The 57,671-nt window shown below is 44.4% G+C and carries 45 protein-coding genes and 1 tRNA gene (1 of these 46 running past the window's edge); 20 read left to right on the top strand and 26 right to left on the bottom strand.

The window, feature by feature from the left end; genetic code table 11:
* The 4 genes from NL645_RS03980 to NL645_RS03995 all read right to left on the bottom strand — a co-directional run.
* Positions 1-491 carry the 5' portion of a DMT family transporter gene (locus NL645_RS03980; protein ID WP_253651241.1) on the bottom strand. It extends 388 nt beyond the left edge of the window, so only the first 491 of its 879 coding nucleotides appear in the window; it begins with the start codon at positions 489-491; its stop codon lies off the left edge, out of view.
* Positions 492-699: 208 nt separating this feature from the next.
* Positions 700-3,747 (bottom strand): FAD-binding and (Fe-S)-binding domain-containing protein, encoded by a 3,048-nt coding sequence (locus NL645_RS03985; protein WP_253651242.1) that lies wholly within the window; start codon positions 3,745-3,747, stop codon positions 700-702.
* Positions 3,748-3,802: 55 nt separating this feature from the next.
* On the bottom strand, positions 3,803-4,672 hold the full coding sequence (locus NL645_RS03990; protein ID WP_253651243.1) for an amidohydrolase: 870 nt from the start codon (positions 4,670-4,672) through the stop codon (positions 3,803-3,805).
* A gap of 58 nt (positions 4,673-4,730) precedes the next feature.
* A complete protein-coding gene (locus NL645_RS03995; protein ID WP_005375755.1) occupies positions 4,731-5,624 on the bottom strand; it encodes an alpha/beta hydrolase in 894 nt (297 codons plus the stop codon).
* Between the two features lie 154 nt (positions 5,625-5,778).
* On the opposite strand from NL645_RS03995, the gene NL645_RS04000 reads away from it, so the two are divergent.
* On the top strand, positions 5,779-6,735 hold the full coding sequence (locus NL645_RS04000; protein ID WP_085343627.1) for a GlxA family transcriptional regulator: 957 nt from the start codon (positions 5,779-5,781) through the stop codon (positions 6,733-6,735).
* A 37-nt stretch (positions 6,736-6,772) separates the two neighbouring features.
* Here NL645_RS04000 and NL645_RS04005 read toward each other — a convergent pair whose 3' ends face one another.
* From NL645_RS04005 to NL645_RS04040, 8 genes are all read right to left on the bottom strand, one after another.
* Positions 6,773-8,122 (bottom strand): MmgE/PrpD family protein, encoded by a 1,350-nt coding sequence (locus NL645_RS04005; RefSeq protein ID WP_253651244.1) that lies wholly within the window; start codon positions 8,120-8,122, stop codon positions 6,773-6,775.
* Positions 8,123-8,136: 14 nt separating this feature from the next.
* The gene (locus NL645_RS04010; protein ID WP_253651245.1) at positions 8,137-8,973 is read right to left on the bottom strand and encodes a nitrilase-related carbon-nitrogen hydrolase; all 837 of its coding nucleotides are present in this window, start codon (positions 8,971-8,973) and stop codon (positions 8,137-8,139) included.
* Positions 8,974-8,977: 4 nt separating this feature from the next.
* Entirely contained in the window at positions 8,978-9,859 is an 882-nt protein-coding gene (locus NL645_RS04015) for a glycine betaine ABC transporter substrate-binding protein (protein WP_046873659.1), read from the bottom strand.
* A 35-nt stretch (positions 9,860-9,894) separates the two neighbouring features.
* Complete coding sequence (locus NL645_RS04020; RefSeq protein WP_253651246.1) at positions 9,895-10,629, bottom strand: ABC transporter permease; 735 nt, start codon at positions 10,627-10,629, stop codon at positions 9,895-9,897.
* Positions 10,626-11,795 (bottom strand): ABC transporter ATP-binding protein, encoded by a 1,170-nt coding sequence (locus tag NL645_RS04025; RefSeq protein ID WP_253651247.1) that lies wholly within the window; start codon positions 11,793-11,795, stop codon positions 10,626-10,628. Before NL645_RS04025 ends, NL645_RS04020 begins: the two co-directional genes overlap by 4 nt.
* Positions 11,796-11,822: 27 nt before the next feature.
* Positions 11,823-12,476: an ABC transporter permease gene (locus tag NL645_RS04030; protein WP_253651248.1), complete on the bottom strand. Its 654-nt coding sequence runs from the start codon at positions 12,474-12,476 to the stop codon at positions 11,823-11,825.
* Positions 12,477-12,712: 236 nt separating this feature from the next.
* Positions 12,713-14,026, bottom strand: a complete 1,314-nt coding sequence (locus NL645_RS04035) for a methyl-accepting chemotaxis protein (RefSeq protein WP_253651249.1) — start codon at positions 14,024-14,026, stop codon at positions 12,713-12,715.
* Between the two features lie 354 nt (positions 14,027-14,380).
* Positions 14,381-15,574: an acetate/propionate family kinase gene (locus tag NL645_RS04040; protein WP_253651250.1), complete on the bottom strand. Its 1,194-nt coding sequence runs from the start codon at positions 15,572-15,574 to the stop codon at positions 14,381-14,383.
* A gap of 363 nt (positions 15,575-15,937) precedes the next feature.
* On the opposite strand from NL645_RS04040, the gene NL645_RS04045 reads away from it, so the two are divergent.
* Positions 15,938-17,476 carry a bifunctional diguanylate cyclase/phosphodiesterase gene (locus tag NL645_RS04045; protein WP_253651251.1) on the top strand — a complete coding sequence of 513 codons (1,539 nt, stop codon included), beginning with the start codon at positions 15,938-15,940 and terminating at the stop codon, positions 17,474-17,476.
* 73 nt (positions 17,477-17,549) lie between these two features.
* On the opposite strand, the gene NL645_RS04050 is transcribed toward NL645_RS04045, so the two are convergent.
* The gene (locus NL645_RS04050; RefSeq protein WP_253651252.1) at positions 17,550-19,484 is read right to left on the bottom strand and encodes a DEAD/DEAH box helicase; all 1,935 of its coding nucleotides are present in this window, start codon (positions 19,482-19,484) and stop codon (positions 17,550-17,552) included.
* A 396-nt stretch (positions 19,485-19,880) separates the two neighbouring features.
* On the opposite strand from NL645_RS04050, the gene rnb reads away from it, so the two are divergent.
* The gene (gene rnb / locus NL645_RS04055) at positions 19,881-21,884 is read left to right on the top strand and encodes an exoribonuclease II (RefSeq protein ID WP_017635749.1); all 2,004 of its coding nucleotides are present in this window, start codon (positions 19,881-19,883) and stop codon (positions 21,882-21,884) included.
* A 71-nt stretch (positions 21,885-21,955) separates the two neighbouring features.
* Positions 21,956-22,765, top strand: coding sequence for a helix-turn-helix transcriptional regulator (locus NL645_RS04060; protein ID WP_017635750.1), 810 nt, complete (start codon positions 21,956-21,958; stop codon positions 22,763-22,765).
* 33 nt (positions 22,766-22,798) lie between these two features.
* On the opposite strand, the gene NL645_RS04065 is transcribed toward NL645_RS04060, so the two are convergent.
* Complete coding sequence (locus NL645_RS04065; protein WP_017821084.1) at positions 22,799-23,152, bottom strand: DUF3024 domain-containing protein; 354 nt, start codon at positions 23,150-23,152, stop codon at positions 22,799-22,801.
* Positions 23,153-23,418: 266 nt separating this feature from the next.
* On the opposite strand from NL645_RS04065, the gene NL645_RS04070 reads away from it, so the two are divergent.
* Positions 23,419-24,243, top strand: coding sequence for a phosphate ABC transporter substrate-binding protein (locus NL645_RS04070; protein WP_017635752.1), 825 nt, complete (start codon positions 23,419-23,421; stop codon positions 24,241-24,243).
* A gap of 63 nt (positions 24,244-24,306) precedes the next feature.
* Here the strand turns inward: NL645_RS04070 and NL645_RS04075 are convergent, their stop codons facing one another.
* Entirely contained in the window at positions 24,307-24,987 is a 681-nt protein-coding gene (locus NL645_RS04075; protein WP_005375670.1) for a MaoC family dehydratase, read from the bottom strand.
* Positions 24,988-25,316: 329 nt separating this feature from the next.
* Here NL645_RS04075 and NL645_RS04080 point away from each other — a divergent pair.
* Positions 25,317-25,407, top strand: a tRNA-Ser gene (locus tag NL645_RS04080).
* A 161-nt stretch (positions 25,408-25,568) separates the two neighbouring features.
* On the opposite strand, the gene NL645_RS04085 is transcribed toward NL645_RS04080, so the two are convergent.
* Positions 25,569-27,119: a PAS domain-containing methyl-accepting chemotaxis protein gene (locus tag NL645_RS04085; RefSeq protein WP_253651253.1), complete on the bottom strand. Its 1,551-nt coding sequence runs from the start codon at positions 27,117-27,119 to the stop codon at positions 25,569-25,571.
* A 285-nt stretch (positions 27,120-27,404) separates the two neighbouring features.
* Here NL645_RS04085 and modF point away from each other — a divergent pair, with 285 nt between their 5' ends.
* Positions 27,405-28,859: a molybdate ABC transporter ATP-binding protein ModF gene (modF, locus tag NL645_RS04090; protein WP_253651254.1), complete on the top strand. Its 1,455-nt coding sequence runs from the start codon at positions 27,405-27,407 to the stop codon at positions 28,857-28,859.
* On the opposite strand, the gene NL645_RS04095 is transcribed toward modF, so the two are convergent.
* On the bottom strand, positions 28,847-30,319 hold the full coding sequence (locus NL645_RS04095; protein WP_130545534.1) for an EAL domain-containing protein: 1,473 nt from the start codon (positions 30,317-30,319) through the stop codon (positions 28,847-28,849). The two genes, modF and NL645_RS04095, sit on opposite strands and share 13 nt — an antisense overlap.
* A 348-nt stretch (positions 30,320-30,667) precedes the next feature.
* On the opposite strand from NL645_RS04095, the gene NL645_RS04100 reads away from it, so the two are divergent.
* The 3 genes from NL645_RS04100 to NL645_RS04110 all read left to right on the top strand — a co-directional run bounded on the left by NL645_RS04100 (position 30,668) and on the right by NL645_RS04110 (position 35,582).
* Positions 30,668-31,402: an IclR family transcriptional regulator gene (locus NL645_RS04100; RefSeq protein WP_005386192.1), complete on the top strand. Its 735-nt coding sequence runs from the start codon at positions 30,668-30,670 to the stop codon at positions 31,400-31,402.
* Between the two features lie 6 nt (positions 31,403-31,408).
* The gene (locus NL645_RS04105; RefSeq protein WP_253651255.1) at positions 31,409-32,248 is read left to right on the top strand and encodes an arginase; all 840 of its coding nucleotides are present in this window, start codon (positions 31,409-31,411) and stop codon (positions 32,246-32,248) included.
* Between the two features lie 307 nt (positions 32,249-32,555).
* Entirely contained in the window at positions 32,556-35,582 is a 3,027-nt protein-coding gene (locus NL645_RS04110) for a DUF6701 domain-containing protein (protein ID WP_253651256.1), read from the top strand.
* 65 nt (positions 35,583-35,647) lie between these two features.
* Here NL645_RS04110 and NL645_RS04115 read toward each other — a convergent pair whose 3' ends face one another.
* From NL645_RS04115 to pcp, 4 genes are all read right to left on the bottom strand, one after another.
* Entirely contained in the window at positions 35,648-36,940 is a 1,293-nt protein-coding gene (locus tag NL645_RS04115; RefSeq protein WP_005386186.1) for a DEAD/DEAH box helicase, read from the bottom strand.
* A 170-nt stretch (positions 36,941-37,110) separates the two neighbouring features.
* Positions 37,111-38,097 (bottom strand): GTP-binding protein, encoded by a 987-nt coding sequence (locus NL645_RS04120; protein WP_017635758.1) that lies wholly within the window; start codon positions 38,095-38,097, stop codon positions 37,111-37,113.
* A gap of 63 nt (positions 38,098-38,160) precedes the next feature.
* Positions 38,161-38,424, bottom strand: a complete 264-nt coding sequence (locus tag NL645_RS04125; RefSeq protein WP_005391057.1) for a hypothetical protein — start codon at positions 38,422-38,424, stop codon at positions 38,161-38,163.
* A gap of 197 nt (positions 38,425-38,621) precedes the next feature.
* The gene (gene pcp / locus NL645_RS04130) at positions 38,622-39,260 is read right to left on the bottom strand and encodes a pyroglutamyl-peptidase I (protein WP_253651257.1); all 639 of its coding nucleotides are present in this window, start codon (positions 39,258-39,260) and stop codon (positions 38,622-38,624) included.
* Between the two features lie 287 nt (positions 39,261-39,547).
* Here pcp and NL645_RS04135 point away from each other — a divergent pair, with 287 nt between their 5' ends.
* The 4 genes from NL645_RS04135 to trpB all read left to right on the top strand — a co-directional run bounded on the left by NL645_RS04135 (position 39,548) and on the right by trpB (position 44,482).
* Positions 39,548-39,796 carry a hypothetical protein gene (locus NL645_RS04135; RefSeq protein WP_005391061.1) on the top strand — a complete coding sequence of 83 codons (249 nt, stop codon included), beginning with the start codon at positions 39,548-39,550 and terminating at the stop codon, positions 39,794-39,796.
* A 307-nt stretch (positions 39,797-40,103) separates the two neighbouring features.
* Complete coding sequence (locus tag NL645_RS04140) at positions 40,104-40,316, top strand: cold-shock protein (protein WP_005375644.1); 213 nt, start codon at positions 40,104-40,106, stop codon at positions 40,314-40,316.
* A 294-nt stretch (positions 40,317-40,610) separates the two neighbouring features.
* The gene (rnr, locus tag NL645_RS04145; RefSeq protein ID WP_253651258.1) at positions 40,611-42,857 is read left to right on the top strand and encodes a ribonuclease R; all 2,247 of its coding nucleotides are present in this window, start codon (positions 40,611-40,613) and stop codon (positions 42,855-42,857) included.
* Between the two features lie 401 nt (positions 42,858-43,258).
* Positions 43,259-44,482 (top strand): tryptophan synthase subunit beta, encoded by a 1,224-nt coding sequence (gene trpB, locus NL645_RS04150; protein WP_253651259.1) that lies wholly within the window; start codon positions 43,259-43,261, stop codon positions 44,480-44,482.
* A 196-nt stretch (positions 44,483-44,678) separates the two neighbouring features.
* Here trpB and NL645_RS04155 read toward each other — a convergent pair whose 3' ends face one another.
* Positions 44,679-46,136 (bottom strand): DUF3360 domain-containing protein, encoded by a 1,458-nt coding sequence (locus tag NL645_RS04155; RefSeq protein WP_005391067.1) that lies wholly within the window; start codon positions 46,134-46,136, stop codon positions 44,679-44,681.
* Positions 46,137-46,623: 487 nt separating this feature from the next.
* On the opposite strand from NL645_RS04155, the gene NL645_RS04160 reads away from it, so the two are divergent.
* On the top strand, positions 46,624-47,037 hold the full coding sequence (locus tag NL645_RS04160; RefSeq protein ID WP_005391068.1) for a VF530 family DNA-binding protein: 414 nt from the start codon (positions 46,624-46,626) through the stop codon (positions 47,035-47,037).
* 150 nt (positions 47,038-47,187) lie between these two features.
* Here NL645_RS04160 and NL645_RS04165 read toward each other — a convergent pair whose 3' ends face one another.
* Positions 47,188-48,438 carry a DEAD/DEAH box helicase gene (locus NL645_RS04165; protein WP_253651260.1) on the bottom strand — a complete coding sequence of 417 codons (1,251 nt, stop codon included), beginning with the start codon at positions 48,436-48,438 and terminating at the stop codon, positions 47,188-47,190.
* A gap of 418 nt (positions 48,439-48,856) precedes the next feature.
* Positions 48,857-48,979, bottom strand: a complete 123-nt coding sequence (locus NL645_RS23085; RefSeq protein WP_258663106.1) for a hypothetical protein — start codon at positions 48,977-48,979, stop codon at positions 48,857-48,859.
* Between the two features lie 37 nt (positions 48,980-49,016).
* On the opposite strand from NL645_RS23085, the gene NL645_RS04170 reads away from it, so the two are divergent.
* Both NL645_RS04170 and yidZ read left to right on the top strand, forming a co-directional pair.
* Positions 49,017-50,222, top strand: a complete 1,206-nt coding sequence (locus NL645_RS04170; RefSeq protein ID WP_276576995.1) for an MFS transporter — start codon at positions 49,017-49,019, stop codon at positions 50,220-50,222.
* Positions 50,197-51,153: an HTH-type transcriptional regulator YidZ gene (yidZ, locus tag NL645_RS04175; RefSeq protein ID WP_253651261.1), complete on the top strand. Its 957-nt coding sequence runs from the start codon at positions 50,197-50,199 to the stop codon at positions 51,151-51,153. The genes NL645_RS04170 and yidZ overlap by 26 nt, the downstream gene beginning before the upstream one ends.
* Before the next feature lie 273 nt (positions 51,154-51,426).
* On the opposite strand, the gene NL645_RS04180 is transcribed toward yidZ, so the two are convergent.
* On the bottom strand, positions 51,427-52,221 hold the full coding sequence (locus NL645_RS04180) for a helix-turn-helix transcriptional regulator (RefSeq protein ID WP_253651262.1): 795 nt from the start codon (positions 52,219-52,221) through the stop codon (positions 51,427-51,429).
* 122 nt (positions 52,222-52,343) lie between these two features.
* Between NL645_RS04180 and NL645_RS04185 the strand changes: the two genes are divergently transcribed.
* Complete coding sequence (locus NL645_RS04185) at positions 52,344-53,150, top strand: sulfite exporter TauE/SafE family protein (RefSeq protein ID WP_253651263.1); 807 nt, start codon at positions 52,344-52,346, stop codon at positions 53,148-53,150.
* 122 nt (positions 53,151-53,272) lie between these two features.
* Here the strand turns inward: NL645_RS04185 and NL645_RS04190 are convergent, their stop codons facing one another.
* Positions 53,273-54,361 carry a hypothetical protein gene (locus NL645_RS04190; protein WP_253651264.1) on the bottom strand — a complete coding sequence of 363 codons (1,089 nt, stop codon included), beginning with the start codon at positions 54,359-54,361 and terminating at the stop codon, positions 53,273-53,275.
* Between the two features lie 203 nt (positions 54,362-54,564).
* Between NL645_RS04190 and NL645_RS04195 the strand changes: the two genes are divergently transcribed.
* Both NL645_RS04195 and NL645_RS04200 read left to right on the top strand, forming a co-directional pair.
* Positions 54,565-56,262: an ATP-dependent endonuclease gene (locus tag NL645_RS04195; RefSeq protein ID WP_046875411.1), complete on the top strand. Its 1,698-nt coding sequence runs from the start codon at positions 54,565-54,567 to the stop codon at positions 56,260-56,262.
* Complete coding sequence (locus NL645_RS04200) at positions 56,259-57,635, top strand: UvrD-helicase domain-containing protein (protein WP_253651265.1); 1,377 nt, start codon at positions 56,259-56,261, stop codon at positions 57,633-57,635. Before NL645_RS04195 ends, NL645_RS04200 begins: the two co-directional genes overlap by 4 nt.
* Positions 57,636-57,671: the final 36 nt, after the last annotated feature.

Raw genomic sequence — 57,671 nt, forward strand, 5'->3', positions numbered from 1 at the left:
TTAAAATGAAGCGCCAAAACCAGTGCTGCACCAAGAAACCAAAATTGACTGGCCGATTGTTTCCAGCCACCAACTAAAGAGAGACAGGCGAGCCCTAATACCGCGATAGGCAAAGAAAGCCAGAAAATTCGTTGTGGTCGTTGACGAAACATAACCCACGCAACAATCGGCACAAATAGCATGGAGAGACTCATGATAAATGCGCCTTCCCCGAGCGTGTCGCTGATGGAGATGGCGTAAATCCATGTCATAACGGCACTGCCTAACAGGAACCCGACACCACCAGCAGAAAGCACATCTTTCAAATTCGCTTTGAGCAAAGGTCGATAGCACAACGGCAGCAGACAGAGCGATGCAATAGTAAATCGCGCCCCGATAAAGCCGAAAGGTGGTAAACCCTGTATTGTTTCCTTAGAAAAGATCCAACCAAGTGCCGCGATCATCGTTGTCGCAACCAGAATAACCGTCGCTTTGCGTTCTGAGTTAAACATAAGTACTCACAAAATATGGAACACAGTATCGCAGCAAGGGAAGTTTGCTGCGCTGTTGTATCAATTTGAAAGGAGTTTCTGTCGAGCGGAAGTGAAAGCCCGATTCTCTCCTGTGTTGTTAAGCAGATTGAAGTTCTGCGGTCGGATACATTAAAGGCAGGTAAAGTCTTAAGGCAAGCGTTTTCGTATACTAAATTGCCTAAGCATCTTATGCACTAAACAAACTGGCTAAAACTTGGACCGGATGTCGAACGACCTCCCCTTCAAAACGCTTAACTTGACTGCGGCAGGAGTACCCCGTGGCTAACACACGCTCAGTGGGCAGGTTCTTTATATTCGGTTTCCAACTCAGCTGATAAATAGCTTCAGACGTACTTTTCTTATCCACTTCATGGCCGAATGTCCCTGCCATGCCACAACATCCCGTAGGTATCACATGCAGCTTTAAGCCAAAGTGATGAAAAATAGACTGCCAAGATTTCTCAGTCTCCGGGATTTTGGTCTTTTCTGTGCAATGCGCCATCAAATACCAAGGCTCTTCGTCTGATACACTTACTGGCGGCCATTCATTGAGTGTATCCACCAGCCACTCATGAGCCGTATAAACTGTAAATTCGCCCCGCTTTTCTTTTAGAGCCTGACGGTATTCATCACGATAACAAAGCACTAAGGCTGCATCGATACCGATCATAGGAATTTCAAGCTCAGCAACTTGTTTGAGAAAATCCGAGGTGTTTTGTGCATTTCTGGCAAATGCCTTAAGGAAACCTTTTACATGTTGAGCTTTCCCATTGGGTTTGAAAGGCAGAACAACAGGGTGTTTCCCTAACCGCTGCAATAACTGAATAAAGTCCGCAACCAACTCGGCTTCATAAAAGCTGGTAAATGGATCTTGAACAATCAAGACGTAATTTTGCTTCACTTCTGGGGAAAGCGATTCTAGATACGCAAAGTCGAACGGGCTCACGCCAAGTGCCTGACATCGACTTTGCAACGTAGGGATCGATAGCACTGGCGAATCAACAAAACCGATGGATGTCTCTAATACCTGCGTAACAGGCCTACTAGATGCAATTCGATTAACCAGCTTGGGGGCTTTTGCCATAATCGGCAGCAGTTGCTCAATATTCGACACCAGATAGTCGCGCAGAGGTCTGCGATAACGCGAGTGATAGACGTGTAAAAAACGTGCTCTAAAATCAGGCACATCAACTTTAACAGGACACTGACTCGCACACGCTTTGCACGCTAGACAGCCATTCATCACCTCATAAACTTCATGCGATAGGTCGTCAGATGTGGGGCGAGATATCAACTTACTCAGCTTCTGAGTCAAAAGCTTAACCGATAATGTTTGATTGAGAAGCTGTTGTTCGTTAGCGAGCAAATCGAAGCCACTGTCATTAAGGCGACGCAGCCATTCACGCATTATCCCAGCCCTCCCTTTCGGAGAGTGGCGACGATCGGCTGTTACTTTAAATGATGGACACATTGGGCTATCAGCATCGTAATTAAAACACAGCCCATTGCCATTGCAAGACAGCACGGGCTTAAGCGACTCTCGGACTGCTACGGGGATCTGACGATCATAGTAGCCACGCTTGGTCGCTGTGACTTTTACCATTTCAGCGTCGCTATTCAGTGGTGTGCAAATCTTCCCCGGATTCATTTTATTGTCGGGGTCAAACGCCGCTTTAATGCGCCTTAATTCAGTAAAGAGCTCATCACCAAAGAAGGCAGGTCCATATTCTGAGCGATATCCTTTACCGTGCTCTCCCCACATTAAACCATTGTATTTTGCCACCAGCGCGACCACATCATCGGATAGTTGATGCATCAACGCTTCTTGCCCAGGGTCACACATATCGAGCGCCGGACGCACGTGAAGGACGCCAGCATCCACATGCCCAAACATGCCATAATGCAGGTTATTGTCGTCCAGCAACGTACGAAATTCCGCGATAAAGTCCGCCAAATTTTCAGGCGGCACACAAGTATCTTCCGCGAATGCAATCGGCTTTGCCTGACCTTTGGTCGCGCCAAGCAGCCCAACCGCTTTCTTGCGCATACCATAAATGGCTTGGATGTCTTGGGGTTCACGACAGACTTGATAACCGATGATACCACTGCGTCGGTGAGCCATTTCTTTATCGAGAATTGAAAGTAAGCGTTCAACTTTATCCTCAATATCATCGTTGTGACTGCCTGCGAACTCGACAAAGTTAATCCCTTGCATCTCTTTGCCCTGCACATCTGAGATCGCATGTTTTACCGAGTGCCAGACAATGTCTTCTCTTGCAAGATTGAGCACCTTTGCATCAACCGTCTCTACCGATAGCGCCTCTGCTTCGACCATCAAGGGAGCATTTCGCAATGCAGAATCAAAACTATCGTATTTAACGTTCACTAACCGTCGCGTGGTAGGTATTCGCGTAAGATTAAGCTTGGCTTCAGTGATAAAAGCTAACGTACCTTCAGAGCCACATAATATTCTCGTGACGTCAAACTCTTCACTCTTGTCGTTTATGGCATTTTTTAGGTCATAACCAGTAAGAAATCGATTCAGAGGAGGAAACTTATCCAGAATCTGTTGACGCTTGTCTCGACAAACTTCCTCCGTAATTTTTAACGCTCGCGATACTACATCACTGTTTAACCATTTGTTTTGTTGAATTGCTTCGGTATCGAGCACCGAACCATCCGCCAATACGGCTTTGAGCGCCAACACATGATCCGAGGTTTTACCATATTGCAAAGAGCCTTGGCCTGATGCATCGGTATTAATCATCCCACCTAATGTTGCGCGGTTGCTGGTCGACAGATCTGGCGAGAAGAAATAACCATAAGGGCGAACGATGTCGTTGAGTTGATCTTTGACTATCCCAGTTTCCACTCTCACCCAACCTTCCTGCTCGTTGATCTCTAACACTCGATTCATATAGCGAGACAGATCAACCACGATCCCCGAGTTCAATGATTGTCCGTTGGTGCCCGTTCCGCCTCCTCTGGGCGAAAAGGTCAGGTGTTTAAATTCATCACGAGCACTGACCTTGCCAAGTATTACCACATCATGATGGTTGGCAGGAAAGACGACCGACAAAGGAAGTTGCTGGTAGACGCTGTTGTCAGTCGCCATACTCAATCGAGTGGTATAACGAGCATCAGTATCCCCCTTGAAACCAAGTTGTTTAAGGGTGTTAAAGAACTTGATAACCACAGGATCAGAGGAAACCTGTAGCGGAAGTGCAGGAAGCATAATTTGAATCAGTGCCTTACGGTTGTCTTTTTAGGTTGGTAACATGAATGTGGAGTTAAAAGCGGTAGAGGCGCTTAGGGTTATCGACCAGAATCTTGCCAAACAGTGTCGTATCTTGCGTCCAGTGCCACAAGGTATCTAACAACTGGCCATCATTTGGCATCTCAGCAGCAAAACATGGATGAGGCCAATCCGATCCCCAGACACATTGCTCTTCATTCGCTTCTAACAAAGCTTGAGCAAATGGAGAAACGTCATCATAAGGCGGTGATTGAGGCGAAAAACGATACGGTGCCGACAGTTTTGTCCACACTTTGCCTTCAGCTTTAAGCTTCAATAAGGTTTGAAAACCAGGATGAGAAATAAGCTTGTTTGTTGGCATATGTCCAAGATGATCAATCACTACGGGCACGGGTAAAGCCCTTAATCGCTGATATAAGTCATCAAACTGCGAAACATCAATTAAGCATTGAAGGTGCCAGTGTCGCTCTGCAAGGCGAGCCGCTAAACGTTCAACATCACGCCACTCAATACCACCTTTAAACAGCAGGTTCATCCGCACCCCACAAAATCCGGCTTCTTGTAGCTCATCCAGCGTTTGCTCAGACACATCCGCATCCACGACCGCGACGCCTTTGTAGTCGTAACCTTGCTGGCGTAAATACCGTAATGTATCAAGATGCAACTGGTTGTCATTGCCATACACACTCGGCTGAACCAGAACGCCATGACGGATGCCTAATTGCTTGTGCAAATGCAGGTACGCGCCGACGCTGGCATCAGGTGGCGTGTAGGTTCGCGTTTCACAGTACGGATAACGTGAAGAAAAAACGTGGGCGTGACAATCAACCGCGCCTTCAGGAATCGCGATTGTTGGTTTATGTACAAATGGGTCCGCCGCTTCACAAAATGGAATTATGCTCATCGAAAATCATCCTGTCAGAAAGGTAGAGGTGCCATCAACGAAAGCACCTCTTGAAGACTTAACTGAAGTTCTCACTCAACCAGTTTGCGATCACGCCAGAGAACTGAATAAACTTAGGATCGTCGTCCAACATCCACTCGGTGTGACCACCTTCCGGCAGTAAGAATAGAGATTTCGGCCCAGGGTATTTCGCGTACAGCGACTTTGCTTCGGTCACTGGGTGAAGGTCGTTTTCTGCACCGTGCGCAATCAAGATTGGCGCGTCTGCAAATCGCTCATCCAGTAGAGCTTCCGGTTTGAAATTGATGAGAGAATCCGCAAAATCCAGATCAGATGTCACGCCGTAGCCCGGCGCTTTGACCAGTTCAGTGAATACATATTCGCGGCTTACTGGATCAAGCGGGTAGATTTCAAATGGATCAATCCCCTGCTTTTCTCCACCAAGAGCAAGACGTGTACGCTCTTCTAACATAAATTGACGGAACGCTTTCCAGCCGTGCTCGCCACGTTGAGCAACCTGAACACGTACCGCATCATAAAAGCCGTTCATGGAGATAAGGCCATCAATCGCATCTTGGCAAACTCGGTAAGCATCAAGAATTAATCCCCCCGCCATGCCCCAGCCAGCCAGTACGACTTTGCGGCCTTCCTCGTCAGCGCGCTGTTTCACAACCGCAACCGCGTTCGCGATGTCGCGTACTTGTTCATCCAAAATAACTCGCTCACGAATGCCCTCAGATTCACCAAAGCCACGGTAGTCAAATCCGAATACCGTAAAGCCCTTCGCAGTTAAGGCTCTCGCGTAACGCTCTGGGTGAATATTTTTTTGCCCAGTAAAGCCTGAGCAGACAATAACGATCGGTAAGTCTGGGTTGTTAACGTTCTCGTCAGTAAAGAAAGCGCCATCAAGGCGTAGACCATCACTAATTACTGGGGCTTTTTGTTCAATCATAATTATCTCGTCCAAATGAATGTGTATGCTCGACAAAGAAGTCCTTGTCTTAAGTCACATCATGTTCGAATTTTGATAGCAATAATTTAACAATTGCGACATTCTTATCCAGAAATACGACATAGATGAACTGCCCACTTGGTGACCACAGAGAATGAAAACGACACACACGTATCGCATTGGTTTTTTCCTTATTCCTGATTTTTCGATGCTCTCTTTTTCGGCAGTTATCGAACCTCTTCGAATGGCCAATCGCCTCGCTGGTTGCGATTTGTATCAGTGGGATATTTATGGATTCGAAGATAAAGAAGTGTCGGCCAGTAATGGCGTTTCATTCTCGCCAACACAGTCAGTCAACAACATTGCTCATTTAGACTTGCTGCTGGTTGTAGCGGGTATTGGCGCCCACGTTGCTGCCGCGAGTGGGTCGGTGAATCAGTGGTTAAAACAGGCGCTTCGTCAAGGCATCGCCGTGGGCTCGACTTCGACAGGCAGCGTGTTGTTAGCAAAAGCTGGCCTGTTAAAAAACAAAACGTGTACCGTGCATTGGGAGTCCGCCAACAGCCTGGCAGAGGAGTTTCCAAACATTAACGTGACCAGTGAGTTGTACGAATTCGACCCACGCACACCAACTTGTTCGGGCGGTCTAGCCGGTTTGGATATGATGCTTCATTTAATTACAAACCAACATGGGAGTGACTTGGCGAATCAAGTGGCAGAGCAATGCATTCACCCTGCGATTCGACCAGCGCATGATAAACAGCGGATGTCGTTAATCCGTAAGCACAACATCCGCCACCCGCGCCTGCTCGACGCTGTAGAGATCATGGAAGCCAACATGGAAGAACCGCTAAAGTGCTATGAAATTGGCGAGCAAGTAGGGTTATCGGTCAGGCAGATGGAAAGGTTATTTTTACAATACTTGCAAGACAAACCAGGCAATTACTACCTTCAACTGCGCCTAGAGCGCGCTCAACATTTGTTGTTGCAAACCATGTTGTCCATTACTCAAATCAGTACCGCTTGTGGGTTCAGTTCTACATCGTATTTTGCGCGCTGCTACAAAAAACGCTATGAAAAAACGCCGCGTGAAGAGCGACGTTTAACTTAAGATTGAGTAAGAGAAAAGAAATTCGATCTCTTCGATCTCATCGTGATGTGTCAGACGGCTTATCAGACAAAGTGCCTTGGTAAAGCAGTGATAGCCAAGCAAGTACCTGCTCTTTACTGGCTTTATCAAGTTGCAAACAGCCCTCTTCTATCGCTGACACGCGCGAAGCGGACAATTCTTTCTCTGCCAAAGTGCGAAACTTACCTTGCATCTCGTCTCGACTGAGAGGATTTTCAGGATTACCTCGCGCAATACAGGGAGGCGACGTCAGTTTGTCGCCATTTTTCAACGTCACCACGACATGCGCCCAGCGTTCGGCTGGAAACTTATCATTGTAAGCAGGCTCTTCAATTAACTTCATCCGCTCCGTAATTGCCAAGCGAGCAGGATCTTTCAGTCCTTTGGTAACGGCTTCTACCGTGACCGTATTATCCATGACCGCACTCGCGACTGAAAATGGCAAACTGTACTGAGCCTGCTCGGTTGTCTCAGGGCGCTTGGTATGCAGGCACACCGCCTGGTGAAAGCTGTGAACTTCGATAAGTTCAATCTCATCAGGTTTTAGTTTATTTTCTTGTTGCAGTGCTCTCACCGCTTCAACCGCAGGTTGAGCCCAACGACAAACCGGATACGGTTTAAAGTATTGCTCCAGAATATACCAGCGCTGCCCTAAATCTGCCCACAAAGCGTGAGTTTGTTGGTCCAGCAGAGTCACGGCTGGCGCGCCAGTAAATCCTTCTTCTGCCAGCTCTGCACTGGCAAAGCCCGCCATTGCTCCCCAGCCAGAGCCGTCTTTGAGCATGGTTGGATGTTCAATACAACGCATCATTTGGCTGCGTGGACCATAAAACTCAGCAATGCCGAGCGCATGCTCTGTTTGTGCATCCGTTAAGTCTTTTCTTCTTGCAGACACCGCAGCGACGCCCAACGCATTCCAAGCACCAGAAGTATGATAATCACAAGCGGTTTGATGCAGCGCGATTCCGGCGCGAGTTGCTATTTCGTAGCCAATGACGAGGGACGTTAATAACTCTTCTCCCGTAACTGCTGACTCATGCATACTGGCGAGCAGCCCCGGCAAAACAGCGACACCAACATGGCCTTTGGTCAGGACTTGGCCGTCGTGCGCGTCCATACTGTCAATCAACATTCCGCCATATAGAGTTGCCCCACAACCACTGGCCGTGTGATCAGAAAACAGCATCGGCGTATCACCGGCAAACTGCTTCTGCGCGAGTTTGGCTACCATGTTTTGCAGCTGCGTCGCTTTACCAGCTGCGGCGACACCTAACAAATCCAAGACGCAATATTTCGCTTGTTCAATAACGTCAGCAGGAAGCTGTTCAAAGGTTAATTCGTGAATAAATCGATGAATAGATTGCATCATCTACTGCTCCAGTTTTAGCGTTTTGCCTTCGACAATAGCGTTGTGATCAATGGTGTATTGCTGTCTCGCATGGTAGGCAGCTCGAATCTGGCTTTATCAATATCGTCCAATGACAAGGTCGCAGTTATCAAGGTTTCACCGTCTTCTGCCTGCGCCAAGAGCTCGCCCGTTGCAGACAAAATACAGCTTCCTCCCCAAAACCACGCTTCGCCCTCTGGCCCGTAACGATTGGCCATCAAAACTGGGGTTCCGTAGAGCACCGCATAGAATTTAACGTTAACTAACCAGTTGTCTTCATTGGAAAAGTCTTTACTGACAATACTGCTGGCCGAATTGATCGGCGCGAGCAAGATTTCAGGCTTATCGAGTAGCGCGCAATGAACCAAAGGTGGATTCCATAAATCGGCACAAATTAAAACCGAGCCTCGCCAATTTTCATCAAGAGAAACGCTGGTGGTTGCGTCTCCCGAATGAAACCACTTGCCCTCTTCAAGCCCACCATAGGTTGGTAAATTGATTTTGCGATACACAGCAACCACCGTACCACCGAGCAACCAAGCCATCGCGTTGTAGTACTCTCCCGGAGCGGCCTGTTCCACAAAGCCAACAATCACGGACATGTGCGGCGCAAGTTGCGCAAGCTCTTTAAGCCGAGCATCATCACGCTTCATGGCGACTTCACGCACAGAGGATTGGAGCTGGTATCCGGTCAAGGAGAGTTCAGGAAACAGCAATAGCTGCGACCCTATGGCCGCAGCTTGCTTTATGTAATCCTGATGAGTATTCAGATTGGCATTCACATCGCCTAACTGGGCGTTGATTTGGGCCACACTGACTTGCAGGATAGTCATGGTATTACCCCAAGTTATGCTCAGATAGGAACTGGCTTGCGACTTCTGAGATCGAACGTCGCTCCACATCAACTTGTTGATTCAATGTCGACATCGTATCGCCATCGATCGCCGCAGAAAGCGCGTTCATTTGCTCGGCAAGCTCTGGGTTCGCATCTAGCGTTTCTTGGCGAACCACAGGTGTGATCGCGTAATCAGGGAAGAACTGTTTGTCATCCGTTAAAACGGTAAAACCGAATGCTTTGATACGACCATCTGTTGCAAATACAAGCGCAGCATCGACTTCTTTCCCTTTCAGCGCATCATAAGTTAACCCAGTATCCATGCGTTTCACTTGGTCACGTGAAGCTTTGAATTTGTAGGTTTTCTGTAAAGGTCGGAAGCCATCTTTTCGTGCATAGAATTCCGCATTCAAAGCAATGGTCATTGGCGGGTCTTGGCGCATTTGCTCGGCGAAGTCGGATAAGGTTGAAATGCCACGTTGTTTCGCATCGTCACTGCGCATAGCGAGCGCGTAGGTGTTGTTCGCTTTTGAAGGGTTAAGCCAAACTAGGCCTTTCTTGGCATCCAGTTCCTTAACGCGTTGATACACTTGCTCTGCTGGGAGCTTATCTTTGACTTTGTTGTAAATAATCAGTGATGTGCCCGTGTACTCCCAATAAAGATCAATCTGGCCGTTTTCTTGCGCTTTACGCAAAACCGCACTGCCCATGCCCGAACGCTTATCAACGTCGTAGCCTTTTTTGGTTAAATATTGAGACGTGATCTCCGTTAAAAGCTGTTGTTCTGTAAAGTTTTTACCACCTACCACGATTTCCGCGGATGCGTGAAAACTTGAAAGCAGTACACCAACGGCCAGCAAGCGGCGAGTAATTTGCTTTAACATGTTTGACTCCTGTCTGTGTTCAATTTTTAGGATTGTTATTGTCTAGCTCTAATAGGGTTACAGCCTTTAGGTACAGTGACATAGGAAACGGCTCCTACCACACTGTCGATAGCGATAGCCAGCATCGCTGTAGGAATAGCGCCTGCCAGCATCATGATGGGTTCATCCAGATCAATACCAGTAAAAATGAGCTCCCCTAACCCACCGCCACCAATTAAGAAGGCCAGTGGAACGGTGCCCACGTTGACAGCTAACGCCGTGCGGATACCGGCAAAAATGACGAACAGCGCATTAGGAATTTCAACCTGAAACAACATTTGTAACTCGGTCATACCAATGCCTGACGCCGCTTCTTTTAAATGAGCGGGCACTTCTTTCAGTCCAATGTAGGTGTTTCTGACAATCGGCAACAACGAGGCAATCGTCAGCCCAAATACCGCAGGCACGGTGCCAATGCCAAGAAAGCTCATTGCCAGCGCGAGAATGGCTAAAGTAGGAATCGTGGTCCCCACATTCAAAACCTGCATCGCCGATTCTGCGACTTTCTGAAAACGGGGACGGCTGAGCAATACGCCGACGGGAATCGCGATTAGGATCGCCAATCCACCAGACAGCAGCACCAGTTCAATGTGCTGAACCGTCAAATAAACAATGTCTTCTTGGTAGTAAAGAAAATCATCGATCGTACCCGCGCCTTGTAAATAAATACCCAGCGCAAAGACACACGCCAATAAAACGAAATAGTAGATTTGTTTGAGCTGGTTGGTCACGATGCCTCCTTAGCCTGATGCAATAGCTGTGGCTGACTAGGAGAGATATCGCGCTGATAAGTTGCGCCTAGATAATGGGTAATGCCGCGCTGTGTGACTTCGCCCACTAAGCGGCCATTCTCGTCAACACACGGCATCCAAACAATGTCGTGCGTGAACATCTTCGAAGCGACTTTACGCAGATCATCCGTGGTTCGGGCGATTGTTTTCAGGCCGACATAATGTTCACCGCAGTACCCCTTCATATTGATTGCGGTAGCTTTTGGCACATAACCGATAGGCTGGTGTTGGTCATTCACTAATATCACGGCGTCGCGATACCCATACGCGTCAATTTTGGTTAGAGCGTCGGCAAGCGTATCGTTAGGTTTTACGTACGCAAAGGTGGTCTGCATGACGGATTCAGCTGTAACTAAGCGAAGACGTTTAAGTGCGCGATCATCTCCGACAAAGTTTTTCACGAAATCATCTTTCGGGTGTGCGAGCAAATCGTCAGGCGTATCGTACTGAACCAGGTGACCATCACGGAAAATCGCAATTCTATCGGCCATTTTGACCGCTTCATCAATGTCATGACTGACAAACATGATGGTCTTGTTGAGCTCTTGCTGCATTTTAAGGAACTCATCCTGGATTACTTCACGGTTGATCGGGTCAATCGCGCCAAAAGGTTCATCCATCAGCATAACGGGAGGATCCGCAGCTAGCGCTCGGGCAACACCAATTCGTTGCTGCTGTCCGCCAGACAACTCATTTGGATAACGATTAAGGAAGACACTAGGATCAAGAGCCACCATCTCCAATAGCTCTTTTGCACGCGTCATGTACCTTGCCTTATCCCATCCTAATAACTTGGGAACCACCGCGATGTTTTCGCCGATCGTCATGTTGGGAAATAAGCCAATTTGCTGAATAACATAGCCAATGTTGCGGCGCAGAGTAACCGTATCCATCCCAGAAGTATCTTCACCACCAAGGTAGATCTTGCCCGATGTCGCGGGAATAATTCGGTTGACCATTTTCAGCGTGGTGGTTTTGCCACAACCGGATGGGCCAAGTAACACACATATTTCACCACTGGGAACTTCCATCTCAATGTGATCTGCGGCAGTCACCGGGCCATTAGGCGTTTCAAAAATTTTGGTTAGCTTGTCAATTTTGATCATTTGAATGTCCCTATTATTTGTCCTTTATCAAGCAGCGGTTAGGCCCGGTGGCGTTAATCTTTTTTGTAGTCGAATCAATCCGTAATCCGCGATGATAGCCAGAAGGCTGACGGCGATGGCACCAACGATCAGTTGTCGAGGATCACTTTGCGATATGCCACGGCTGATAAACACGCCCAACCCTCCTGCTCCGATATACGCGGCGATCGCCATAACGCCAATATTCATTACTACTGCCGTTCTCACACCCGCCATAATCACCGGAATCGCCAATGGAATTTCCACCATTTTCAAACGCTGAAAAGGCGTCATCCCGATGCCGCGAGCTGCCTCTCGGAGTGACGGTTCTACGTTGTGAATGGCGGTATAAGTGTTGCGAATAATAGGCAGCTGAGAATAAAGCAGTACGGTAATCACGGCGGGCACGTAGCCAATCCCATGACCAATGGTCGATAAGAGAGGAATCATCAAACCAAACAGTGCGATTGAAGGAATGGTGATAATGATGGACGCTACGTAAAGCACCACTTTCGCAACGCGCTCATTTTGTGTGATAAGAATGCCGATAGGTACGCCAGTTAGGATGGCAAGCCCAACAGCCAGAGCGACCAAAGAGATGTGCTCCATGATAAGCGTACCTAGCAGCGCTAAGTTATCTATGGTGAAATTTAGTAAGTCCAAGTAGGTCTCCCCCAACTGTGATTCGCAACCAAGTTAACAGGAGATTAAATTACGCTACTTTTTATTAACAGTGTTGTAAAATAGCGACACGTTAAGATAGAAATACGAAATATTAAGGAGGGAAATAATTGGCTTTCTCATCACCAAAAAAAGCGCTTTATTGGCGATGAGCAGCAGTAGTAAACAAGTTGATTATATCGGAACTGAAAAAAGCCATTGATAGCATGAAGAACCAACTACAATGAGCGGTTAAATTGCTCCACAGCCTCTACGACACGGCTAGCGCCATCTTGTATTTCGTTCATCACATTCCCCGCTTTTTCTGAAAGTTCTAGCGTATCTAGTGCTTCTTTTTGACATTTGGCGATCAGTTGGACAGCATTATCGGTTCGCTCTAAGTTTTCAGTTACCATTGTGACAATTTCATCAGTGGTCGCATTGGTTCTTGTGGCAAGCTGTCTCACCTCGTCAGCCACCACGGCAAAGCCTCTACCATGCTCACCCGCGCGAGCTGCTTCTATCGCCGCATTTAACGCTAGTAAGTTAGTTTGGTCTGCAATACCACTGATGCTATTAACCAGTTCACTAATGCGTGATGAGTGCGCTTTGAGCTCGTCAATGGCCGTATTCGCTTGCTGCATCTGGTCAGACAGTGTTTGCACCTTTTCTAGCGTCGAACCTATCACTTGCTGACCTTGCAGTGTTTGTGTTCCGGTCTCTTGAGAAACTTCATTAGCCAATTGCGCAGCCTGAGCCATTTGCTGCTCTTGCATCACCTGCTGGGTGATGTCGGTCGCGAACTTGACGACCTTGTAGAGCTCTCCTCTATCGTTATGGATAGGGTTATAGGAGGCTTCTAACCATACCTCTTCACCGTAACGGTTAACTCTCTTAAATCGGTCTGAAGCAAACTGTCCTTTTGCCAAACGTTGCCAGAACTCGCGATAAGCTTCAGAACCTGCCTCTTCCTGATCGCAGAACATACGATGATGCTTCCCTTTAATTTGATCCAGTGTATAACCCATCGTACTAAGGAAATTATCATTGGCTTTTAATACATTACCATCTAACGTGAACTCAATAACCGCCATAGAACGGCTCAACGCATTAAGCATGTCCTCTTGCTCACGCGATGTTTTGATCGTTCGCGTAAGCTCAGAAGCAAACACAAAAAAGCTTTCGACTTCTTGATGTTCGTTTAAAACAGGCTGGATAACCGTTCGTAACCACGCTTCTTCGCCGTTGCCTTTAAGTACTTGCATCGCACCATTCCAAAATACTTTGTCTTGAACGGCTCTCTTCATTCGATGAAAGTGCTCTGTATTGCGCGAATTTGATGGAACCAACTCGGTAATCGGTTTCGCTAAAATATCCGCATCAGTGAAAAAGAGTTGTTGCTGAAATTTTGTATTTACAGAGGTAATGCAGCCTTTCTTATCCAGCGTTAAGCGAAGCATTTCTTCATCTAAACTGTGTTGGATTTGCTGCAAGCGTTGCAGATCCTGCTTTAATCGTTGGTTTTCTTGCTGAAGCGACTTATTAAAAAACATGACTTTCTCTCATTTGACTAATCTTCGAACTAGTCAACGGTTTATTATTTATATGCCCAATAGCCTGCAAAGATACGATTTCGTTTGATCGTTCTTCAAACGCAACTCCTGTCTCCGAGCTGAGATACCTACATGACATAAGGCTATTTTTCTTTGGTATGACTTAAGCGCAGTATACTGGAATTTCTTCACCGCCCAAGTTGTTTGTATATTTATCAATATTAAGGCAATTGGCAGCTATTAGAGATCCGTATTAATGCGGGTAGTTATATGGAGAAAGGATGTATTTGGATCAAAAAAAGCCCTTTCCATAAAGGAAAGGGCTTTGACTTAGTTCCCAAAATTTTTGCCGTTTTACAGCAGTTCCACCGACTGTTGAGCGATTACCCACTCTTCATTGGTAGGAATAACTAGTGCTTTCGCACCGAGCAACTCAGATGTTGCAATAACACCTGCGTTGCCAAATCTTGCATCTTCGTTGCCTTTCTCATCTTCAACAAAACCTAGCAGTTTTAGGTTTTTCAAGATTTCACGACGAATTGGTAGTGAGTTTTCACCAATACCACCAGTGAAGATGATGCCGTCTAATGAATCCAGAGCAGCTAGGTAAGAAGTAATGTATTTCGCAACACGGTAAGTGAAGATTTCAAATGCCAACTTCGCACGTGAGTTACCCGCTTCCATGGCTTCTAGTACACCACGTGCGTCACTTGTTACACCGGATACACCTAAGAAGCCTGACTTCTTGTTCATCATCTCGAACACTTCGTCTTTTTCCCAACCTTTACGGAAAAGGAACTCGATAACACTTGGGTCGAGGTCACCACAACGAGTGCCCATCATTAGGCCAGCTAGCGGCGTCAAACCCATACTTGTATCAACACATTCGCCATTTTTAACCGCACTCACTGATGCACCATTACCTAAGTGCACGGTGATAAAGCTGCTTTCTTCAACCGGCTTATCTAGCATTTTCGCTGCTTCACGGCTTACGTAGTAGTGGCTTGTGCCGTGAGCACCGTAACGACGCACTTTATGCTCTTCGTAAAGCTCGTAAGGAAGCGCGTACATAAACGCTTTGGCAGGCATTGTTTGGTGGAAAGCAGTATCAAACACAGCGAATTGAGGCAGTGAAGGGAATGCTGCCATTGCTGCTCGCATGCCTTCTGCATTCGCTTTGTTATGAAGTGGCGCTAGCTCAGCAAGACGCTCAACTTCTTGAATAACTTGTTCATCGACTTTTACTGTGCCTTTAAAGGTTTCGCCACCAGCAACAATGCGGTGGCCTACAGCTACAAATTTTGAGCTCAAACCCAAAGTCTCGAGTAGTTTTACCACTCGCTCAACAGCGTACTGATGATGGTTACCGCCAGCAGGAATTGCTTCAACGGTTTTTTCTCCCTGATATTTCCAACTGATTTCAGCTTCAGGTAGGCCAAAACACTCACCAATACCTGATACCAAAGCTTCACCGGTTTCAGAATCAATAACAGCAAATTTTAATGAAGAGCTACCAGAGTTGATCACCAGTACAAACGAATTAGACATGAAATAGTTATCCTGTTGTAGAGCAGAGGTTGTAATAGCGCTTGTGCGCTGCGTACTTCTTGTTTGCCCCTCTATTATTCAATAATTTTTTAATCTTTCAACAATCTTTTAGTAAAAGCGATTTGATTGAACAAATTTTGTTGATCTGTAGCAAGTTTTGATTTTATTTGAAGACTGAAAAATATGACTTGTTAAACATAATTTATGAATAGGTCAATTTGTACAAATTCAGAGATATGAGCTACGTTGTTTATTGGGTGAACAAAAATAATAAACCAATCAATAAATCGGGGTAATAATGTGCCCACTATTGCATTTCTATTAGTGATCTTAGGTTTGATTTTGCTCTGCTGGGGATGGCAGATGACAAAAAACATCTGCTCGAGAACTGATGTACCCGGGTGGACTTTCCTATTGTTGTTAATCAGCTGTTTCATTTTTGCGTATGCCGCTTTTTTACACGCTATAATGCAAAAACCTATCGCTTCCCTCTTGGAAACCGGAGTTTCTCTCATTCTATTCGGTGGCAGCATTTTTGTGGTGCTGGTTATCAAATGGAGTAACGACTCCATACTAGAACTTCATACCGTTGCTGAAAAAGAGAAGCGTAATGCCGTTCACGACGCACTTACTGGACTCCCTAACCGTAAATACTGCTTTGAGTTAATCGAAGATAGAATACAGTCTGGAGACCCTTTCTCAGTGATCCTTTTCGATGTCGTTAACTTTAAACAAGTCAACGATGCTATGGGACACTTTTGTGGAGATCAACTACTGATTCAAATTGGGCAACGTCTCCAAGAGAAACTTAAAGGCAGTGACAAAATTTTCCGCGTTGGTGGCGATGAATTTGTCATCCTCACCTCGTCAGCATGCGAGGAAACAGGCAAAAGTCTCATCGAAGAGTTAGATTCGGCACTGTCTAATCGCTTCCATTTAGATGAGTTTCAAGTCTCTTCCCGCGTTGTTTTCGGTGTCAGTACCTACCCTTATGACGCTCTGTCCAATGATCTATTGATAAAGCACGCAGACATTGCCATGTATCACGCCAAACGAAATGGCAATCTCTTTGCATTTTATAGTGAGGACATGAACGTCGGGGCCAAGTACCAGCTCGAAATCTCTTCTCGTATTCAATGTGCGCTGGAAAAAGAGGAGTTCCAGCTATACTACCAACCGTTGATTGATGCACATACTAACTTAGCTGTCGGCTTTGAAGCCGTGATCCGTTGGCATGATGAAAATGGTAAAACGATTTCGCCTAACGACTTCATCCCCATCGCGGAGCGAAGTAATCAAGTGCACAACATCACCATGTGGGTCCTCAACCAAGTTGAAAAAGATCTCCAGACCTTTATAGAAAAAGACATCAAGCTTCCTGTCCACGTTAACTTATCTGCAAAAGATCTCTCATCTAATTTATTGTTCAACCGCTTGGAAACACTGCTCAAAGTAAACCCTCAATTTGCTGACCTTATAAGCTTAGAGATTACTGAAACGATGGCGATTGATAGAGTTGTTGAGCTCAACCCCCTAATTCACCAAATCAAAGGATTGGGTATTAAGATCAGCTTGGACGACTTTGGCACCGGGTATTCATCTCTGTCGCTTTTGAGAGATCTCCCAGTTGATCAAATTAAAATCGACCGATCATTTCTTTGTACCGCAAGCCGGACAGAGGGCACTCGCTCTATCGTTGAGAACACAATAGCGTTAGCGCATGGTCTAGGGTATTCAGTCGTCGCAGAAGGCGTTCAAGACATGGATACACTGCATTTTTTACGCAGTCGTGGCTGCGACATCATTCAGGGCTACTTGTTCTGCCCAGCCCTACCCTTAAACGAAGTAATAACCTGGGTAAATGAGCACGATGAAAAACAAAGCCGTATTCGACGCGCATAAAAAAGCCGAGCATTTCGCTCGGCTTTCAATTCTTGCGGCAATTTAATCAATTGCTCAAATCACTGATTCGTGATTATGCTTCTTGAGTGCGACGACCACGGCCGTGACCACGCTCACCACGGTGGTTACCACGGTGATCACCACCACGGTTACGATCGAAGCGACGTTCGCCACCTTCACGGTTACCATCGCGGTTGCCGTCACGGTTACCACGGAAGCCACCTTCGCGACGACCGCCTTCACGACGATCACCACCACGGTTGCCGCCTTCGCGGTTGCCACGGTAACCGCCGCCATCACGACGACCACCATCGCGACGACCACCGTCACGGCGACCACCACGAGACTCTCGGAAGTCATCGAAGTCACATACTACAGCACCAACATCTTGTTGACGGATGCGTAGTTTGCTTAGCTTGCCCGCAGCTTCAGAAGTCATTGCTTTTGGTAGCTGAACGAATGTGTGGCCTTGTGCTAGCTTGATCGCACCGATAGAGCCTTTACCTAGACCTAGTTCGTTCGCTAGAGCACCAACGATGTCTTTAACTTGAACACCTTGCTCGCGACCAACTTGAAGCTGGTAAGTATCCCAATCTTGGTTGTTGAAGTTACGACCGCCGTCACGACCACCTTCACGGCGCTCTTTACGACGTTGCTTATCACGCTCAATCGCTTCAACCATTGGGTCTTCGCCAATGTAGAACAGAGGACGTTTACCTTGCTGGCGCTTAAGAAGCATAGCAGCAAGCGTTGCTGGGTCGATTTCTAGAGAAGTTTGTAGTTTCTCTACTAGCTCAGCAAATTTGTCTAGAGCTTTGTGCTCTTTCTCTGCTTCAAGTTCAGCGCCTAGCTTAGCTAGACGAGCTTCAGCAACTTGGTCACGTAGAGGAAGTTGAATCTCTTCCATAGATGACTTAGTTACACGCTCGATAGTGCGAAGCATACGAATTTGGTTAGTGCGAACTAGAAGGATCGCTTTACCTTTACGTCCAGCACGGCCAGTACGACCGATACGGTGGATGTAAGACTCAACATCGAATGGGATGTCGTAGTTGAATACGTGCGTAATACGTGGAACGTCAAGACCACGTGCAACAACATCAGTTGCAACTAGGATGTCGATAACACCTTGTTTGATGTGATCAACAGTACGCTCACGTAGAGACTGAGGAATGTCGCCGTGCAGAGCGGCCGCTTTAAAGCCACGTGCAGATAGCCAATCAGCTAGACGCTCAGTATCTTGACGAGTACGTACGAATACGATTGACGCGTCAGTTTCTTCAGTTTCAAGAAGACGAGACATTGCTTCATCTTTCTCTACACCTTTCACTACCCAGAACTGTTGTTGAACTTTGTCTACAGTGTGGTTTTTACCAGCAACGTCAACCGTTACAGGGTCACGAAGGAAACGTTCAACGATCTTCTTCAGCATTGGAGGCATAGTTGCAGAAAACAGAACGCGTTGTGCTGACTCTGGAGCGTGCTCCATGATCGCAGTTACGTCATCTACGAAACCCATGTTTAGCATTTCGTCTGCTTCATCAAGAACGAAAGTACTAACTTCGTCTAGGTGTAGACGTTCGCGATTGATAAGATCTTGAACACGGCCTGGAGTACCGACAACTACATGAGCGCCACTTTTAAGAGCACGCATTTGGTCGACAATAGATGCGCCACCGTAAATCTCTAGAACTTTCAAACCTTTGATGTTTTTACCAAGGTTTTTCATTTCCGCTGCAACCTGAATTGCCAGCTCACGAGTCGGAGCAAGTACAATCGCTTGCGGTTTGCGTTGGTTTAGATCGAGTTTGTTGAGAAGAGGCAGAGAGAACGCTGCTGTTTTACCTGTACCTGTTTGAGCTTTACCCAGCGCGTCAGCACCTTCCAATAGGTGTGGGATTGCCGCAGCCTGAATTGGAGTTGGTGACACGAAACCCATTCCGTCTAGAGCAGAAAGGATAGAATCATTCAGAGATAAATCACTGAATTGAATAACAGAATCTTGCATTGGGATCCTACTTAATTAAACAAAAAAACAGTCCCATATGCTCTTCCAATTCGATACTGATCCATTCAGACGGGAACACAGCACAGTACACAACCGCGATAAGCCATTAGGGACGACTAAGGGAGGCGGATTATTCCTTAAAAGCATAAAAAAATCCAGAAAAAATTGAATTACATCACAATTTATTCTCAACAATGGTATTTTTAGCATATTTTTCCACCAACCCTACCATTCCCCGTAGATTCGCGTAACTCACAGATGAGAATTTCATCAATATTTAAGCCAATTTCTCGTGGTTAAATTGGCAAAATTCACGGCGAAATTACGCTCCACAGGTAGTAATAATAGCTCGCAATGATTATAGTGTGCCCAACTCCATAGGTAATTTAAGAAAAGATGTTTCAAGATAACCCACTACTCGCTCAGCTTAAGCAGCAAATCCAAGAAAACCTGCCTAAAAAAGAAGGCTCAATAAAAGCCACAGATAAAGGCTTTGGCTTTTTGGAAGTGGACAGTAAGACGAGCTTCTTCATCCCGCCTGCGTACATGAAAAAGTGCATGCACGGTGACAAAGTCATCGCCATTATCCGCACCGAAAATGAACGCGAAGTTGCAGAGCCACAAGAGCTGCTAGAACAAGCCGTGACTCGCTTTATTGGTCGAGTAAAAATGTTCAAAGGCAAGCTCAACGTAGCACCTGATCACCCACAGCTTAAAAAGCTATCTCTTAAAGCGAAACTAAAGAAAGGTCTAAAACCTGACGAGTTCGCCGAAGGTGATTGGGTTGTCGCACATCTTATTCGCCACCCTCTAAAAGGCGATAACTCTTTCTTCGTAGAAATTTCTGAAAAAATCACTGACGCGAATGATAAAATTGCGCCTTGGTGGGTAACGCTTGCTCAAAACGATCTACCAAACTCTGAGCCAGCAGGCATCGATAACTGGGAACTGAAAGACGACGCGGAGCTAGAACGCGTAGACATGACTCATGTTCCATTCGTCACTATCGACGGTGAATCGACTAAAGATATGGACGATGCGCTGTACGCGAAGAAAACCGTATCTGGCGATTTCGAACTCACCATCGCTATTGCGGACCCAACCGCTTACATCACACCTGAAGATGAAATGGATAAAGTAGCGCGTGAGCGTGGCTATACTATCTATCTTCCAGGACGCAACATCCCGATGCTACCTCGCGATTTAGCGGACAACCTATGTTCTCTGATTGAAGGTGAAACCCGCCCTGCTATTTGCTGTACCGTAACGGTAAGTAAAGATGGTGTGATTGGCGACGATATTAAATTCTTCGCGGCAAACATCAAATCACATGCACGCCTAGCATACGATCACGTGTCTGATTGGTTAGAAAACGGCAGCTCTGAAGCATGGACGCCATCTGAAGAGATCGCGACCATCGTTCGTGATCTTTATGAGTTCTCTCTTGCTCGCGCTGAATGGCGTGAGAAAAACGCAGTGGTCTTCCCTGATCGTCCTGACTACCGTTTTGAGCTCAGTGAAGATAACGATGTAATCGCTATCCACGCAGACATGCGCCGCAGTGCAAACCGTCTTGTTGAAGAATCCATGATTACCGCAAACATCTGTGCAGGTCGTACATTACGCGATAAATTTGAAACAGGTGTCTTCAATACGCATGCAGGTATCAAGAACGAGAAGATTGAAGAAGTGGTTCAACTTGTCAATCCAGAAGGCCAGTTGGAGTTCACAGCGGAGTCTATTGCTACGCTAGAAGGCTTTGCTGCGTTGCGCCGCTGGTTGGCAGCTCAAGAAACGTCTTATCTAGATAACCGCATTCGTAAGTTCCAAGCATACAGTGAGGTGGGTAATCAGCCTCTGCCTCATTACGCAATGGGTTTAGACATCTATGCAACTTGGACATCACCAATTCGTAAATACGGTGATATGATCAACCACCGTATGTTGAAGGCCGTCATCCTTGGTAAAGAACCCGTACAAAAACCAGATGACCAAGTAGGCGAAGAGCTAGCTCTACATCGTAAACATCATAAAATCGCTGAGCGAAATGTCTCAGATTGGCTATATGCACGCACGCTTGCTGATGAGCCGAGTAAGAAAACTTGTTTCACAGGTGAGATTTTCGATATTAATCGTGCAGGCGCACGTGTCCGACTTCTCGAAAATGGCGCAGCAGCCTTTATTCCTGGTGCACTAATTCTTGATAATAAAGAAAGAATTGAGTGCAATGGCGACAACGGTACCATCTCTATCGATAAAGAGGTCGTATACAAACTTGGGGATACATTGGAAATTGTCCTTACGGACGTAAACCAAGAAAACCGCAGTTTAGTTGCAAAGCCAACCCAGGTATTCGCTGAACAACCAGCAGCACAAACAGAACAGACTGTAAGTGAGTAATACCGAATGAAGTTAAAAGGCGCTCTATTGAGCGCCTTTTTTATTTGTTATGTAAAACGATAAGAAAGAGTATGCCGAACATTGAGATCATTCGCTTTAATCACTTCACTGCGCGCAAAAGTGAGCGTTACACTGCAACACATAATGGGTTATATATTGTTGAAGAAGGTGCCCTATTAGTTCATCAACCTAATGGCGAGCAATTTGAACTTAAAGCCGGAGATTTCACACTCTATAACTCCGCAGATCTGAGCAGTGCAGAAGCCGTCTCTAGTGACGGAGGCTTTAAAGCACTGGCTTTAGTCTTCAATCCAAATATATTCTGTGACTTTAAGAAAGCGCACCCGATGCTACGTTCCAAAACGGAAGAAAGGCGCTTCTATCCTTTTTCAACGCAATCCAGTAGCGAAGTAGCACAATTGAAGGACATGTTGGTTAAGTTAGCGAGTCGCAATGCTCCAGACTACACACAAAGCCATATCGCAATGGCATTGCTGTCGTTGATGGTTGAGGTAGAGCCAAACATCCTATCTATCATAGATGATGCAAGTAGCCTGAGCGACTCTCAAAAAGCCATTAAGTACATTGAGGGTAATATTGAAAAAGACATCACGCTAGAAGGCTTAGCGGCTCATATGAGCATGTCCATCGCAACCTTAAAACGTCGCCTCGCCGCAGATGATCTTTCGTTTTCTCAGATATTAAAGGTGAAACGGATAAACTTCGCAGCAACCCAACTGCGCAAGTCAGAAAAATCAATAACAGAAATAGCGTTTGAGTCTGGCTTTAAAAGTGCAGCGCATTTCAGTACAGCATTTAAATCCGTTTACAACATGACCCCCAAAGACTTTAGAAACCAAGTTGTTAGGCCTAAAGTATAAATCATGTCGGCATTCGCATCCGTTGGGCTCGCCCTATTCCCAAAAACACGCTTGAGGATCGCGCTCCAACTCGTTGAGTAAGTCCTCAAGCATTCGGCTAAATGGAAGTGGCTTATAAGGCACCCACCTTAACAGCTCGTTGTGATATGTGGGAACATAGAAATACCAAAGTTGGTTTTCCTCATCAAACATGATCTTCGCGACGGGAGAAGTATACTCGCTATGCTGGGAGTCGAGGAGAAAATGCGCCCGATGAAGCTCAACGCCATTTTCTACTAGCTCATAGAGGCACTTGCCCTGTTCGACAGGCAAGTTAGCATTACGCGCAGAGCAGAGCGATTGAACTGATTTGTATAAACGACTTGTCGCCATTTGGGACACTGACATCAACGTTCTCCCGATGGATGATAGTTAGAGCTGTCGATCCTAGTATATAACCTTTACATCATCACCGATGGTAGTTATCTACCTAACTCAAGTATAAGATAGCTATATTATCATTTGCCCAGATTATCATCTCAGTCCACTTGGAAACGCTAGCTCCATCACCTCTTGACTAGAAACAATTCCCCTGTTTAGCGCTAACAGTTCACAAAAGTGTAACCTGAACGCAATATCATAAACTCTGCTTTATCCCGTATATGGAGTTTAATATGTTACGTTTTACTGTGGCGACGTTATTGGCCATAGCAGTCTCCCTCCCTACCATTGCAAAAGAAATCAACATCTCGGGTTCAACGTCGGTTGCTCGTGTGATGGATGTACTTGCTGAGGAATACAACAAAACACACCCAGACGATTACGTTGCTGTTCAGGGCATTGGTTCGAGTGCTGGTATCACTATGGTCAATAAAGGAGTAGCCGAAATAGGCATGAGCTCTCGCTATCTGACTGAAAGCGAAAAAGGTGAAGATCTCAATGTATACCCTATCGCTTATGATGGCCTCGCTGTTGTTGTAAACCGTACCAACTCTGTAGAAAACCTTTCTCAGCAACAGCTGTTTGATATTTACAAAGGTAAGATTAAGAATTGGAAAGAGGTCGGGGGCGCAGATCAGCCTATCGCGGTGGTTACTAGAGAAGCGTCTTCAGGTTCACGTTACAGCTTCGAAAGCTTGCTGGGACTGACCAAAATCGTTAATGATCGCCTTGTCTCGGATATCAGCCCAAACAACTTGGTTGTAAACAGCAACAGCATGGTAAAAACCATTGTTAACCATAACACTCGCGCCATTGGTTTTATCTCTGTAGGGTCAGTAGATCGCTCGATCAAGGCGATTCAGTTAGATGGTATTGACCCAACCTCGACAAACATTAGCAATCATAAGTACAAGTTGGCGCGACCATTCCTAGTGCTATACAAAGTAGATAAGATTAGCGATGCAGGTAAAGGTTTTATCGCTTTCCTTCGTTCAGAGCAGGGACAAAAAGCGATTGCAGATTACGGTTATACGCCAGTAAAAAACTTTAATCAGTAAAAATGAAAAAGAGAGCACCCTGATGCTCTCTTTTACTATGTCGTGTTCTATCCGGTTTCGGAATTAGAAATGCAGTTGAATTACAGAGACCACAACCGCACCAGGTCGACGAATACCTTCAATTTCCACTTTAATTTCGCGCTCAATCTCCAAACCTTTTTTGATTGGCGTTACTTTTGTTAACGTGCTGACTGCACGAACATTATTGCCTGCTTTGACAGGGTAAGGGAAACGGACTTGGTTTAAACCCAAGTTAACTACCATTTTAGCTGTTGGGAACATTGGCTTGTCTGGATCGACTGAATCCGTCAGTTTAGGCAGCAATGCTAATGTTAAAAAGCCATGAGCGATAGTTGTCTTAAATGGAGATTCAGTTGAAGCACGCTCTGGATCAGTATGAATCCATTGCATGTCTTCCGTTACCGCACCAAATTGGTTAATACGTTCTTGAGACACATGAACCCAATCACCAGTGTGAATAACTTCGCCAATTTTTTCACTTAACTCGTCATAAAGCTTTTGAGCCTCAGGTGCCATTACGATCGGTGCAGGTTGAGGTGCAACTTCTTCGTTGACGGCTGGCTGCTGGTGATCACGAACTTTTGAGAAAAGAAAGCTATTTTGAGCTTTCCCCAAAAAGTCACTCCAATAATCGCGTAACGTTGGAGACATCCAATTCATAAACTCGGATTGATGAGCAGAAATCGCATCAACTTTGTCTTTAAATAGATTTGTGACCTTCATAAACACCCTTAAGAATTCTAAGCACAACTGGCTATACCAGTTAATTTTGAATTAGTTCACAAAGTCTTGCAAATACTTTCGGGCGAACACATGTACCCTAAAAGCATGTTATGTCTTATATATCAGCAAGATAACAATAAAACACCATTTTATTGACGTGCGCCAATATAAAGTAAAAACTCTATAAATTGGTACTTTTTGTCCCTTTTTCACTCCGCTTTCAAACTGTCCAACATCACATCAGTGATCATAAAACAAGCAAACAGTACTTCTATTATAATTCAGCACTTTACAAGTCGGACTATGCTCCTTATTATACCGCCCACAACGGAGAGATGGCTGAGTGGTTGAAAGCACCGGTCTTGAAAACCGGCATACGTTAATAGCGTATCTAGGGTTCAAATCCCTATCTCTCCGCCACTTATTTAGAGAGCTCGCATTTATTGCGAGCTTTCTTCGTTTTAGCTCTTACAAAAACGAGATTTGTAACTCCTCGCTCGTAAACGAATCCGGCACTTCACTATATTCCAGTTAAAAGCCCGCTAATGTTTAGCGGGCTTTTAACTTCGATTTTCTAAAGTTTAAGCAAACTTCTTAATCATTTCAGACAGGTCATTGGTGCAATTTTGCACTTTGGTGTTCATATGATTCGTTTCAGTCATCAGTTCATACGATTCACTGTACTTTAAATTAAGCGACTGGATGTTTTCATTTATTTCATCCGTTACATAAACCTGCTCTTCTATCGCGACCGCAATTTGTTGGTTTCGTTCGACGACGTCCTGAACAAGGGATTCCAATTGTTGAATGCTATCCAAAGCAGTACCTAACAATGCTACCGTTCCGGTCGACATTTCGTTACCTTTCTCTAACGCAGAAACCGCTGATTTGCTCCCATTTTGAATCCCTTCAATGGCCGATTTAATCTCTGTTGTCGATTCCTGAGTTCTTTTAGCTAAGGTTCTCACTTCATCTGCTACAACGGCAAACCCTCTGCCTTGTTCGCCTGCCCTCGCGGCTTCAATTGCAGCGTTCAACGCTAATAAATTAGTTTGTTCGGCAATACCATTGATTACTTCAACAACGGTTCCAATTTGCTCGGTTTGTTGGTTCAAACGTATGACCACTTTAGATATTTCGCCGAGCTCACCCACCAGCTCTAGTACCGATTGGTTAACATTATCGATAACGCTACGGCTGTCTATCATCGTATTTTGCGCTTCTAACGTAGCCTCGGCGGTCGCTTGAGCATTATTTGATATCTCAGATGAAGAGGCTTGCATCTCGTTGACCGCTGTTGCGACCGAGTCAATCTCCACTTTCTGTGCGCTTAAGTTCTCCGTCACTTGCTGGCTATTTGTCGCAGCACTGTTAGCACTTGCGCGCGTTTTTTCGCAAGAGTCTTTTACAGACACGCCAACGCGCCCCAATAGCGCATTGGCAAATTGCTTACGCATCTTCATACCCAGCTCAATCTCAGCCAGATCGTTGATTCTTCCGCAATAAATATATTCCATGAGTGGATTGTTGAAGTCTTGCCTAGCCTGTTTAGCGAGCTTCTCAACTGGTCTGGTTAATACATAAATAGAGAAAACGGAAAGTAACGCAACAACGCCAAACGCTATCACTGGTGATTGATTCATTTGTAGAATGAGTAAGCCAAGAAGGTTTGAAATTAAAAGGAAGAAGGCCGATCTCATCCACAAACGTGTACGAGGAAGATACATTTTCCACGGCTTACGATTATTTCGAAGCTTCGAATACGCTTTTTCCGCTCGCTGGATGTGTATACGCTCAGGTTTAAATCTCACTGATTGGTATTCCACAACTTCACCATTAGATTTTATAGGAGAAGCAAACGCGTCAACCCAATAATAGCCGCCGTTTTTACGTCGATTTTTGACCATTCCCATCCAGTGTTTGCCAGTTTTCAGGTGAGTCCATAAATCTTTAAAAGCCTGTTTTGGCATATCAGGATGACGCACAACATTGTGGGGTTTACCGATAAGCTCCCCTTCATCAAACCCCGCTACTTCATTAAAGTTTTCACTGGCATATTTGATGTAACTGGAGGTATCGGTAATGGAAACTAGGCTGTAACTCGAAGGGTAATCGTATTCCGTTTCACTCATAAACATGTGTCCTTACATTGATTAATTAACAAACGGCAAATATGAATTTATCAGCATAACATTTACATGCATAATGATAGGTTGATTCAAAAATAAAACAAAATTATTGACAAGTTTACTTGTTACTTAATGACTCTAGTCGCATTTTTATCCTCTAATACAAGGCTTCGTTAATATGCACAAGACTGAGTACTGTTCAAAATTAATACACAAAAGCGCTTCCGTACTGAGTTCGTAAATTGTTATAAGTAATCCACTAAAACGAAAACAAGGAAGACAAACACAATGACTATTCACTTTCGTCAGCTTGCAGCTAAGAGAAATACGACACACTTGTTTATTGACGATTGGAAAATTAACACTCAGCAGTCTTGGGGGATATTCAGCGCGGATGGAGATATTGGCTCTCTGCTTGGAGACCTTATTTGTGATGAAATGTCACCAAATAGTGGGGAAATTGAGCTAAATGGGCTGTCCGTTGCGCAAGTGTCGTTATCAGAGCAACAGCGATTACTGGAAAGAGAATTAGAAAAGGATGATACGGATTTTCTTGATCGTATCGACCAAGGAAGCACTGTTTATTCATTAATCCTAGAGCAGAGCCAAGACACTAACTTAACTGAACAGCTAATTAATGATCTCGACCTAAGTCATCTTAAAGATAGTGGCTTCCGCGTTCTCTCTACCGGAGAAACCAGAAGAGTAATGCTCGCCCGAGCTTTAGCCACACAACCTGACTTAGTATTACTTGATAATCCATTTACTGGCTTAGATATTGAGCACCGAGCTGCTCTCGCTCGCTATTTACACTCGCTTTCTCAAAATGTGCAACTACTCATAACCTTCTCTCGCGAATCTGACATGCCTGAGTGGATCAATAGCATCGCGCTTTTCAGTGCAGGAAAACTTGATAGTACAATGGATAAGTCCAGTTGGGATAATCATCCAATCATTGGACAAATTAAATCTCAGTCAGAACAACAGAGTGAAGAAATGATGAGCTTGATACGTCAGCATCAGCACTCGACGCCATTCAACAACCCAATATTTGAACTAAAGAATGGGGCTGTTGAATACACCGATAAGAAGATTTTTACTGACTTGAACTGGCGCATAGACAAGGGCCAACATTGGCAGGTCAAAGGTCCAAATGGTTGTGGAAAGAGTACCTTACTTGGATTGATCTTTGGCGATCATCCGCAATGCTACAGCAATGACATTGATATTTTTGGTAAAAAGCGTGGTACTGGCGAGACAATCTGGGAAATTAAGCAGCATATCGGCATGGTGTCTTCAGCGCTACACCTCCAATATCGAGTCAATTGCAGCGCATTAGAAGTCATTTTGTCAGGATTTTACGATTCGGTCGGGTTGTATAACCAGCCAACTCGCAAAGAGATGGATATTGCAAACGAGTGGCTCGATATCTTACATATGAGCCAGTACAAAAAAACCTCATTTAAGCAATTAGAGTACGGCCAGCAGCGACTATTACTGATTGCAAGAGCCATCGTGAAACAACCCACATTATTGATTTTGGACGAGCCGTATCAAGGGTTAGATTTTTTGGGTAGACGGTTAGTTAAGAACACACTTGAACTCATCGCTAGAGAGAATTTAAGCCAACTATTGTATGTGTCTCACTACCAAGAAGATCGCTTAGATAGCATCAAAAATGAGTTAGAGTTTGTGTTTGATGAAAATGCTCAGTGTTATAGAGCTAACGTCTACCAATCATAATGACTTCGCTGCGCAAGCTGCTCATAAGGTAATGGTTTGGAGTACAGGTATCCCTGATGATATCTCACTCCCATCTGCTTTAAGTGTTCAGCTTGCGCTATGGTTTCCACGCCTTCAGCGATCAATTGTACTTGTAATTCTTCCGCGAAGTGAACCATCGCTTTTAAGACAGAAGCACTAAGGCTAGGAATACCAATGGTTTCGACAAAGCACTTATCGATTTTTAAGTAATCTATGCGCATGTGCTGTAGAAATGCTAACGAGGTTTGGCCAGTTCCAAAATCATCGATCAGCACATCAATACCATGCACTCGCAGTGCTGCAATGCATTTTCTCGCCTCTGAATCAATGAGCTGACGCTCCGTTATCTCTACCCCTAATGAGACTTTGTTTCGGCTCAACTGTCTGTCGAGCAATTGAATTTTTCTGATCGCGTTTGGTCCGACTAAATAACCAGGCGGCACGTTAATACCAAGGTGGACAGGCTGATCAAAGCCTAATTTACTGAAGTCCTCTGCCGCTTTATCCAGAACGAAATCGGTAAGTAAAAAAACCAATCCACTTTGCTCTGCCGCAGGGACAAACTCATCCGGAGAAATGAACCCCTTACTTTGATGCTCCCATCGCACTAGCGCTTCAAACCCGAATAACTGGCCGGTATCAACGTTAACTTGCGGTTGGTAATACAGGGTCAACTCTCCTCTTTTTATCGCTCTTTTAAGATCCAGTATCAAATTGCGATGAGGATCAATAAACTTATTCAACGCATACAAGCAAAGGTAGATCACGAAAATAATTGGAATTGAGTACAAAAAATAGGAAAGTGTTCTCTGTTTGACGAAAAGATCGCTGGCTTCGCTCAAAGCTTCATACTCAAACATTTGCGACGATTTGATACCGATAGGATTACTTCCCGCTCTTAATGCTCCTTCAGGTGAAACTTGCTCATGGATAAACAGCGCAGAGCGTTTTAGGCGTAAATCGTTGTTAAACCCTATTGTCGCATTAAAGTAGTCATGATCGATAATCGTTACGGCTTGATAACCCCGCTCTCCTTCCGTTACCACTAGCAAGAACTGATCGTACAAGCTATCAACACTACCAAGCGCTAGCGTTTGTCCCTTGGGAAAGGCGATGTGCTCAGCTAACGGTTTAGAGATACTTCCCAATTTCGAAGAACAAGTAATGACTCCCTCTTTCACAATGAGCATTTCTTCAATATCTCGTTCAAACATTAAGCTTTGCTGGAGCTCTTCACATCGTTCAGGGTGTAGCAGCGCCGTGCGGTTTTCTGTCTCTATTTGGAATAAAATTTCATCTGCAATTTGCACATTTTTTTCTAATAAATGATTGAGATTGTTTTGCACGCTTTCACGAGCTAAATACAAAACCTCTCCAATAACCAAGGGAATAGGCAGAAGGAAAATGATGGCTTTTTTAAAAATCGCCTTATTCAGCATATAAAAGTAACCTTTTATAAAACCGATTTACTGAGATGGTACCTCGATTCCGATACCCGCTAGCAACTCACGTTTTTTAACATTATTTGTTTGGATTAACTCAGTATGCGAAACGCTGAGTAATACCGCAAACTAAACAATGTCTTAATCACTCCTGTTCCAATTTAGTATCAAGCGCCTCAAACCTGAGACTTTAATTCGACACCATGTTATGTCTATCGGTACTTGCGAAAGTCTTTACCTGTCTGTTTCTCATCATGTAAGAATTACCCATTAAAATTATTTTTCTTTTCTCAGTGATTAAGAATTATATTTGTCGTAACTCCGACAACACGTTACAACACTCTCATGACGACAAACAAAGCTAATGCTAACCAGGTAAACGAAAAATCACTGCAGTTGTTAATGCAAGTTGCAGTTAGTCCGTTCCCAGTTTCTGCGAAAACGCTAAGCGAGCAATTGAACGTTCCTTTAAGCAGCCTTTACCGACACTTAAAACTGCTTAAAGAGTGGAACTTGATCGAAGAAAGCGTTCACGACAAGACATTTGTCGTTGGTCCAGCGGCATTATTACTCATGCACAGCTATGAGACCGCGCAACATGGGCTCGACATGGTCGAAACCATACTGGCTAGGTTGGTACAACAAACCGGGGAAATGGCCGCTTATATGGTACCAGCTGGTTATCGTGCGCTTTGTGTCAGACAGAAAGAAAGTATGCAGGCGCTGCGTTGCAGCTTCGTCCAGGGTCAAAGTCAACCTCTGCTGCGCGGTGCCTCATCTAAAGTGATGCTCGCTTTTATGCCTCAAAGTCGATGCGAGAAAATCTTGAGATATTTTAATCAAGATCACCGACGCGACGAGTGGGAAAAAGAGCTCACAACCATCCGTAAACACGGATATGCCGTCAGTACTTCTGAGATTGACCCTGGTGTGTCAGGTATTAGCGCACCGGTAATGAAAGGAAGCAAACTGATTGGCGCAGTCTCGGTGATGGCTCCGGCCCACCGAGTCGAAAAGGATAAGCAGCGCATTATTTTACATGTACTGCAAGCGGCAAGGGCACTACCACCAGAAAGGTAATTCATCATGTTAAGCTTTTTCAAACGCTATAAACTCCATCACACAGTGAAACAGCCGCAACATTACCCTTTTTCTTTTATGACAGTGTGCGAGTATTTACCTCCTATGTCGAAGGGTGCGTTTGAATTAGCTGATCAAAGTTTGGAAAATGCTAGTGATTGGCTTTACCAACAACATGATCATGAAACCGCTGAGAACTATGGGCACTTCAACCACGACAAACTGGAGAATGGCGAGTTTCAGGAAGCGTTAAGCCTTTCGCTTTCTCGCCACTCAATTCCTGTTTTAGTAACTAACTGTACCGAGGCAATCTTGTCCATGTTACCTGTGGTCGTATCCTATCGAGACGAAGTGGGTGTCGTAAATATCGGGCATAACATGAACTTGAAACCGACACTTGAGCCACGCTTAGGCTCTGCATTCCATTTTGCTCTTTCTCGCTATCAAAACGTACGATTGTTTTTTGCTGGCGTCAGTGAGCAAGAGACGAAGCAGGAAACGTGGGAATACGCGGAAGATCAAGGTTGTGATTGGGTGACCGAGAAAGAGTTTTCTTTTCGTCATCGCAATAATGTAAAGCAGTTGATCGGCAATTACCTCGACCATTGCGACCAAATAATCCTCAGTATCGACCTTGGCTCCCTAAAAACCAAAAACAGCCTTGATGGTACCTCAGAAATTGATATCCAAATGGTTCTACGCACCATTAGGCAATGTCTGGTTGCAGGTAAAGTCAGAGCCATTCAACTCGTAGGCGATCGCGATCGTCTGGTCTATTCGAGACAAACGAAAGCCATACTAGAAGAGTTATATCAAATGGCCCCACTCATTGTTCACGCAGCCTAGGATTAAGTTCGGTTCAGAATCAGGACGCTCAAGCTACTGATTCTGAATCAACATGGTTAATTATTATCTTTTACCAACAAATAGTTACATGAATAAAGCGACTCATGTCACACTTAGCTATTGAACTAATCTCATACTTACGTTCTAATAACGCCACTAAGCTTTGGTATGACATACGAAATAAAAATAGCCAAAGTTCAATAAGTAAGCGGATTAAAAACCAAAAACACCGCCGACATTTCAACTTCTGTGAGCATTTGCTCACGCTCGCTTGATGCCATCTTGTTCCACTTTTTTAGGACATTTGATGATGCGTCTTTGCAGTATTTTCGCTGCGGTTCTTGTTTTACCGCTAGCCTCACACGCCACCACTTATGACGTCAAAGATCTATCTGAGCTAGGTCAACTTTGCTCACACAAGAGTTTTAGTATCGAAAGCGATGGCACGACTTATCGCTGTACAGGGGAAATAGTCCTACCTGCAGGTGACAAAATTACCTCCTCATTACCGGAAAAAGAGATAACGTTAAAAGCAGATTATGGCATTGTGTTAGAGGGTAACAATACGATTGGTGACCCCAATAAGCGTATCTCTCTACACGCACTCGCTACCGGATTAACGGTTAACAATGAGAAAGCTTCAAGCATTGACGATTACCAAAACAAGCACACTGTTATCTATGGTGATCTTCTATCGGCTTATCCAACAAAGCTGCATAACATTCTCATAGACGGGAATATTAAGCTAACAGGTTCGACACTTCACATTGATGGAGCGTACAACACCATAATTGGTGATATTTCGACACACAGCACGACCGATATATTCAATGCAAACATCTGCGGTAAGGTCGAATCAGAAGGCGACACACTACACCTAAAAACAAACCGTCCTTTACAAGATCATTTTGTCGTCGGTGACATTGTGGCGCACAGTTCTCTGCTTATTGATGACATGGAGATCTACGGCACTACTGAGACTAAAGGAGCATCTGCCGCATTGAACGGTTCGTTCTATGGCTCTACAACAGCAATTAAATACTTCCAAACATTGAACTTCAACAACGCTCCAAATCAGCCAAGTCAAGTTTGTGGTGAAATCCAACAAACGCCAGGAAGTGCACAAACGAAAGCACAAGACAACAAATACACGCAATACTGTGGATTAGACGACACTGATTGTCACTACTCCTCTCAGGTCTGTCCGATCACCCCTCAAGATGTTCCGAATTGCAGCATGCAACCTCCATCAGAGAACGACTTCGACCTAAGCGTCACACCATCGGACGATATGGCACTGATGTGCGGCGACGATCTTCCGCAATTTACAGCAACAACAACCAATAATGGAGAAGTTGTAAGCGCAGAAGTCAGTGCTGCCCTATCACACCCTGACTTGTTCACTTTAGAGGTGGTCAAAGGTCAGCAGACATTAAAAGCAAACCAATTTATGTCTGACGACAATGGTAAGCTCGTTGTTCGAGTGGTCCCGAACGATATTGATACCATCGCGTTAGGTACTAACTACACGCTGACTTTCACTATGGCCGAAGACACCAGCAAGCATCAAACGGTTAGCTTTATGTTTACGCCATTTATGTTTGAGGCCTACTCAAAGACGAAAAGCGCCACTTTAAATGAAATACGCGTTATTGCAGGTAAACCAGAAAACGTGCATACGCGATTGCTTGCTTGTGCTTCCACCGGCGAACCTGTAGTCGCAAGCAACTACAATGGTACTCCTAAGATTTTTCATCCATTGGTTCAACCATTAGGAGGAAGTGAAGGAAACTTTAGCTATTCAGCGGAATTTAAAGACGGCTTGTCTGAGCATGGTCTTATCACGAACGAGTCCGGCATATTTGAAGTGACATTATCCGATCATTTTGAATGTGAGGGATTTGAAGAGTGCCCAGAAGAAGGCAAAGTGGAAGTGAAAGGAACATTTAATGTGTACTCGCGACCATGGACACTGGCTATCTGTGACAACCAGCGTGCTTTGCGTTCTGGTACTTCTGAACAAGGAGATGGGTTTATCGCGGCTGGAGAACTTTTCTCTCTAACAGTGAAGCCCATCATTTGGCAACCTGACGGCTCTGTAAGTGGCTCTGTGGAATCAGCACGTTATTGTGATGCCTCTATCACCCGTAATTTTATGCTTGATGATGCTCCAGCAGCATCGGTTGTCTTGTCGAGTGAGCAACATACGCCATCTGAGACAGCGAACCAAACCTCGAAATTGCTAAAAAGTAGTGACTCACTGGCTCAGGCGCATAATTCAGCCAAGAATGATCAATTCGTCTTTAATGGATTATATTGGGAAGAAGTAGGGAGCTTGAGAGTAAAAGCAAACCTAGAAAGTAAATATCTAGGTATGACTGTTAACGAAGGCTATCGTTACATCGGTCGTTTTTACCCAAAATATTTTCAAGTGCAAGACCAAGAATGGCACTACCCACATGGCCAAACTTTTGCTTACATGAATCAACCTTTTGAGAAAGTCACTTACGATGTTGTCGCACTCAATGCGAATAAAGAAAACGTGAAGAACTACGTCCACTTTTCATCTAACCTTCAACAACATTTCGATTTAGGCGAGCTAAGCTCATACTCCGAACGTTTTTTGCCGCCTAAGCCTAAGAAGGTAGACTGGAAACTACTGGGTAGCGCGAGTGTTGGAACGTTTGTTATCGAGAAGCCCTCAACCAACGCGACTTGTAACAATAGCCCATGTTGGAAAAAGAACACAACCGATAAACAATACCCTGATGGCCCATTTAATAAAGGGACTAACAGTGACAGCAGCAAAATAGGTATAGTCACGACTAAAGCCGTTGATGAGGTAAATTTCTTTGATAACAGCGAAATGCTCACTCAACAACCGGACATTCGATTCGGTCGTTTGAACTTTCAAGATGTAGGTGGCAACCAAGGCATGGTGATCAAAGTGCCACTTGATGTGGAAATTTGGCAAAACGGTCGATTTACGACTAACTTCGATGACAGCTCAACAACGGCGAATGGTGAATATTACTTCAGCACGCCAATTTGGTCGCATGCGCCAGCAAACAACGCCCTGCTTTCTGGCGTTGGAACGATGAGTATTGGCAGAATGACCGATATCGTTGCAAGCCAAATTGACTCAGCGCGCGAGCAAATACAATTCCACCTAGATTTAGACAGCTCAGGCAATCGCATCCCTTGGCTGAAATACGACTGGGATAGCTCTACAAGTGAAGAGGAAAACCCACCCGTCATTGTTACGTTTGGTATTCACCGAGGAAACGATCGCATTATTTATCGTGGTGAACCCAATATGCTTGGCCTAAATTAACACGAAACGGCAAACAAAAAGAGCCCCTCCATTGAGGGGCTCTTTTCATCACAAACTGATGTAATTTACTTTGCGCCACGACGCGCTTTCAGGCGCTTCACCATAGCAAGACGACGCTCTGCCGACCCTTGGTCTGTTGCTGACTGGTTCGGATTATTACGACGACCTTGACGATTCTTAAATGCTGGTTTTGAGTGCAGCTTTTCAATGTAAGATTCACGCTGTTTTGGTTCATAGCCTGCAAGCTCAATACGGCGAATGCGTTGCTGGATTAGATTTTCAACCTGAACCACCGTGAGCTCTTCATCTCGGTTTACAAATGAAACAGCATGACCTTGTTTACCTGCACGACCCGTACGACCAATTCGGTGAACGTAATCTTCCGCTAGGAAAGGCATGTCATAGTTCACTACGTGAGGTAAGTCTTCAATATCTAGACCTCGAGCAGCGACATCGGTAGCCACCATGACACGTGCTTTACCGGACTTGAACTCTTCTAGCGCACGACGACGAGCGCTTTGAGCACGGTCACCATGACAAACCACCGCTTTGATACCATCAAGTTTCAGCTCTTTTACCACTTCGTTTGCGGTCTCTTTGTAGTTCACAAATACCAACACTTGTTTCCAGTTTTTGCGACCAATTAGCTCTGAAAGCAGTTCCGTTTTTCGCTCTTGATCAACTGGATATAGCACGTGAGCAACTGTTTGTGCCGTAGTATTTGCACGCTCTACTTCGATACGTTTTGGTTTACGCAGAATGTCTTTCGCTAACAGATTTAGCTGGCTTGAAGTCGTTGCCGAAAACATCATGATTTGCGGATCTGTATCCACATCCAGCATGATCTTACGAACTGCATGAATAAAGCCCATATCCAAGATACGGTCTGCTTCATCAAACACCAAAAACTCTAAGTGTGCCACCGAGACATTACCTTGTTCGATGTGTTCTTCCAATCGACCAGGTGTAGCCACAAGGATATCAACACCATTTTCCAGTGCCGCAACCTGAGAAGACATTTTACGGCCACCGAAAATCGCCGCCACCGACAGATTGGTGTACTTCGTGTAAGCTTTGATGTTGTCAGCAATTTGTTCAGCAAGCTCGCGAGTTGGAGCCAAGATAAGTGCACGAGCAGTCTTACGAGAAGCGCTACGGTTACTGTCTAACAACTGCTGAATCATAGGCAGAGAAAACGCAGCCGTTTTACCAGTACCTGTTTGTGCTGTAGCGAAAATATCATGGCCTTTGCGAGCCATTGGAATCGCCTTCTGTTGAATTGGCGTTAACTTTTCATAACCGCATTCTGCCAGTGCTTTAACCACTTCTGGCGCAAAACCTTGAGATGAAAATGACATTGAGCGTATTCCTTAAACAAACCACTAAAAATAGCTTTAAAAATTTAGCCGTGCACTATACCCGAATTTGAGTGATTTATCTCACTTTTCTCATTGAAACGCTACAAAAGCAAAAACGGCGAACGCAGACAGATTGCTGGTTCACCGTTTCCGTTTAACATTTGTTCGATTTAACGCTTGATGCCAGACAACTGAAGGAGAATTTGCTCAAGTTCATCCCATGGCAACAGCTGAGAATCTATCACTTCTAATCGTGATTCAAACCCTTCTAAGCTGATTTCATTCACCGACACGACTCGGTTGGCAACATTAAACGCGTAACACCCCTGATCCGTGTTGACCACCGCTTTAACACGTTCAGCCGTTAAGTCCGAAAGCATTGAGAAGAGTTTATCAAAATCAAACGTGTACTCTGCCCCAAACAACCACCCGCAACTAAAATACCCTTGCCCTTTGTTCTCTTTACGCACAAAGGCTTCACCAGGCGGCAACTGGAATTGAGGCTCTTGGTGAGCATGGTCATGATGGTGTGACTCGATATGGGAAGAAGCGCTGCCGTAAACTCGTTCGATATCCAAGACTTCTATCGGTAACTCACCGTCATGAATAAGCTTACTGAATACTTTTGAGGGAGATTGGTCCGTCACCCAGTCATTAAACACATCAATGTCGTGACTGGTACAAAGGTCAACCTTACTGCCTATAACCACATCTGCGCTGTCTAACTGGTCCACGAAATTTTGGTTAGAAAGATATTTTTCATCACTTAAGTTACGCGGATCAACCAGAGCGATCGTCGCTTTTAGATCAACGTAAGGTTCATACTGTTCTGAGGTAAGCGTCGCGATAACCTGTTTTGGATGACCAAGGCCTGTCGGCTCAATCAATAAACGGTCCGGTTTTTGGCGCAGTAACGCGGTAATACCGACCGACATTGGCACGCCCGCCGTGCAACACATACAGCCACCCGGCACTTCTTTAATCAGCGCACCTTGGTCTGTCATCAATGCACCGTCGATGCCAATCTCACCAAATTCATTGACCAAAACCGCCCAGTTTTCGTTTTCCGGTTTGTTCTTCAGTAGATTTAAAATCGTGGTCGTTTTACCGACACCCAAAAATCCGGTCAGTATGTTGGTTGGTACTCGATTTGACATGCTTATCTCCGACACGTTAGTGCATTAATGCTCCAGCAAAGTATACGGAGAATGTGACTCGCTTCAACGCTTTTTATCGCGCTCATCAAGCTCATTGCGTGATGCGTGGGTACACATTTTTTGAGAGTGATCAGAGTGACTTATCAACTCTGAACGCTTCATATCAGAAAGATACATACTGGTGTAAATGACGCAGGTAAAAAACGCGATAATAGCGACTACGATGGGAAGAACTCCGAGCGTGTTTTCGAATTTAAGCGCAGCGATAGCCAATGCGAAAACAACGACAGAGATAAGTGCGATAGACTTACTTTTGTTGCTTTTCATGATAACTCGCCTTTCGTAAGGGTAGCCCCTAACACCTCCTGTATTAGGGGAGTGCCAGTTTGAACAACATCCAACCTGACTATTCAATGCTACTCCTTTCGCTACTTGTGAAATTTGACAAAGCTAACATTTATTACAACATCAAACGATGAACTTATTACTAGCTTTCATACACTTAGTGGACTGTAAAACACTTACTAGCAAATCGACCCGCCGCTGACCAATATGTCGTTTTCATTGGCAATACAAACTTGAGCCACCAGCCTTAGCCCTTCGACTATCATCTCCAGAGACATGGAAGGCTGACTGCCATCTGCTGCTTGTTCTGGCAATAATGGGATATGAACAAACCCATGACGAATAGGTTTGTCTTTTAGATAATGTTGGATGCCATAAAAAAGGTGGTTACATACAAATGTTCCGGCATTGTTGGAAATCTGGCTAGGTATCCCCTGCTTTTGCAGCGTTTGAACAATACGCTTTATCGGCAGCGTCGAGAAGTAAGCATCTGGGCCGTCAGCCACTACGGGATCATCAATCGGCTGATGACCAGCGTTATCTGGAATACGAAAATCATCCACATTAATTGCGACACGCTCTGGGGTGATCGCGCCACGTCCAGCCGCTTGCCCAACGGTAATCACACAATCTGGTTGGTGCGCTTCTATTGCATCAATAACGGTATTCACTGACTCATACCGAATCACAGGAACTGGGCAAGTAACGATCATGGCATCTTCTATTGCCGCAGCCTCTAATCGCTTGACCGCTTCTAAGGCGGGGTTAATGGCGTCACCACCAAAAGGTTCAAAACCGGTAATCAGGACTTTCTTCATAACAGCCTTTAGGAAAAGAGTTTCACAAATTATTGCACTCCCCTTCACCCCATCCAATAGCAAAAGTATTGTTGACATAAGCCAGACAACATTATGTGACTCATGTCTAACCAGCGAGGGTTTTCACTTTATTGAATCTAGACAAGTTCCGGACTATCGAGACTAACCATTGATAATTAATGGCAGGACAAGGCTCTCTCATTACATGACTCACGCAGAAACTTGGTTTCCACGCTTAACTTAGGTAGAGTACGCGACCGCAATGCAATTCGAAGAGATTGAATACAATGAATATTGATAACCATGTAATCGAAACGATTGAAGAGTTAGAGGCATTTCTGCATTTAGTAGAAAGCGGCGCTCTGGGTCTTGAAGGTGTCACTGGCGTTGCGCTAGCCACCTCTAATACCGATGGCCGTCCATTTGTTGCCGTATTAGGAGAAAAGCACCAATTGCTCCTTGGCCGCTGGGTTTCGCAGCACGTATATGACAATGGTAAAGACATCGTTCGTAACGGCTCAACCAGAAAACACTAAGCGCTCAGCACCATCTATAACACCATGCCGTCTTATACACCAAGCGTATGCTTTGAAAGCAATGCGCTTGGTGTACTTAAAAAATAAAAAAAGAAAAGGCTAGCCTTTATTAATTTTGTCGGTATACTGCACATCAGCTCTTACGGAAAGAGCTATTAATGTAATTAAAGATCAAAGTTTCTCTCAGTTCCACATCGAATTCCTCGTTTACGTTCCTGCGACAAAATAGTTATCTCTAAAATCATATAGTAGCACTTGATATTAGCTAAAAATTCAATATTTAAAACAATCAAATATAGAGGTATCTATGTCTAATAAATTAACTGGTTCAGTAAAATGGTTCAACGAAACTAAAGGTTTTGGTTTTATTTCTCAAGACAATGGCGGTGATGACGTATTCGTTCACTTCCGTTCTATTGTTTCTGAAGGCTTCAAAACTCTTACTGAAGGCCAAAAAGTATCGTTCGTTGTTGAACAAGGTAACAAAGGTTTACAAGCTGCTGAAGTAACAGCACTGTAATTCTTTGTGTGGCATCAACGTTGTTGGTGCCACAATCCCCTTCCACTTATTGCCGCCCTTACTATTCTCTATCTAAGTTTATATACCCAAATCACTTACCTCTCCCACACCGTCATTAATCACTTTCAATAAAGTCACTTTGGTATACATCTTTAGGTAATCACACTACCTACCTTGCAATTCCAGTTTGGAATTAAGTTAATCTGATTCATATCTGAATCACTTCGCCTCATGCTTTGCTCATATAAATAAAGTTTATAAAATAAAAGCGATTGGCGAATATAAGAGAAAAAAATGAAATTAAATATATCCGCACAATCAATAAATTCTAATAATTACGAGCAAATTATCCCTAGCCGAGACGTTATCCTTAGCCTATTCGATAAAGTCAAAAATCACTTAAGTCACGAGCAAATTTCTCGCTCTACTGGCTTAGATGAGAAACCACAAAAAGACGCTTTAAAAAAACGTTTACGCGCTATGGAGCGCGATGGCCAGTTGATTTTCACGCATCGCCGTGGTTATAAGAAAGTCGATCAAACCGCTTTGGTTTCTGGAAAGGTCAGCATTCACGCAGACGGCTTTGGTTTTGTCACTTACGACAGTAATGAAAAAGACCTTTTCTTACCTAAACACCAACTTACTCATGTGTTTGATGGCGATATCGTACTGGTTCTGAAAGGCAATGCTCAGCATCAAGGACGCTCAAATCATCGTTTCATCAAAATAGTGGAACGAAAAACAACCCACATCGTAGGCTTGTTAAAGAGAAAAGGTTCGAACTTCTATCTAGTGCCAGAAAGCGCGAAACTGACTCAAACCATTCAGGTCACACCAAATGATCTTATCACCAAAAGTGCCGGTAAACTCGTTCATTGTAAAGTCACTGCCTATCCAGATCACAGACAATCAACAACGGTTGAAGTGGCTGAAGTATTAGGGCGTCCGGGAGAAGCAGGGATTGAAGTTAAATTGGCGTTACGTCGACATGGCATCAATGATCATTGGGATGATGAAGTTCTTCACGCCGCCTCCGCATTTGGCAATCACGTAGAAGAAAAAGACAAAACGTCCCGAGTAGATTATCGAGATTTACCGTTCGTCACTATCGATGGGGACGACGCGAAAGACTTTGATGATGCCGTTTACGCATACCAAATGGACAATGGGCATTGGAAGTTATTCGTTGCGATTGCAGACGTATCTCACTACGTTCAGCCAAACGACCATTTAGATCTTGAGGCGCAATCTCGTGCAACGTCCGTTTACTTCCCCGGATACGTTGTACCAATGCTACCAGAAACATTATCTAACGGTTTGTGCTCGCTTAACCCGAATGAAGACCGATTGGTTATGGTATGTGAGATGACCTTTGACGACGAAGGTAACATGCTAGATTCAGAGTTTTCTGAAGGGATCATTCACTCGCATGCTCGTTTAACTTATAACGAAGCTTACCGCATTGTTTCCCAATCAACGGAAGCAAAAAAATACCAAGGTAAGAACCCAAAACAAAACATTAAACAGCATCTGGTGAATCTCCATCGCTTGTATTTGAACCTATCTGGTCAACGTCAAGTCCGTGGTGCCATTGATTTTGACACGCAAGAGCTTTCATTCACGTTAAACAATAAAAAGAAAATCGCGTCCATCGTTCCTGTAGTTCGAAATGATGCCCATCGAATGATCGAAGAATTCATGCTGTGTGCCAACGTTGCCACCGCTCAATTTTTGCAGCAACAAAAAATACCGAGCTTATACCGCGTGCACTCTGGTCCTCAGATGAAAAAACTGTCTTCATTAAGAATGATGCTTGCAGACAAAGGGCTAACGCTTGCGGGTGGTGATAAACCAACTTCTCATGACTACAACGCATTACTGGAACAAGTACGAGATTTAGATGAGTGTGATGTGATTCGTACCCTACTGCTACGTTCTCAGAGTCAAGCCGAGTATTCGCCGAAGAATATGGGTCACTTCGGTTTAGCCTATGACGCATACGCGCACTTTACTTCGCCAATTCGTCGTTACCCAGACTTACTCGTTCACCGCGCCATTCGCGCTAAACTTCGAGAGCAAAAAACAGGCAAGCTACGCAGTCTGCTCATGAAACTAAAACCTATTCGTCAATTGACAGGTGCGGCGAACAACTACCCTTACGATACAAAAGTAATCGAGCAACTGAGCGTGCACTGTTCACATCAATCTCGTCAGGCAGATGAAGTGAGCCGAGAGGTTGAGTCTGCACTGAAATGTCATTACATGAAGCCATTTATCGGGCAACACTTCATGGGGACGGTGTCTGGAGTCACACACTTCGGAGTATTTGTTGAGTTAGAGGAAAACCGAATCGAAGGTCTCATTCCTTTATCAAGTTTCCAAAATGGTGAGTTCGAATTTGATGCAGTCAAACAAAAAATTTCTAGCCAGAGCACCACGTTTACTTTAGGGACTAAAGTGCACGTGTTGGTTAAAGACGTCGATTCGAAACAAAGAAAGATCATGTTCAATTTAAAAGATGCAGAACACACGGTAGGTTAGTCTGTTGTAGTCTATTTTCTAACCCATTGTTCAAAAATAAAAAATAAGCTTTAGATACCGCGATTAACTTGTGACATTTCGCTGACATCAGCTCATTCTAAAACCCTAATATCTGGCAAAGGAAACGAATCTAACTTTTGTTTCCAGACACCATCGCAGAGTGTATTTCCAGCACTCTGTTTGCCTCGAGAGGTTCTTATGACAGCCTAGGATCTCTCGGGGCTTTTTTGCGCCTCTTAAACCCCACCTTATGTTGTATCCAACCCGTTAAAAACCACACAAATTGTACTTTTTAACTAGTTCACTAGAGCGCGAATTCTGATTTAAGCAACTGATCACACAACCTCTTCCAAATTTTGGGTATAAAAGTATCAATACTTTCGTTAACTAGGATGTAAATAATGAAAAACTCGTTTGATCTCACCATGCCAAATGAAGAAGGATACTTTGGTGAATACGGTGGTAGCTTCGTGCCGCCGGAGCTTGAACAAATCATGCGTGACATCAACGCAGCTTATGAGGAATGCAGCAAAGATCCTGAATTTAAAGCGGAGCTCGCTCGCCTGTATAAGCACTTTGTTGGACGACCTAGCCCAATCTTCCATGCGGAAAACTTGTCTAAAAAATACGGAGCAGACATCTACCTAAAGCGTGAAGACTTAAATCATACAGGCGCACATAAAATTAACCACTGCTTAGGAGAAGCCATTCTCGCTAAAAAGATGGGTAAGAAGAAACTGATTGCAGAAACTGGCGCAGGACAACACGGTGTTGCGCTTGCTACAGCCGCGGCATTGGTTGGCTTGAAATGCGATATTTACATGGGTGAAGTTGATATCGCCAAAGAGCATCCGAATGTCGTCCGCATGAGAATCCTTGGTGCTAATGTCATTCCTGCCATTCATGGGCGCAAAACCCTCAAAGAAGCGGTAGATTCTGCATTCGAAGCTTATCTGAAAGATCCTGATACACAACTTTATGCGATAGGCTCTGTCGTTGGCCCTCACCCATTCCCTAAAATGGTACGAGATTTCCAATCAATTATCGGCAACGAAGCACGTGTTCAATTCAAAGAAATGACTGGTAAGCGACCCAATAATCTCGTTGCATGTGTTGGGGGAGGATCTAATGCGATGGGGCTATTTACTGCTTTCTTAGACGATGAACAAGTCGCTATTCACGGCGTCGAGCCCGCGGGCCGCTCTTTGAAAAAGGTTGGCGAGCATGCTGCAACACTCACACTCGGTGAGCCAGGTATTATGCACGGATTTAAGTCTTACATGCTTAAAGATGAGCAAGGCGAACCACAGGAAGTCTATTCTGTAGCAAGTGGCTTAGATTACCCATCGGTTGGGCCTCAGCATAGTTACTTAAAAGACATTGGCCGTGTCAATTACGGCTCAATCACCGATGACGAAGCGATTGATGCATTCTTTGAACTGTCTCGCGAAGAGGGGATTATCCCAGCGATTGAATCCTCACACGCTGTCGCTTACGCGATTAAACTCGCGAAGCAAGGAGAAACTGGCTCAATTCTGATCAACTTATCCGGTCGCGGTGACAAAGACATTGATTTTGTCGTTGAACACTACGGCGCAAAATACGGCATTGAATCAATCATTTAGTCACTACTTCGTAGGCTAACTGTCTATACAAAAAGCTACCTATTACTAGGTAGCTTTTTGTTTGCGCCTTACTTTCCCTACATGCGCTTTAAAGGCTTAACTACACAGTTCAAACCTTTTACTTTTGAGAAATAGTCATAGCTTGAGAAAGCCCTCTCACTCACCACTCCAACTATGCCTTTAGAGCATAATTCGATTAACCGATCAGAGCAGGAATGCCCGGAAGTTGACCAACGACAGCAAGCGAGCCTGCACAGACGATAAATGCAGTACCAGGAATCAGGTATTTATCTTTTCTCGAGAGTTCGTTGGCACGCTCATGGTCGCCGATAAGTCCAAGGTTATCCAGCAGCATCGTGATTGCCCAGCCAAAGACTGGATTAACGAATGCACAGGCAAAAATACAGATACCGGCACTGAGTGAATCTTTATGCTTGTGGATCATCTGCATACCCGCTTCTAAAAGCGGTAAGAATACACCGACAATCAAAGCAACACGCAGAACAGGCTCCCACATCGCTAGATCCATAGGGTAACCAATTACCGCCGCGGCAATACACATGAAACCCGTTAACAGTGCGCCACCTGGAATAGGACGTTTAGCAATTGCGGCTGGAATCATGTACGTCCCCCAAGAAGAAGCTAAGTTACCGCCCCCTAAGAGTGAGCCAACCCCCTGACGAACAGACGCTCCGACCATCGTGTCGTCGACATCCATGAGTACGCCTTTCGCTTCTTTTGGGTAGTTAAGTTCTTGGAACACACGATGGCCGAGATAATCAGGGGACCACATAGCGACTGCCAGTAGCGCAAATGGAGTCACGGCAATAAAGTGCTCTAAGGTTGGCCAACCTAGTTGCCAGCCTGTATCTTCACCCCACCAGTAGAATGGACTGAAATTAGGCAGGCCCGGTTCTGTGGTAAAAGCAAACTCAGCGCCCATCAAATAAGCAACAATACCCGCGAGTGCAGAGCACAGAGGGATTGCCAACCAACGCTTGTTGATCTTAGCTAGGTAGGCATAAACCATAACGGTTAGGCCTATGACCACAAACGAAATGTAACCTTGGTCTGTACTTGCAGCCCACGCCTCAGTCTTATTAATCTGTCCGAGCAATCCAACAGCGCCTAGGTAGATCAATAACCCTCCTCGAACCCCAATGCCAGTCAAGGTCATGAGTTTAGAACCGCCTTTAGTCAAAGCGAGAATTAAGCCAAAAGCACATACCATCAAGCCAAGCGCCAGAGGATGACCTCCTGCGGCAGCAATCATGGGAATCAGCGGTATCATTGGGCCGTGGGTACCGGCTAGGTTTGCGTTCGGGTTTAGGATGGCAGAAAACAAAATAACGAACAAAGCACCCGCGATAAGCAATTCGTAACGCACGTTTTCTGCAACGAACTCCGGAGATAAACCGAACTGAGCAGCAAAGGCAGCAACCATAGCGGTGACCATCACCACTTTACCAATGGTTGCGGCTAATGCAGGCACCCAGTCTTCGATTTCAATACTGTAATCACGTGATGGCAAATGAATACCCCAGCGACGAAAGCTCATGATAGTTAAATCATGGTTTAGAAAGTCTTCACGACTTTCAAATTCATGCGGTTTTTTGCGCACATCCCTGTAAAAGGTCTTACTTGAGTCAGACATTGAGCTATCCTTTGTTATATTTCAACGTTGAACTATGCCAACTAGAGTTTCGCTTGGTATACAGACCAATACGAGACAACACCCACATCAAACATCGAGACCACACCAAGAAAGCGGTATGGCTAATTTTTGATTTGAACCTATTAAGCATGTGTTGCTATCGGTAGGAATATTAGACATTAGTAAAAGAACAACAAAAATCTCACTTATTACACAAAGATTTAACATTACATTAGAGTACGCTGATCTTTAGTGAGAGTTTTTGAACAGCAATTCAAGAAGAGGAGCAGTCGCAACTCCACCTGTGCTTTTCAAGGTAGAAAAAACATATCCGTATTCACACAGGTAATTGGTTAATTTTGCTCATGCAAGTACGCACTAACAACATCAAATCGAGTTGCAACCCAAACCATCGCTGCCTAACTATAGATATCTCTGTAATGTATACTTTGCTAAACTCCACCCTTTGATGAGTAAGGCCCCGAAAATGATGACTGACGAAGAAAGAATCGAACTGCAACGGAACAACCCACTGCACGGGTTAAAGCTAGAAACTATGTTGCAAGAGTTGGTGGATTTTTATGGCTGGGACATTCTAGATACAGCAATGCGCTTTAATTGCTTTAACACTAAGCCTTCGATTGCAAGTAGTGTGAAGTATTTAAAGAAGACCGAATGGGCGAGAGAAAAATTAGAAAACTTTTACCTTTATCGCTTTAAGCGCATGCCACGCGCAAGTGAAGAAGAATATGATTTACCACCGAGAGCTCGTACTTTCCCTCATGGTCTTGAACCTAAAGAGCCAATGCCGCTAACCGTTGACTCTATCCTTAAGTCACAAGCTAAAGCTGCATCCGCATTTAAAAAACGTTCACCTCGTGGACGTCCGACGCGTCGATAGCACATTACCTTGAAAAGCAATAGAGCCCTACTGGTAGCTCCAGCAAGGCTCTATTGTTCTTTAAAGAAATGGCTAGAAGCGAATACTCAAGCTAGTGCGCCCCCTTCTCCAGCACCTCCCATAAGTAAACTCACATGTAGTTTACGTTTTCTATTGATTGCGCTTTTTCTTCTTTTTCCCTGTACCTGCTGGCTTTGCACGCGGCTTCATCGGTAAAAAGTAGGCTTCACTTTGGTCGTCTTCCACTTCAAAGCCCTCTACCTGCTCACGTTCAAGTTGGAACTTATTTTTCTTTTCTATCACTTTGAAATGGTGATAGTCATCGTAATCGATAAGGGATAGCCCTAGACCCACTTCACCAGCACGACCACTACGACCGATTCGATGCATATAGTCAGCAGGACTACGCGGAAGATCGAAGTTAATCACCACTGGCAGCTTTTCAATATCAAGGCCACGTGCTGCGATATCGGTGGCAATAAGAACTTGAATCTCGCCAGACTTAAAACCGTCAAGGACACGAGTACGAGCGCCCTGCCCTTTATCACCATGGAAAACTTCAGCAGTAATACCGCGTTTTGACAGTTTTTGAGCTAAATGGTTACAGGCATTCTTAGCATTCACAAAAATCAAAGTCTGTCGCCACTGATGCTGTTTGATTAAGTGCGCAAGTACCGCCGTTTTATCACCTTTATTTACACTAAACACGCGTTGCACCAAAGTGCTGGCTTCTGCGCTCTGCAACTGAACTTCAACAGGGTCACGGAGCAAGTGCTGAGACAGCGTCGTGACTTTATCAGGGAAAGTAGCAGAAAATAACAGCGTCTGTTTCTTCTCTGGCAGTAACGCAAGAATCTTATTGAGTTCTTCGGTAAATCCGAGGCTCAACATACGGTCAGCTTCATCGAGCACGAGCGTTTTTACTTGGTCCAACTTAATCGCGTTACTGGATACCAGATCAAGTAATCGACCTGGCGTAGCTACTATAATGTCACAGCCACCGCGAAGCGCCAGCATTTGTGGGTTCACCGACACACCACCAAATACGGCAACCGTTTTGATCGTATCTCTAAGATGGTATGAGTAAGATTTGACGTTGTATGCCACCTGTGATGCCAACTCACGAGTTGGTACTAAAATCAGGTGAGAAACGAAGTTACCACGGCGATGATTTGTTTCGTCTTGCTGAACAATTTTTTGCAGAATTGGCAGCGAAAAAGCAGCGGTTTTACCAGAGCCCGTATTGGCACCGCCAACAATGTCTTTCCCTTCAAGGATATAAGGAATGGTATGAGATTGAATGGGCGTCGGTTGGCTGTATTCTAACGCTTCTAGTCGCTCGACTAAGGTTGGAATCAGGCCAAGATCGGCAAATGTCGCTTGCTGTGTTTTATCTGTCATTACGATGAGTGGCTCAGTGCTAGTAAAGGCCGTGTATCTTATGCTATTTCGCGTCTGGATGTTAGCGATAATGAGCCAAACAGAAGACTGGTGAGAGAAGCACTGTAGGGAGCAGGAATTTCCTTTCACTAACATGAGTTAATGGTTTCGATAACCAAGGCTCTACGACTCACGGTGGTAGCGTTCGCGACGAACAAAGGGAAAAGGAGCCAGGCATCTGAATCCTGTAAAGCAAAATACATTGTATTTTGGAAAAATTAAGGTTGCAGAGACAGACCAACTCCGCTTGAAAGGCTTAATCATACTATCTAAACCTTCGGTTTTGAGAGCAGAATACAGCTTGAGCAAAGCCCTAGGTCACTAATGTCCATCGTTATCTATTTAGCTAATGTTGTGGACTCGGTTGTATAGATTGCTTTCACCCGATACCACGGTTCTTCTCAGTGTAAGTTTGACTGCTGTAGCCACAATCGTTGCTGATGTCGTATATGGAAATACCTGTTGTCAGAAAGGTAACGCGCCAAGATGAGTAATGTTGCATATCATCCTCGTAAGCCCAATTCCTTCACGAGGTAGTAATGGAACAAATTAATTTGCCCCGATATCTGATATGTAGCTTCGCCTTTGTGTTGCTTTATCCTACGGCAATAGATCTCTACTTGGTTGCTTTACCACAAATCGCCAATGACTTGTCTGCGAGCGAATCACAACTTCATATTGCCTTTTCTATTTACCTCGCTGGTCTAGCATCGACGATGGTTTTTGTTGGGCGGGCTGCTGATTGTTTTGGACGCAAACCTGTTGCCATTTGCGGTGCAGTGATTTTTACCCTTGCATCAATGTTCGCGGGCTCTGCTGAGACCAGTAATAGCTTTCTAATAATGCGCTTCTTCCAAGGTGTAGGTGCCGCATGTTGCTATGTAGTGGCCTTTGCCATTTTGCGCGACACTTTAGGTGAGCAAAAGCGAGCTAAGGTTCTATCGATGCTCAATGGAATTATCTGTTCTATCCCAGTACTTGCCCCCGTGATCGGCAATCTGATTATGATCAAGTTTCCGTGGCCCGTGTTATTCACTGCCATGGCGATGATGGGTATTGCGATAGGCTTAATTGCTTGCTTCGTCTTAAAAGAAACCTTGCCTAAAACCAAGCGCACACTTTTAGATATGAGTGAAGATTCGAACGAATCACTATATAACCGTTTTTTTATATCGCGCGTTATTTATACATCTTTAGGCGTCACAGCGATTCTCTCTTATGTAAATACGTCACCAATGATAATAATGGATTCGATTGGCTTTACTCGAGGCGATTACTCAACCACGATGGCACTACTCGCAATGGTAGGTATGGCAACATCGTTTTCAGTCCCATTTGCTCTGTCTTACTTCAAACAAACCACATTGATGTTCGCTGCACAAATGACCAATTTTTTGTCGGCTATCGTTATTCTCGCGGCTCACTTGAATAGCGATAGTCCGACACTTTATATGGTAGGGTTCACTCTGCTCAGCATGAGTTTCCCTATGGGGTTTGGTGTGGCGATGAGTCAGGCGCTAAGTCAGTTTTCTCGTAAAGCTGGTCAGGCAAGTTCTATGCTTGGCATAGGGCAGGTTTCTTGGTCTGCACTTTACATTTGGTTGATGGCGACGTTAGGTGTGTCGGCTGTGATGATGTTAATGATAGCGTTGGTTGCTAGTAGCGTTATTGGACTCTCCATAATATTATTATTTCCAAATCAGAACGTTAGTGAGCCTCATGAAGAAATCTCTTGCCCGACTTGATCTTAATTTACTGCTCACTCTGCAATTGCTACTGCAAGAGCAGAGTGTTACTAAAACGGCGAAAAAACTTAATGTAACTCCCTCAACCGTGAGTAAGTCTTTAGGCAAATTGCGCGCTTGGTTTGATGACCCGCTTTTTGTGAATACGCCGCAAGGCCTAAAGCCAACAAATCTCGCGACAAACGTGCAAGTGCTTTTGTCAGACTGGATGCAGATCGGTAACCTGATTGTTTCACACCGAGGTGATGATGCGCCAAGCGGGGTTAAATTTCATCTTGGAGTAGAGTCGCCATTGTCACTCATCATGGCGGATGAACTGACTAAACGAATCCATGATTTTTATCCAGACTCAACGGTAAAGTTCCATAACTGGGATTACGACTCGTTAGACGCCATTACCAGCGGTGAAGTGGATATTGGTTTTACTGGCCGTGAAAGCCATCCTCGCTCCAAAGAGTCGTTAGAACTGCTCCCGTATTTTATTAATTTCGAAGTGCTGTTCTCGGATTTACCTATGGTGTATGTCCGCAAGGATCATCCTGCACTCAAGCAAGAGTGGAATTTAGATACTTTCTTAAGCTATGCCCACATCAATGTAGCATGGGAGAAAAATGACAGTTGGGCATTGGATGAGATCTTGGCTGAACAGGGATATACTCGAAACGTTAGCCTAACGATGGCGAGTTTCGAGCAAGCTTTATTTGTTGCAGAAAAGCCCGATCATCAAATGTTAACCACAGCACCAAAATATTGTCAGCGATACTGCGAACAGCTTCACCCCAACTTAATAGCGTTGCCTATCCCCATTGCGGAAGATTATCAGCACAAGCTACTGATTCCATTCACTATGATTTGGCACAAACGCAATAACAAGAACCCTAAAATCGTGTGGTTGAGGGAGACGATAAAGAGCCTGTATGGCACAAGTTGAACGGGTAATTTTGAAGTACATTTAAAGCAAAGGAATGAACATTCTCCCCCCTTTAAGTTGTCAATAACCGTAGGAGTGTGGTCTTGCCTTCCATTAGATTAAATATTTTAAAATCTTGAAATCTTGAAATCTTGAAATCTATTATCCACTTCGAAATTGATTTCAGCTCATTTGGGCAGAAAGAAGCTAGAAGCACTTGCACATGTTGGGTGAGTAAATGTATGTAAACCTCAGTACATAAAAACGAACCTAATTTAGGTAAGCTCTTAGCAACTATATGCCACGACTCGAAAAGTAACGCGTGGGTGAATCGCCATAGACCCGACGAAACATCGCGATAAAGTTACTGGGCGTCGAATAACCCAAAGCATGTGCAACCGCTCCTACAGATTCTCCGCGTGCCATCATTTCTAATGAATGTATTAGCAGTACTTGTTGCCGCCATTCACTAAAACTCATGTTTAACTCACTTCGAATCAATCGTCTTAACGTCCGAGATGAGACTGCCCCAATATTGGCCCAATGCTCTACAGAATGCTTGCTGTTTGGGTCTATTAAAATTGCTTGAGTAACTTTTTGCAGTCTCGGATCTCTGGGCAGTGGGATGTGGAGTGACTCATGAGGGCTATTGACGATTTCATCGGATATTACGGCGAGAATACGTAAAGACTGTATGGATAGATCGTCTGTTTTGCTCCATATCGATGCTCTAACCGATAGGGCTTTCAACACATCGCTCATTTGGATAACACAAGGTCTCATTGGAAACCGCTCACAACTCTCTGGAGTAAACAGTAATGAACGACCTTTCAGAGAACCACAAAAATAAACACTGTGCATCGCACCCGGGGGGATCCAACCAGCTCGGTGAGGGGGTAGTATCCACGTTCCTTCATCGGTTTTGACCTGAATTAGCCCTTCATCTATACACAGTAGCTGGCCTCGATGATGACTGTGCCAATTATGTGGCCGTTGATCCAAATGGTTGAAGTCGCTCCTTTCATGCTGCCACTCCTTAGCGATCAACGCGGCGCCATTTTTCCATTCGCTGTAGTCAGAGTTTGTCACTTTATTTACTCAATTCCATTTTGGCCATTATTCATTATTTTCTGTCCTCTTAACGTTACCATAGCAAGTTAGCGTTCGAGTAACATTTTAGCAACGACCATTTTATCGAAGGCAGAACCATCATGAACGAACCTATCTTTATTATCTATTACATTACAGCAGGCTTGGGCATCGGCTTTCTCGCTGGACTCGTTGGTGTGGGTGGTGGTGGAGTGGCCGTCCCGATTTTTGCGTTTCTGTTTTCACTACAGGGAATAGCTGATACAGAAGTGGTCCATCTTGCGTTAGGGACATCAATGGCTTCGATGATTATTACAACATTGGGCAGCATGCGCGCTCACTACAAAAAAGAGAATGTAGACTCGACAATGGTAGTAAAAATGTTGAGCGGAGTTCTAGTCGGAACATTTTGCGCCACATTCGTAGCATCGTATCTACAGGGGATCTATCTGGCAGGTTTTTTCAGCGTATTCATGTTGTATGTAGCTTATAAGATGTTTCTCAACACTGAAAATGAGTACAACCCGAACCCACATGGGGCTATCGGTAACATCACTGTAGGCTCTGTGATTGGCTCTGTATCAGCACTTGTCTCTATAAGCGGTGCGGGGCTGATCATCCCCTATCTTGTCCAGCAAAATTTTGAGGTAAAACGAGCTATTGGCACCTCTGCTGCGATAGGTTTCCCTATCGCGCTATCAGGAAGCCTCGGTTACATGTTAAACGGATGGGAAAATACAGATTGGAACAACTTAGTATTAGGATACATATACCTTCCTGCAATGATCAGCTTCTCCATTAGCAGCTACTTAACTACTAGCCTCGGAGTGCGTTGCGCAGAGTATTTCCCAAATAAAGTTCTTAAGAAAATCGTTGGTATTTTGTGTGTTCTTCTAAGTTTTAAAATGCTGGTACAAGTACTTAATTAGGGCAAATAATACCGTCATTAGTAGGTCTTGTAATATGGTGTGGGGACAAGCCTGAAAAACTTATTCCTCGCTTTGCTTGTTCAAGCAGACAATGTGTAAGAAAGTACCGCATTGTTGCACTCTTATGACTTTGTTAACCTAGCCAGAATTACATCCAAAATTTGTTGGTGATTATCCTTTCTGGAAACCTCGTCACGCTCCTGGCAAAGTGCTTCCTCCCCTTCTGATGCGAGAATTTTAATGCCACGCTCAGTACATTCTGCGAACGCACTAAACTGACTCGCACTGGGGATCTCTTGAAATGTCACATTGGGAAGAGCAACGAGTGATTCGGCTGGTGTCAGTGCGGGATGTAGCCGATCAGAAAGCATCACCAAGGTGATGGTATTTTTCATCAAGGCTAGAGCTTCAGGGACAAAAGTTTTTGTTAGCTCAGGGTTGATAACGACGACCGATTTCAGTTTGTTTTCAGACTGAAATCGGGGGAATTTTTGATCCGGGATGTTGGTAATATCAACGTCATTTTCACGTAACCAATGACAGTCTACATTGGTGACGTTGTGACACGATGTTCGATATTTTTCCGGGCTTATTTGCGCTCCGGAGAGCATCAGCATAGATGTGCCACCCAGAAAAAAGCCGACACCCTGCACTTCATCAGTATCTACACCTCCGGACAGTATCCCGACCGAACTTAATTCGTTCAGCCCAAGCACCAAATCACTAGTCCTGAAAGTGATTTCATCAACAGCCATTTCTGCATTGATTTCGTTCGGTGCAGGAGGCTTTGGTACAACAACGATATAACCTTGTTTCGCTAAGCCTGAAGCTATCCAACCACTATGGGAAAATGCTGACCGTGTTCCGCCCTGCGACAAAAGCACAACGGGAAATTTTCCACTTGCTAAAGGGGCATCTAACTGCGTTTCGACTGATTTAAAAATGTTACCCCTACCAAACGTGAAGTTGGTTTTTCCGTTCGTTGTGGGATACCAATAATAGACTTCTACTGGCTTATCTCTGTCTTCACTGAATACCGTTTTGACTGTTAGCGCAGAATGGTATTTCGGCTCATTCGTACTGGCGCTAACACTGACACACAATGAAGTGAGTAGAAACGACATTATTATTTTGGTTTTCATTTTTACCCAGCCGATCAATACATTACTCTGCACGGCATCTGGAAAAATAACGCGCAGGAGATTCTCCATATATTTTGCGAAACATAGCAATAAAGTTACTTGGAGTCGAGTAACCCAAAGCAAGTGTCTGCTTTGAACTGCGCCAACAAGCTTTTGGACATTTGTGAGTTACGTGCGATCACACTTAGGCACCAACAAGTAGTAGGAACAATACAATAACCTGTAGTACATTAGTAGCATATGCGCTTGTTTTCTTTTTTAGGGAAATTCCTATGTACATCAGAAAGGTAACGATTAACAACTACCGTAGTTTCCGCACTTTCGAAGCTAAACTTCAACAACTGACAGTTGTTATTGGTGAAAACGATACTGGTAAGACGAACTTTTTCACCGCACTTTCGTTACCGTTAAGCGGCAACCTAATAGACTTCAACCAGAAGCGTTTGAGTGTTTCTGATATCAACAAAGATTCCGTTATTGATTTTCTAACGTCCGTTGTCAATGATGACACCGAAGAGAATCAGCTTAAAAAGATCCCTAAAGTATCAGTAACCGTAGAGTTCGCTGATCCGAAAGATGCTTATGAAACAGCACTGTTAGCTAAGTGGATTGTTGCAGATGGAGATAAAGAAACTTACAAAATCAGATACGACTTTAAGCCTAAAGACGACAAAGATTTGCTTGAGGTCGTGAAGAAATCGTTCGCTGGTAAGACTTTAGATGATATTAACTGGTTTACTCTACCCGTTGAGCTATACGACTACCAAGTCGTCTCTGTGAACAACGAAAAGCCTATCGCATACAGTGACTTAAAACACGTCAGTCTCCATAGCATCAATGCAGAGCGAGATGACTTCTCAGAAAGCAGTTCAATGAAGTCCAATAGCATTTTCACCAAACTGCTTATGAACACTCTCAACGATGACGACAAAGGTCAGATCAATACCGCCTACTCTGAGTTTTTTAGTGCTATTGAAAAGACTGAAACATTCGACAAAGTCATTAGAACTAATGACGATTTTGAGAATTACGACAGTATTATCAAACAGCTTGAGTGCACTCCTAACCTGCCTAACTTGAAGAACATCTTATCGAACATCACTTTGAAATACGGGAATGAATTTCTGTACCAAAAAGGCTTAGGACAACGAAATCTTATCTACATACTCATCTTGTTTGCTTACTACAAGTCATGTGGTGATACATTCAACTTGTGCTGTATAGAAGAACCAGAAGCACACTTGAGCGTTAACAACCTTCGTTTAGTAAGAGACTTCATTGAGAAAAGCTCAAGCAACAGTGGCTCGCTTGTACAAACTATCATTTCGACCCATAACCCATCGATCATCAACAAGCTAAAGATCTCTAATGTGTTGGCGTTTACTGGCGAGAAAGCAATTAGTCTGTCTGATACTCCAACTAAGCTAGTTGATTACCTAAGAAAGAGACCTAACTTCGACATCTTAAAGCTGCTGTTTGCGAACAAAGTCATTCTCCTAGAAGGTCCGACTGAAGAAATGCTAATCAGCACTTATCTGTCTAAACAGCCAGCCCTCAACGACATTGATATTATTCCAATTGGTCAACGTGGTTACGCCACTTTCTTAGATATATGGCTAGCCTTGAACAAAGATAACCAGAACAAGAAAATTGGTGTTGTCCGTGATTATGACAATTCAGATGCGGCTAAAGCCAAACATGATGCCTATGACACAGCGCATGCGAATGTCACTGTAAGAACAACAACAAACTACACACTTGAAATTGATTTAGTAGAAGCAGAAGACAACCTAGCTTTACTAAGTGATTTATTCGAAATGGAAGGCGACCTCGACGCAGTATCCAAACACATGATTAATGGTAAGACAGCAAGAATGCTTGATGTATGTGATGCGATGGTTGATGAAGAGAATCCGCTGGATATCAAGTTACCAGCTCACATCGCTGAGGTTATCGAGGCGGTATCATGATAGAAGTACAGATTGCTGGTGCAGGTGCTGGAAAAACTTATGGTTTAGCAAAGACTTTGATAGAGCACATCGAAGCTTGTACTAGTCACAAAAAGACATTTGCACTTACGTACACAAACTCTGCAACAGCGAAGATAGAGCAAGAGATAATCAAACAGCATGGCTTTATTCCGTCGAATCTCTGTATACAGACCATACATAGCTTCTTGTTAAACGAAATCATCTACCCATTCTCGTCATTCACTCTCGGAGATGTGTATAACGACGCATCAATAATGATGTTACCGAGCGATGCTAGATTCAAAAACTGGCACTTAAAGCGATTAAAAGATAAAAACATCATTCATGCCGAGAGCGTCTACAACATCGCTAAACAAATTGTTGATGAAACCACCAGCAAGCACAACAACAGAGCGAAGAAAGCTAAAGTCCGCAGACTTTTGGCTATTCTAGGAAGCTGTTTTGACAAGATATTCATCGACGAAGTCCAAGACTTAGATAAAGATGCACTTCGCTTTTTCGAAGTTCTAGGCAGCAACGATATTGACATATACATGATCGGAGATCCAAAACAAGCAATCAAGTTTCCCCAAGATCTTGATGCTTTCGTTCAAAAATTAGCTCAAAAAAAATACGCGACCATACTACCGATCAACAATCAAACTAGGCGAGTCCCCAGAGAGATACTAACTGTCTCCAACAGCTTCTGTTATGAAAATCAGCAACAAGAGTCACTATCAGAAATGGTTGGTGAACTCATGTACATTGAATCGACGGACGGGCGATATGACGATCTACTAACGCACTACTTAGATACAAAACAGCTTGTTTGTATCGACAAAAAGAATGGTCGCTATACAACTTCATCTAAACACAAACACTCATTCCCACGAGAGATCGAGGAAATGATTCGTGATTCTAACCACAAGAAAGACAAAGCTTTGTTTGTTAAAGCAGCTTTTTCTGACTTTATGGACGATGCGATCAATGAAGATAATAAGAAAGCCATAAGTAAACTCATTGCTCGGCATTCATTGGATCTTAATAAACAGCACTTCGCCCAATTACATGAGCTATGCAATTCATGCACAAAAAATGATGTTCAATTCAAAGTCCAAAGTATCGAATCTATCAAGGGATTGGATGCTGATGTGTGTGTAATCATACTTAGCCCTAATACCCTGAAATACTTAACTCAAAATGGTATTAGCAAAGCAAATCGATTTAATAAAGAATGGAAAAAAATCTATGTCGCTCTTACTCGTGCCAAAAAGAGGCTGGTGTTAGCTTTAGATCACGATTTACTCGCTAAAGAAGATATGGCGGCTGTTAGGGATTCCATAGGTGAACTGGGATTCGTTACTCATAACTAGTATGCATCTGTCCACAAACACCCATGGAGTCTAATA

The sequence above is a fragment of the Vibrio sp. Y51_MX_L26 genome (assembly GCF_024181935.1).
Classification (GTDB): domain Bacteria; phylum Pseudomonadota; class Gammaproteobacteria; order Enterobacterales; family Vibrionaceae; genus Vibrio; species Vibrio diabolicus.

What these genes read in the sequence shown, in the direction of transcription:
- NL645_RS04185 (WP_253651263.1), top strand. Translation starts at nt 52,344, where the DNA reads ATGAACGAACCTATCTTTATTATCTATTACATTACAGCAGGCTTGGGC.
- NL645_RS04160 (WP_005391068.1), top strand. Translation starts at nt 46,624, where the DNA reads ATGATGACTGACGAAGAAAGAATCGAACTGCAACGGAACAACCCACTG.
- NL645_RS04040 (WP_253651250.1), bottom strand. Translation starts at nt 15,574, where the DNA reads ATGTCTAATTCGTTTGTACTGGTGATCAACTCTGGTAGCTCTTCATTA.
- NL645_RS03990 (WP_253651243.1), bottom strand. Translation starts at nt 4,672, where the DNA reads ATGAGCATAATTCCATTTTGTGAAGCGGCGGACCCATTTGTACATAAA.
- NL645_RS04100 (WP_005386192.1), top strand. Translation starts at nt 30,668, where the DNA reads ATGACGACAAACAAAGCTAATGCTAACCAGGTAAACGAAAAATCACTG.
- NL645_RS04085 (WP_253651253.1), bottom strand. Translation starts at nt 27,119, where the DNA reads ATGAGTGAAACGGAATACGATTACCCTTCGAGTTACAGCCTAGTTTCC.
- NL645_RS04165 (WP_253651260.1), bottom strand. Translation starts at nt 48,438, where the DNA reads ATGACAGATAAAACACAGCAAGCGACATTTGCCGATCTTGGCCTGATT.
- NL645_RS04135 (WP_005391061.1), top strand. Translation starts at nt 39,548, where the DNA reads ATGAATATTGATAACCATGTAATCGAAACGATTGAAGAGTTAGAGGCA.
- NL645_RS04010 (WP_253651245.1), bottom strand. Translation starts at nt 8,973, where the DNA reads ATGACTATCCTGCAAGTCAGTGTGGCCCAAATCAACGCCCAGTTAGGC.
- NL645_RS04200 (WP_253651265.1), top strand. Translation starts at nt 56,259, where the DNA reads ATGATAGAAGTACAGATTGCTGGTGCAGGTGCTGGAAAAACTTATGGT.
- NL645_RS04155 (WP_005391067.1), bottom strand. Translation starts at nt 46,136, where the DNA reads ATGTCTGACTCAAGTAAGACCTTTTACAGGGATGTGCGCAAAAAACCG.
- NL645_RS04105 (WP_253651255.1), top strand. Translation starts at nt 31,409, where the DNA reads ATGTTAAGCTTTTTCAAACGCTATAAACTCCATCACACAGTGAAACAG.
- pcp (WP_253651257.1), bottom strand. Translation starts at nt 39,260, where the DNA reads ATGAAGAAAGTCCTGATTACCGGTTTTGAACCTTTTGGTGGTGACGCC.
- NL645_RS04075 (WP_005375670.1), bottom strand. Translation starts at nt 24,987, where the DNA reads ATGAAGGTCACAAATCTATTTAAAGACAAAGTTGATGCGATTTCTGCT.
- NL645_RS04140 (WP_005375644.1), top strand. Translation starts at nt 40,104, where the DNA reads ATGTCTAATAAATTAACTGGTTCAGTAAAATGGTTCAACGAAACTAAA.
- NL645_RS04195 (WP_046875411.1), top strand. Translation starts at nt 54,565, where the DNA reads ATGTACATCAGAAAGGTAACGATTAACAACTACCGTAGTTTCCGCACT.
- rnr (WP_253651258.1), top strand. Translation starts at nt 40,611, where the DNA reads ATGAAATTAAATATATCCGCACAATCAATAAATTCTAATAATTACGAG.
- NL645_RS04025 (WP_253651247.1), bottom strand. Translation starts at nt 11,795, where the DNA reads ATGATCAAAATTGACAAGCTAACCAAAATTTTTGAAACGCCTAATGGC.
- NL645_RS04115 (WP_005386186.1), bottom strand. Translation starts at nt 36,940, where the DNA reads ATGTCATTTTCATCTCAAGGTTTTGCGCCAGAAGTGGTTAAAGCACTG.
- yidZ (WP_253651261.1), top strand. Translation starts at nt 50,197, where the DNA reads ATGAAGAAATCTCTTGCCCGACTTGATCTTAATTTACTGCTCACTCTG.
- NL645_RS04060 (WP_017635750.1), top strand. Translation starts at nt 21,956, where the DNA reads ATGCCGAACATTGAGATCATTCGCTTTAATCACTTCACTGCGCGCAAA.
- NL645_RS04000 (WP_085343627.1), top strand. Translation starts at nt 5,779, where the DNA reads ATGAAAACGACACACACGTATCGCATTGGTTTTTTCCTTATTCCTGAT.
- NL645_RS04120 (WP_017635758.1), bottom strand. Translation starts at nt 38,097, where the DNA reads ATGTCAAATCGAGTACCAACCAACATACTGACCGGATTTTTGGGTGTC.
- NL645_RS04095 (WP_130545534.1), bottom strand. Translation starts at nt 30,319, where the DNA reads ATGCTGAATAAGGCGATTTTTAAAAAAGCCATCATTTTCCTTCTGCCT.
- NL645_RS04190 (WP_253651264.1), bottom strand. Translation starts at nt 54,361, where the DNA reads ATGGAGAATCTCCTGCGCGTTATTTTTCCAGATGCCGTGCAGAGTAAT.
- rnb (WP_017635749.1), top strand. Translation starts at nt 19,881, where the DNA reads ATGTTTCAAGATAACCCACTACTCGCTCAGCTTAAGCAGCAAATCCAA.
- NL645_RS04065 (WP_017821084.1), bottom strand. Translation starts at nt 23,152, where the DNA reads ATGTCAGTGTCCCAAATGGCGACAAGTCGTTTATACAAATCAGTTCAA.
- NL645_RS04170 (WP_276576995.1), top strand. Translation starts at nt 49,017, where the DNA reads ATGGAACAAATTAATTTGCCCCGATATCTGATATGTAGCTTCGCCTTT.
- NL645_RS04070 (WP_017635752.1), top strand. Translation starts at nt 23,419, where the DNA reads ATGTTACGTTTTACTGTGGCGACGTTATTGGCCATAGCAGTCTCCCTC.
- NL645_RS04045 (WP_253651251.1), top strand. Translation starts at nt 15,938, where the DNA reads ATGACAAAAAACATCTGCTCGAGAACTGATGTACCCGGGTGGACTTTC.
- NL645_RS04005 (WP_253651244.1), bottom strand. Translation starts at nt 8,122, where the DNA reads ATGATGCAATCTATTCATCGATTTATTCACGAATTAACCTTTGAACAG.
- modF (WP_253651254.1), top strand. Translation starts at nt 27,405, where the DNA reads ATGACTATTCACTTTCGTCAGCTTGCAGCTAAGAGAAATACGACACAC.
- NL645_RS04110 (WP_253651256.1), top strand. Translation starts at nt 32,556, where the DNA reads ATGATGCGTCTTTGCAGTATTTTCGCTGCGGTTCTTGTTTTACCGCTA.
- NL645_RS04035 (WP_253651249.1), bottom strand. Translation starts at nt 14,026, where the DNA reads ATGTTTTTTAATAAGTCGCTTCAGCAAGAAAACCAACGATTAAAGCAG.
- NL645_RS04125 (WP_005391057.1), bottom strand. Translation starts at nt 38,424, where the DNA reads ATGAAAAGCAACAAAAGTAAGTCTATCGCACTTATCTCTGTCGTTGTT.
- NL645_RS04050 (WP_253651252.1), bottom strand. Translation starts at nt 19,484, where the DNA reads ATGCAAGATTCTGTTATTCAATTCAGTGATTTATCTCTGAATGATTCT.
- NL645_RS23085 (WP_258663106.1), bottom strand. Translation starts at nt 48,979, where the DNA reads ATGCAACATTACTCATCTTGGCGCGTTACCTTTCTGACAACAGGTATT.
- trpB (WP_253651259.1), top strand. Translation starts at nt 43,259, where the DNA reads ATGAAAAACTCGTTTGATCTCACCATGCCAAATGAAGAAGGATACTTT.
- NL645_RS04015 (WP_046873659.1), bottom strand. Translation starts at nt 9,859, where the DNA reads ATGTTAAAGCAAATTACTCGCCGCTTGCTGGCCGTTGGTGTACTGCTT.
- NL645_RS03995 (WP_005375755.1), bottom strand. Translation starts at nt 5,624, where the DNA reads ATGATTGAACAAAAAGCCCCAGTAATTAGTGATGGTCTACGCCTTGAT.
- NL645_RS03985 (WP_253651242.1), bottom strand. Translation starts at nt 3,747, where the DNA reads ATGCTTCCTGCACTTCCGCTACAGGTTTCCTCTGATCCTGTGGTTATC.